The organism is Ruegeria sp. BF8 (assembly GCF_056538625.1).
Genome location: NZ_JBQFTL010000002.1, coordinates 168,658 through 223,191 on the forward strand (window position 1 = coordinate 168,658; position 54,534 = coordinate 223,191).

Below are 54,534 nucleotides of genomic sequence, written 5' to 3' on the forward strand. Positions count from 1 at the left end.
CGGCAACCTGCACTCGGCGGAAAAGGCGTTTCAACGCATGGCGCGCGAGCTGGACGCGGGTGAGGTCGTCGTGACCTCGGATGCCGATGTCGTCGCGCGCGCCGACCGGCTGGTGCTGCCCGGCGACGGCGCCTTTCCCGCCTGCGCGGCCGAGCTGCGCGGGCACAAGGGCATCCATGATGCGATGGTCGAAGCGGTCGAGCAGAAGGGCCGCCCGTTTCTGGGCATCTGCGTCGGCATGCAGCTGATGGCGACCACGGGCCGCGAATATACCGACACGCCGGGCCTGAATTGGGTGACCGGGGACGTGGTGCGGATCGAGCCCGAAGACCGGGCGCTGAAGGTTCCGCATATGGGGTGGAACGATCTGGTGATCGAGAGCGAGCACCCGGTGTTCAACGGCGTCGCCTCAGGCGACCACGTCTATTTCGTCCACTCCTACCATTTCCGCGTCGCCAATCCGGCGCAACGCCTGGCCCATGTGGACTATAGAGGGCCGGTCACGGCCGTGATCGGCCGAGACACGATGATCGGGATGCAGTTTCACCCTGAAAAAAGCCAGGATGTGGGCCTGCGGATGATCGGGAACTTCCTGACCTGGGCCCCCTGACCGGTTACTGTGCGCGGGTCCAGGTCTGACCGCGACAGATCAGGCCGCCCGCGACGCAACCCTTGACCGTCAGCTTGTTCTGACCGTCCAGCGACATCTTGGAATTGTAGGTCTTGTCCCGGTCCGGCGCCCAGATCTTGCCGCCGCTATAGCTGCCGCCGCCATCCGCGACCATGTCCCAGATGATGTTCTTGCCCAGGTTCTCGTAATCCAGCTGCTGGTTTCCGTCCTTGTCGAAGGCGCTGTCGATGGTGCCGCAAACGGCGCTGCCGCAAGGCCCGATCGAGACGTGCAGATATCCGCCGGTATCCCCCGGCTGGGTTTTCCAAAGCCCGTCGACCGGGTCATCCGCGCGCGCGCCGGTGGCCAAGGTGACAAGTGCAGCCGCAGCGGCCAGAGCAAGTTTGTTCATGGTATCCTCCCTGTTTTGCAGGCAGTCTGACCGCCGGCACCCGTTCGGGCAAGATTGACTTTGCGTCGCGTTGCATCCCCTGCCCCGCCTGTGCCATATCCCGCGCCAGTACCAGTCACGAAAAGGCCGCCCGACATGATCCTCTATCCCGCAATCGACCTGAAAGACGGCCAGGCCGTGCGCCTTCTGCGCGGCGAGATGGACAAGGCCACGGTCTTCAACGAAGACCCCGCCGCCCAGGCCCGCGCCTTTGTCGAGGCCGGCTGCGAATGGCTGCATCTGGTGGACCTGAACGGCGCTTTCGCCGGGGAACCCGTGAACGCCGCCCCGGTCGAGGCGATCCTGAAGTCCTGCGACGTACCGGCCCAGTTGGGCGGCGGCATCCGCGACATGGCCACTATCGAGACCTGGCTGGACAAAGGCCTGGCCCGGGTGATTCTGGGCACGGTTGCCGTGGAAAACCCCGATCTGGTCCGTCAGGCAGCCAAGGCCTTTCCCGGCCAGGTCGCCGTCGGCATCGACGCGCGCAACGGACGTGTCGCCACCAAGGGCTGGGCCGAGGAAACCGACGTGATGGTGACCGACCTGGCGCGCAGCTTCGAAGACGCGGGCGTGGCGGCGATCATCTACACCGACATCAACCGCGACGGCGCGATGCAAGGCCCCAATGTCGAAGCCACGGCCGATCTGGCCCGTGCAGTCTCGATCCCGGTGATCGCCAGCGGCGGGGTCAGCTCGCTGGACGACCTGATAGCCCTGCGCGACTGCGGCGCAAACCTGAACGGCGCGATTTCAGGCCGCGCACTCTACGACGGCGCGCTGGATCTGCGCGACGCCCTCGCGGCGTTGAAGGGTTAGTCTATTGCAAGGGGTCCGCAAACAGGTTCTGCCCGAGCAGTCTGAATTGTGGTCGTTGTACACTCCGGGTGATTTCGTTGATGGGTACTCGGTCCAAAGCGACCTTGCACCGTTTGACGCAATGAAAATCGGTCTGACCATGCCGGGGTGGGTGAAGATCCTGATGGGGATCCGGAACGCAATCGTTGCCCCATTCGGCTTGAAGGGCGGCAAGCACTTGAACACCGACAATGGCTCGCCCGACGCAGGCACCAGCGCGATTTTTCCCGTGACCTACAGGGATGAGACAGAGGTCATCGTGGGATTCGATGACCGCCATCTGGATTTCCGCATCGCCGTGCATCGCGACAAAGACCGCATAGTCATGGCAACCTGGGTGCGGACTCACAATCGTTTGGGACGGATCTATCTGACGGTCATCATGCCCTTTCACATTCTGATCGTGCGCAATTGCATGAAACGGATCGCGCGCACCTCTCAGATATGAGGCCGATCAGTTGGCTGCGGCATCCGTCAGCTTGCTCAACGCACCGCGCATCTTGTCGATCACGGGGGATTTTTCCACCGCATCAAGCTCGTCCATGGTTTCCTTGGGATCCTCGTAGGCCAACCAGACCTGGCCGTCGGCATCCTCATAGGCTTGCACCTTGAGCGGAAGGAACAATCCCGCACGCGGGTCGATCTGCATGGCGGGCGTTCCCAGGGCCGGGTTTCCAAAGATCAAAACCTGATTGGGCGGTATCGTCATGTCGACCTTGTGCGCACCGGCCGCATGGTCAACGCGGCCAAATACGGTCGCGCCTGCATTTTCGACGGCGGCCTGCAGCGCGTCGATGGCCTCGGTCACGGACTTGTCGGTCGGGACCTTGATGATGTCGTCAGCCATCGCCCAAGTCGCACCGGACAGAATGAAAGCGGTTGTAAGAAACAAGTTGCGCATGGTTTTCACCTCCTGCTGAAATCCGCTTCAGTTTCACGAGGTTCCGGGCGCAGCACAATCACAACTCTGGCATCGGCGGGGCTTTGCCGGTAGAGGTGCGGCAACAAAGGACAAACCATGCTGAAAACCCGCATCATTCCCTGTCTGGATGTCGCCGATGGCCGCGTGGTCAAGGGCGTGAATTTCGTGGGCCTGCGCGACGCGGGCGATCCGGTGGAATCGGCCAAGGCCTATGACGCCGCCGGCGCTGACGAGATATGCTTTCTCGACATCCACGCCACCCACGAAAACCGCGGCACCATGTTCGACGTGGTTCAGCGCACGGCCGAGCAGTGCTTCGTACCGCTGACGGTGGGTGGCGGCGTGCGCACCAAGGAAGACGTGCGCGCGCTGTTGCTGGCGGGGGCCGACAAGGTCAGCTTCAACTCGGCCGCCGTGGCCAACCCCGACGTGATCGCCGAAGCTGCCGACCAGTTCGGCAGCCAGTGCATCGTCTGCGCCATCGACGCCAAAACCGTCAGCCCCGGCAAATGGGAGATCTTCACCCACGGCGGACGCAAACCCACCGGCATCGACGCGGTAGAGTTCGCCAAGACCGTCGTCGCCAAGGGGGCGGGTGAGATTCTGCTGACTTCGATGGACCGCGACGGCACCAAGGCGGGGTTCAACATTCCGCTGACGCGCGCCATCTCGGATGCGGTCGACGTGCCGGTGATCGCCTCGGGCGGCGTGGGCAATCTGGATCATTTGGTCGAAGGCGTGACCGAAGGCGGAGCCAGCGCGGTGCTTGCGGCCTCGATCTTTCACTTCGGCGAATACACGATCCGCGAGGCCAAAGAGCACATGGCATCCGCGGGTATCCCCATGAGGCTGACATGAGCATACTGAACGAGCTGGCCGCCACGATCGCATCCCGCAAGGGCGCGGACCCCGAATCAAGCTGGACCGCCAAGCTGCTGTCCAAAGGCCCCGAGAAATGCGCCGAGAAGTTTGGCGAAGAGGCCGTGGAGGCGATCATCGAAGCCGTGAAGGGTGACCGCGACCGGCTGACATCCGAGGCCGCCGATGTGCTGTATCACCTGCTGGTCATGCTGGCCGCGCGCGACGTGGCGCTGGAAGACGTTCTGGCCGAGCTTGCCAGGCGGCAGGGCACCAGCGGCATCGCCGAAAAGGCCGCACGCGACCGGGGCTGAGACCCGGCTTTCACCAATAGCGTCCGCGCCCTATACTGATTGACCGAAGCGCCTGCCGGGCGCAGGGGCGACAAGGGACACAGGCATGTTCAAACCCATGATCTGGGCACTGACGACGCTGGCCATTCTGGGGCTTGGCGCATGCTCATCCGCGCCGCCCGCTCGCAGCGACGACGTCGCGCGGCTTGCAGCGCAGATCCAGGCGCTGGGGCCCGAGGTCGACCCGGAAGAGGCCCAGCGCGCGGCCCGCGTCACCTATGCCTATACCGCGCAGCTGGCGCAGGAATACCAGATCACAGACCCCCCTCTGATCCATAACGCCAAGGTCAACAAAGGACTGCGCCCGCGCGGGCTGTGCTGGCACTGGGCCGAAGACATCGAACGGCGCTTGAAGCAGGAGAACTTTCGCACGCTGACCCTGCACCGCGCGATCGCCAACGCCGACAACCCGTTCCGAATCGATCACAGCACGGCAATAATCAGCCGACGCGGTGATTCGATGTACGACGGTGTCGTTCTGGACCCATGGCGTTATGGAGGGGTCCTGTTTTGGAGTCCTTTGCGCGAGGACACGCGCTATGACTGGGTCCCGCGCGACATCGTGCTGGAGAAACGGCGGCAAGAGCAGCTTGCGGAAATCAACGCCGTGGCGGTCAACTGAGCGGTCAGAGTTTTGATGAGATGATGCCGGTGGCGAACCCGCCCATGCGCAGCTCGCCGAACAGGCGCTGATATTCGATCTTGGGGCAGCGATTCATGACGACATCGACACCGCGTGCCTGCGCCACCGCGGCGGCCTCGGCGTTTTCGACGCCGATCTGCATCCAGATCGTGCGCAGGTCGGGAAATGCAGCCAGCGCTTCATCCACGATCGGAGGAACGGCTTCGGACCTGCGGAAAATATCCACCATGTCAACGGGTTCACTGATTTCGGACAACGAGGCCCGAACGGTTTCCCCAAAAAGATCGGCTCCGGCATGGCCGGGATTGACCGGAATCACCCTGTACCCCTTGAGCGACAAGTAGCGCGCAACATAGTAGCTGGGCCGCACCGGGTTCATCGACACGCCAACGACCGCAACCACCTTGGTGCGTTTCAGGACGGATCTGAGGAAGTCATCGGAATACTCAGTCATGGCTGCAGCCTAGCCCTGACTTGGAAAAGAAAAAAGCGCCCAAGGATACCTTGGGCGCCAGTTGTTGGAACGAGGGACAGTGAAATGACCCGCGGCAGTTCCGTTCCGCGGTCACTGTGACATTTAGGCATGAGTTGAGGAAAAAAAAGGGGCTGCGCGCATTTTTGTGGTGACAAGAGCGGATAAGCGGGAATCTGCCTGTCAACCGTACAGGATCGCCGGCCAGTTTTTCTCGGCTTTCTGGATGAAGCCGGCCGTGTCCGTCAGCCACATCCTTTCGATCTCGAGGGAATGCGTCAGATACAGCCTGCCGCCTACGATTTTCCACGCCATCGGGTCCGTGCTTGTCAGCTCGCCATAGGCCATGGCATAGGCGCAATATCCGCCGAACCTCGGCGCGTAGGCACGCGGATTAAGTTCGAACGCCTCTCGGTTCTCCTGCGAGGCAAACCGCCAGGTAGCGCCCTTCCACATCACCGCAATGTCGGGTCGCCCTTGAACCGGGCCGCCATCTCGAAAATAGCTGACCGCGTCATAACCGGTAATGGCCGCACCTTTTGCGGAATAGAATACCGGGGCGGTCTGCGCCCGCAATGTCAGCGGACAAGCGATTGAAAAGGTAAGACCGGCAAGTACGGATCGTCGGGATAGCATCAGATTTCACGGGTTGTGTTTTACAGACGCTATAAGATGCAACTTTTGACGCGCCGCGAAACCCATTTGACGCAGTTGTGAAGGGTCGTGTCGGAAAGGGCTCAGTCGAACACGTCCTCGATCACATCCCAAGCTTCGTCCAGAACGCGCGAGAAAAGGCCTTTTTTCCTTTTCTTGTAGCTCTTCTTTTTGGGCTTTTGCATTGGAATGCTGTGTCGCGGCTGTGGATCCGAAGCCTTTTTTACAGGGATCATCTTCAGGTTATGCAGTGGGGCACCGCAACTGGAACAGCTGAGTTCGTGCCGCTGGCGCCCCTTGAGGACCAGCGCCGCGCGGGTTCCGCAGTAGCAGCACGTAGCAATCTTGGATGGGGTGGGAATGGGTCTATCCTCTCAATGCGGCTGAGAAGCATATAGGGCAATCGCCGCGGCATTTGAGACGTTCAGCGATCCGAAACCGCCCGCTGCGTCAATTTTGACAAGCATATCCACCGTTTCCTTGGTCTTTTGCCGCAACCCCGGCCCCTCGGCGCCCAGAACCAGCGCAACCGGCCGATCGCGCTTGCCCTCCAAAGCGGCCTCGATGGTCTGTTCGGCCTCACCATCCAAGCCCAGAACCAGGAACCCCATATTCTGCAACTCGACGATCGCATCAGCCAGGTTACGCACCCGCAGATAGGGCTGGCGTTCCAACGCACCGCTGGCGGTCTTGGCCAGCGCACCGGTTTCCGGCGCAGAGTGGTGGCGCGTGCCGATGACCGCGCTGGCGCCAAGAACCTCGGCCGAGCGCAGAATCGCGCCCACATTGTGCGGATCGGTCACGCGGTCCAACAGCAGCACCCGAGGGTTTTCGCGCCCGATGCAATTCTCGGCCAGACCGCCCCATTCCAGCGGCTTGACTTCAAGCGCCGCGCCTTGGTGCACCGAGCCCGAGTCGATTGGCGCGTTGAATTTTCGCGGATCGACGAGCTCAGCCTGCATGCCCGATTCCGCGATCGCATCCGCCAGCTTGTCCTGCGCGTTGCGGGTCACGATCAGGCGCAGTTTCTGCCGTTTGGGGTTCATCAACGCATCACGCACGGCGTGCAATCCGAACAACCAAACGGTTTCGGAAGCCGCCGCTTTGCGCGCCTGCTCTTTCTCGATCACCCACTTCGGTTTCTTCATTTTACTGGCCTCCGGGCCGGGAACAATGTTTCCTGCGCCAAAGCGGAATTTTCCTGTTGACGCTCCTTTTGAGCGCTAGTAATCACGCCTCCACGTCAGGTGCAACGCCTGACAGTGGGCGACAGGCCGCAAGGTGTGGCAGGGGACTGTAACTCCCTCGCGGAGACGCACGCCTGGTTCGATTCCAGGGTCGCCCACCATTTTCTTCCGCAAATCAGAACACAGATGGATTTTGCACACCGGATTTGTCCAGGTGGTCCCTTGCGTTTGCCCTCGATTCTGCGAGGAAATTCAGGCAAAGGTTGAGTGCCCGGAGATCATGCGATGCCCCGAGCATCAACGGCCGGACATCGGACGGCGTGGGACTGGCGGTTGCATCGAGACACCCGATGCTTGTATCGAAACGGGATTTTCTGACTCATCCTTTCCAATGAGCAGCTTATCATCTTCCAGTTCCAAAAATTTACAAATTCATAAATCAAAGAGTTCAAGAATTTACAAAATAATATTTCATTTCTAGGGACTTGTTGGGGAATTTTCATTCTGCCCCTCATACTTGCCCTGCGCAGGTTGCGTTTTACCCGACGGAAGAGGAGCCCGAGGGCGTAGCCTGCTAATTGGGAGGAATTCATGTCAAACAAATCTGTCACGCGTCGCGGCGTGCTGAAGTCTGGTGCCGTCACAAGCGCCGGTCTGGCATTGCCGACGATCTTCACGGCCTCGTCGGCCGCGGCTTATACCAACGAACCCACTGGCGGATCAGTCACGCTGGGCTTCAACGTGCCGCAGACCGGCCCCTATGCCGAAGAAGGCAATGACGAACTGCTGGCGCAGCAGCTGGCGGTCGAGCATCTGAATGGTGAAGGCGACGGCGGCTGCCTGAACACCTTCACGTCGAAGGCGCTGAAGGGGAACGGCATCCTTGGCAAGAAGGTCGAGTTCGTCACCGGCGACACGCAGACCAAGTCCGACGCTGCCCGTGCATCGGCCAAGTCGATGATCGAAAAAGACGGCGCGATCATGATCAACGGCGGCTCGTCCTCGGGCGTGGCCGTTGCGGTTCAGGGCCTCTGCCAGGAGGCGGGCGTGATCTTCATGGCCGGCCTGACCCACGCCAACGACACCACCGGCAAGGACAAGAAGGCGAACGGCTTCCGTCACTTCTTCAACGCCTACATGTCGGGTGCCGCTCTGGCGCCGGTGCTGGCCAAGGAAATGGGCACGGAACGCCGCGCCTATCACCTGACCGCCGACTACAACTGGGGCTGGACCCAGGAAGAGTCGATCGTGGCGTCGACCGAGGCGATGGGCTGGGAGACGGTCAACACCGTCAAGACCCCGCTGGCCTCGACCGACTTCTCGTCCTACATCGCGCCGGTTCTGAACTCGGGCGCGGACGTGCTGGTTCTGAACCACTACGGCGGCAACATGGTCAACTCGCTGACAAACGCGATCCAGTTCGGCCTGCTCGACAAGGTCGTAAACGGCAAGGACTTCAAGATCGTCGTTCCGCTGTACTCGGAACTGATGGCCGCCGGCGCCGGCGAGAACATCAAAGGCGTTCTGGGTTCGATGAACTGGAACTGGCAGTTGCAGGATGAGGGCACCAAGGCCTTCGTGAAGTCCTTCGGCGAGAAGTACGGCAAGCCGCCGTCGAACTCGGCTCAGACTTGCTATGCCCAGGTACTGCTGTACGCGGATGCCTGCGAGCGCGCAGGCACCTTCAACCCGTGCGGCGTGGTCGAAGCTCTCGAGGACTTCGAGTTCGACGGTCTGGGCAACGGCCCGACCTGGTATCGCGGTGCCGACCACCAGTGCTTCAAGGATGTGCTGGTCGTGCGCGGCAACGAAAACCCGACCAACGCCTATGACACGCTGGAGATCGTCGAGATCACTCCGCGGGCGCAGGTCGAGTACGATCCGGATCACCCGATGTTCGCCGGCGGCGAACTGGGCAAGTGCAACCCGGGCGCGTAACCCCGACACTCGGTTTTTCGCAAGAAAACCCCTGAGTCCTCAAAACGGCTCTCTCCGGTCAGACGACCGGGGAGAGCTGCCGGGACCAGTCAAAGGTAAGGACAATGGACGCAATCCTACTGCAAATTCTGAACGGGCTGGACAAGGGCTCGGCCTATGCGCTGATCGCGCTGGGACTGACGCTGATCTTCGGCACGCTCGGCGTGGTGAACTTTGCCCACGGGGCCCTGTTCATGATCGGCGCCTTCTGTGCCGTCACGCTTCAGAAGATCTTCAACCTCAGCTACGAGGTGGTCGACGAGACCCAGACCGACTTTCTGGGCAACCCGCTGAAGGTGAAGACCCCCTATGTCGAAAGCTGGTTCGGCCCCGAACTGGGCGCGACCATCATCGACTGGTCCGTGCCACTGGCCATCCTGTTTGCCATCCCGATCATGTTGATGGTCGGCTACGTGATGGAACGCGGCCTGATCAAGCATTTCTACAAGCGTCCCCATGCAGATCAGATCCTTGTGACCTTCGGCCTGGCCATCGTTCTGCAAGAGATCATCAAGTATTTCTTCGGCGCCAACCCGATCCAGACCCCGCCGCCTGCGGCACTGAGCGGGTCCGTCGATCTGGGCGTGGCGCTGGGGTTCGATCCCAACGCGATCATCTATCCGATCTGGCGTCTGGTCTATTTCCTGTTCGCGGTCGTGATCATCGGAGGCGTGTTCTCGTTCCTGCAGTTCACCACCTTCGGCATGGTCGTGCGCGCCGGAATGGCCGACCGAGAAACCGTGGGCCTTCTGGGCATCAACATCGACCGACGGTTCACCATCATGTTCGGCATCGCAGCCGCCGTGGCTGGCCTCGCTGGTGTGATGTACGGGCCGCTGAACCCGCCCAACTATCACATGGGCATGGATTTCCTTGTGCTCAGCTTCGTGGTCGTCGTAGTCGGCGGCATGGGCTCGCTGCCCGGCGCGGTTCTGGCCGGGTTCCTTCTGGGCATCCTTGAAAGCTTTGCCTCGACCACCTGGGCGACCACCACGATCCCGGGCATCAACCAGATCATCATCTACCTTGTCGCCATCATCGTTCTTCTGACCCGTCCGCGGGGTCTGATGGGCCGCAAAGGCGTGATGGAGGAATAACCCATGCTGGGACTGAACAAAAAAGACACAAGCCTGCTGATCGTCGTCGCAATCCTGACGCTGCTGGCCCCCTTCATCCTGAACCCCTTCCCCACTGACAGCGCCATGGCGCAGTTCAATGCGGGCTATCCGGACCTGATGCAGCGGTTCGTGATCTTCGGCATCTTTGCCATCGGGTTCAACATTCTGTTCGGCCTGACCGGATACCTGTCCTTCGGCCACGCGGCCTTTCTTGGGGTGGGTTCCTACTCGGCCGTCTGGATGTTCAAGCTGCTCAGCTACAACGTCATCCCGGCCATCGCGCTGAGCGTCGTGGTCGCAGGGCTGTTCTCGGTGCTGATCGGCTATGTCAGCCTGCGCCGGTCGGGGATCTACTTCTCGATCCTGACGCTGGCCTTCGCGCAGATGAGCTTTGCGCTGGCCTATTCGGTGCTGTCGAACCCCAAGTTCAACCTGACCAACGGGGAAACCGGCCTGCAGGTCTATGCCGACGACCCGCAGATCCTGCAGGGGGCCAATGCGCCCGATTTGCCGCATCTGTTCGGACTGCCGATGCGCGCGACCTACACGATGGATGTGGGCGCGTGGAGCTTTGACTTCAACGCGGGCTACTATCTGTGCGCGGTGATCATGATGGTGGTGTTCTACCTGGCGATCCGCATCTTCCGTTCGCCCTTCGGCATGATGCTGCGGGCGGTGAAGTCGAACCAGCAGCGGATGAACTATACCGGGTTGAACTCCAAACCCTATACGCTGGCAGCCTTCGTGATCTCGGGCATGTATGCCGGCCTGGCCGGTGGACTGATGGCCGCGATGGACCCGCTGGCCGGTGCTGAACGGATGCAATGGACCGCCTCGGGCGAGGTCGTTCTGATGACTATCCTGGGCGGCACCGGGACTCTGATCGGGCCGGTTCTGGGTGCAGGCTTCATCAAATATTTCGAGAACATCTTCTCGAAGATCAACGACAACGTGCTGCACAGCTGGTTCGCCTTCCTGCCCGACGGGCTTGAGGACGCGGTGGTATTCATCATCCACCCGTTCATCGGCAAGGGCTGGCACCTGACCCTGGGCATCCTGTTCATGCTGGTGGTTATCTACCTGCCCGGCGGACTGGTCGAGGGCGGTCAGCGGTTGCTGAACTGGATCCGCCGCAAAAGCGTTGGCGGGGATGACACCCGCGAGGGCAAAACCGAGCCGGCAGAATAAGGAAACGCGTCAATGGCAATTCTGAAAGTAAAAGATGTCAGCAAGCGCTTCGGCGGCCTCAAGGCCCTGACGGACGTGAACCTGAGCGTCGAGGAAAACTCGGTCCATGCGATCATCGGCCCCAACGGGGCGGGCAAGTCCACCCTGCTGAACTGCCTGGTGGGCAAGCTGATCCCGGATACCGGTTCGGTCTTGTTCGACAACCAGTCGGTGCTGGGGCGCGAGCCGTACCAGATCAACCAGATGGGCATCAGCCGGGTGTTCCAGACACCCGAGATCTTTGGCGAGCTGACCGTGATGGAAAACATGCTGATCCCGATCTTCGCGATGCGCGACGGGGCATTCCGCATGCACGCCTACGAGACCATCGCCAACGAAAAAGAGGTGGTGGAACAGGCCGAGGCCATGCTGGAAGAGATGAACATGGCCGACAAGCGGCACATGCATTCAGCCTCGCTGTCGCGCGGCGACAAGCGGCGGCTCGAGATCGGCATGTGCCTCAGCCAGAAGCCGCGCCTGCTGCTGCTGGACGAGCCTACGGCCGGCATGGCACGGGCCGACACCAACAACACCATCGACCTGCTGAAGCAGATCAAGGACGAGCGCGACATCACCATCGCGATCATCGAGCACGACATGCATGTGGTGTTCAGCCTGGCCGAGCGGATCACCGTTCTGGCGCAGGGCACGCCGCTGGTCGAAGACACCCCCGAAAACATCCGCGGAAACCCCAAGGTCCGAGAGGCCTATCTGGGCGAGGCGGCGTGAGGAAAAGCTATGAACGAGAAACCTGACTTTTCAAAAAACGCCAACATGGCCAGCACCGCGCCCGCGTTTCTGTCGGTGTGGGACATGCATTCGTATTATGGCGAAAGCTACATCGTCCAAGGCGTCAGCTTCAACGTCCACGAGGGCGAGATTCTGGCCCTGCTGGGGCGCAACGGGGCCGGGAAGACTTCGACCCTGCGCTCGATCGCGCGGGTCAGCGACCCCGAAGTGCGCCACGGCGAAATCTGGCTGGACCACAAGCCGCTGCACAACATGACCAGCCACGAGGCCGCCGCCGCCGGATTGGGTCTTGTGCCCGAGGATCGGCGGATCATCCCCGGCCTGACGGTCGAGGAGAACCTGCAGCTGGCCCAGATCGCCCCCCCGATCGGCTGGTCGCTGGAACGGATCTACGAGCTGTTCCCGCGTCTGGGCGAACGACGCAAGCAGGAGGGCGTGACCCTTTCGGGCGGCGAACAGCAGATGCTGTCCATCGCCCGGGCGCTGGCCCGGGACATCAAGGTGCTGCTGCTGGACGAACCCTACGAGGGGCTGGCCCCGGTGATCGTGGACGAGATCGAAAAGACGCTGATCCACATCAAGCAGCAGGGCATGACCACCATCATCGTCGAACAGAACGCTGTGCGCGCGCTGCAACTGGCCGACCGGGCGATCATTCTGGACACCGGCTGCATCGTGTTTGACGGCACCGCCGACGAGGTGCTGGAAAACACCCAGCTGCGCGAGGAATATCTGGCGATCTGACCCGCGTCAGTTGGGCAGGCAGGCCCATTCGGCCACGACGCGCCCCTGCCGCAGGGCCAGAACCGTGCCGAACTGGTTCAAAACCGCTTCACTCTGACTGGGGCGCAGCAAGGCGATATCGCCGGGCTGCGCCCTGGTTGTTTTGGGACCCACCCAGACCTCTTGATTGCTTGATCGCCCGAACACGCCGGAATAACCGAACCCGTCGGGCCAGACGGGTCTGGCCAGGTAGTGACCACCGGAAATGGCGAGGTTGGACCGGCGCAGGCCGGGCAGGTCGATCCCCGGCACCGGGTTGCGCGGCATGACCTTGAGGATCGGTGTGGCCAGGAACAGGGCGGGCAAAAATGCCTTCGTCGATGCGTGGTCAAAATCCGAAGGTTTCACCAGAACCGACCCAAAGGCGACCTCGGTCGCCAGGCTCCGCGTGGCCGGGTCCTGAAAGGTCAGGCTGCCACCAGTGTTCAGGCACAGCCCCTGCGCCCCCTGCCCGAGTGCAGCGACCGCCCGTTCATATGCTTTCGCACTGGCTCGCCGCGCGCGGCGTCGGAGCAGCGCAGGCAGTTTGGCCAGATGCACCTCGTACCCCATCACGCCCGACAGTGTGACATGGGCGCGATCCGCGATCCGTGCCGCGACGCCTGCGACCTGATCGGGGGTCAACCCGCCGCGATGCAGGCCCACGTCGATCTCGAGCGACAGGCGCAGGGTTTGGCCCGTGTCAGCGGCAAGCGACAGATATGCGTCCAGCCGCTGTGGCGTGTCGATCAGCCACTGCACCCTTTGGGCGGCGTCGGGATGCGTCTCAAGAATCCGCCGGGCGGCCGTCACCGGCAGCGGTTTGCCCAGCAGGTGATCGGTGTCCGGCTCGGCGGCCAGCAAGGCCGACAGCATGGGTTCGGAAAAGCTCATCAGGCCCGTTGTCGGAATTCGGACGCGGATATGGTCCAGCAGAGGCAGGCACGGCAGCGATTTGGCCACCAGCCGGGCCTGCAAGCCGTGGCCCAACCCTGCGCGGGCGGCGTCGCAATTCCCATCGACCCGGTCCAGATCGACGACGGCAACCGGCCGATCGACACCATGATCGCGCAGCGCTTGAGCGAGATGTTCAAGATACTCTGCAGTCATGGGCGAAACATCCGGGCCAGCGCGGGTGTCAGGAACTTGCCCTTTGGGTCCAGCCGTTCACGCAATGTGCAGAATGCATCGAAATCGGGATAGAGGCGCGACAGATCGGAATAAGTCAGGCTGTGCAACTTGCCCCAATGGGGGCGGCCGCCGGCCTGCAGGAACAGCGGCTCCATCGCCTCGAAATAGCGCAGATGGCCTTCCTTCGCATCGGTGTGGATGGCGACCGATACCCGCGGGCCACCCCGGAACGGTGACAGGCAGCCGTCGTCGCCTGCGGTCTGCCGCACCTCGATCGGGAAATAGATGTCGGCGTGGTCACGCTCCAACCGTCGGATCAGCTCTGACAGCACGTCACGGGCGTTTTCCGGCGGCAGGTGGTATTCCATTTCCTTGAACCGGATATGCCGGTCGCTGCACAACACACGCCAGCTTTCGCCAGTGTAGTCCTCGTCGGATTGGGCCAAGGTCAGCAGACGCAGCAGGGCGCGCCGCAAACCGGGGCTGAGCCGGCCCGCATTGCGCGCCAGCTTCAGAACCTTGACGGCGATCATGTCCAGATCGCGCGGCGCGCGGGTCTCGGTCGCGTCGGTTATGTCATGCCGGATTTCAAAGGTCTTGCCGGTGAAGGGGATGTAGAAGAACTCGAAATTCCTGTTTTCGTCCCAATGCTGGTGCATGCGCTCCAGTGTGTCCTGCAGGTCTGACAGACGCACGCGGCGGCGCAGGTTGTATTTCGGCACGACGTTGATCTGCGCCTCGGTCAGGATGCCCAGCTGACCCAGCGAGACCTGCACCATGTTCAGCGGAATGTCGTCGGTGGTCAGGGTTTGTCCGTCAGCGCCGATCAGCCGGGCTGCAGTGATCTCGGCAGACAGGCACGGCAGGGTGCGCCCGGTGCCATGGGTCGCCGTGGCCGCCGCGCCGGCCAGAGTCTGCACGTTGATATCACCCAAGTTGCGGAAGGCCGTGCCGTGCCGGGCCAATGCCGGTGACAGATCGCGCAGCCGGGCATTGGCGTTGACCCAAGCCCGCCCGTCGTCGACCCTTGTTACGGCGGGCAGGTCCAAGGCGGTCAGGTCAATGATATGTTGCGCGCCCGGAACCAGCGGGGTGAAGGAATGCCCTGCCCCGACCGGACGCAGGGTTTCTGCCGAGGCGATCAGCTGCTGCAGGTCTTCGGTCGTGGTTGGCCGCTTGGGCCGTATTTGGCTTGTCTGGTTGCCTGCCCAGTTCTGCCACATGGCTGATCCTCCTCCCATCCGGGGCAGAGGATTGCAGCCGGGGCGACAGGGAACAAGCCCGGTTTTCAGGACGTTACGTCGGGAAAGCAGTTATTCGGCCGCAGGCCGCAGGTTGCCGACGCTGTCGAACCAGGCCTCGATGGCGTCCAGATCGGGTTCAAGCGCCTGCGCCGCACCATCGGTGAAATCCACGAACTTGTCCCGGTTCAGGCCGTTGACCCCGACCAGCACTGGGATATCCAACGCCAGCGCCTCGCCGATGACGGGGCGGAACCCGCGGCCATCGGCCTCGTGCTTGCCGAACTTGTTGACGATCAGCAGTTGCGGACGGTCGGCCAAAGACGCCGTCACATATCCCACCGCCTGCTCCAACGCGGCCGGGTCCAACCGGCATCCGCGCGACTGGCTGCCCAGCGATTGCGAGATGCGGATGGTTTCGCCATCCGGCAGCACGCGCAGGTCCATGTCGCATTTGCTGCTGTCGGCGCATTCGGTGTTGGTCTGAACCACACCGGCCAGACGGGCGCCCTTGGCCAGCAGACGTTCGGCTACCGCGCTCAGCAGGCGGTCGGTTGCGCCGCGATCGGTGGTGGTGACGTAGGCCAAGTGCATCGGCAGACCTTTCTGGGTTTCATCTTGTTGTTTCAATTAGCACGCATGAGGCGCCCCTGCCAGCACCCGCATCAAGGCAGCGGAGACACTCCGATCACCGGCGCGTGCAGGTGCAACAGCGCGACATAGGCCAGCCCCGCCACCAACCAGACCCAAGGCCGCGGCCAGGGGCTTGGCAGCCGCAGCGACAGGCGTGCTGTGTTGCGCGACAGGCGCGTCCAATCGGGCCCCATCTCGCGCGCCTTGCGCCTGTCGATCAGGGCCATGCCCATCCAAGCGAAACCCGCGAACAGGCCGAACAGAACCACATGCGCCAGGCTACCATTGGCCAGCAGATGCGCCAGCGCCCACAGCATCATCGCCAGCAGGATCGGGTGGCGGGTGGTGCGCAGGATGCCGGGCTGCTCGGGGTTGAACGGGCGGCGTCCCAGCCCGCCGAAGGAAAACGGGTTGGTCGCCGCCAGCCCGGCCACCGCCAGCCAGCAGACGACGGGCATCACCAGCAGCGGCACCCAGCGCAGGATCGCCAGCGGCGGGATGACCTCGACATAGGGCGCGTTGGCCGCGGCCACGATCAGCCAAGCCAGAACTGCCAGCGACAGCGCGGAATAAACTGCGAAATAAGGCCCGCGCCCCATCAACCCGATCAGCCGCCCGCGCACTGCCGGACGCGCCGGAATGGCGTGACTGAGCACAAAGATCAGAAGTGCAGCAACAAAAGCGCCCCAACCGGCCATGGTCATCTCCGCCTGTTTTGCGCCCGAGATACCGGGGGAAACGGCCCCGGTCCTTGTCCAAAATCAAGTGTGGTCGGGGGCAGCTGCGCCGCCCCCGATCCAAGGCTACAGGCCCAGCGCCTTGCGGCGTTCCTCGGCAAATCCCTGAACCATGCGGTCGGCGACCAGCGCCAGAATGGCCATCGCCGCCCCGGCCGAAATGCCCAGCCCAACATCTGCCTGCCCCAGCGCCAGATAGATCGACTGGCCCAGACCGGTCGTGCCGATCAGCGCCGCGATCACCAGCATCGCAAAGGCGTAAAGGATCGTCTGGTTCAGCCCCAGCAGGATCGTGGGTGCAGCATAGGGCGCACGCACGTCGCGCATGATCTGCCACTCGGTCGCGCCGCTGGCGATCGCGGCCTCCATCATCTCGTCCGGGGTGTTGACCAGACCGTGACGGGTGTAGCGGATCATTGGCACGATCGCATAGGCGCAGATCGCCAGAAAGGCCGAAAACTCGCCGATCTGGAACACCATCAGCACCGGGATCAGGAACACGAACAACGGGATCGTCTGCAGCATGTCGCAGATCGGGCGCACGATCTTCCAGACCGGCGACCAGACCGCGCTGGCGAGGCCGATCAGCCCGCCGACAACGGCGCAGAAGAACACCGCCGCACCGCTGAGATAGAGCGACAGCAGCGCTCTCTCCCACAGGCCCGAGATCAGGATCGTGCTCAGCAGCGCCACCGACAACGCCGCCAGACGCCAACCGCCCGCCACCCAGCCCAACGCCGCCGCGCCGGTCAGCACGAAGGGCCATGGCAGGTTCGCGATGCCGGTTTCCAGCATGCCGATCAGGATCAGCGTGACCAGACCGCCAGTCAGGTGCCCGCGCCACGCCATCAGCAAGGCGATCACCGCACCGGCGGCGAACAGTCCAAAGCTCATGGCCGGGGTCCACTGGAACCCCCAGGTAAAGGGCAGAACCGCCTGATCCAGACCGATCCGCAGCGGCAGCAGGACATAGAACATCGAGTTGTTCTTGAGCGAATCCAGCCACGGGCCGTTATTCTGGGTAAAGGCTGTCAGGCCGCTGTCCACCGCCTCCGCGACCGGATCCAGCAGCGTCAGTTCGGACGGGTTGGGCAGCCGCGCCCAGAACAGCAGCGTGAACAGGACCGCAAAGCCAAGAACCGCCCAGACGACGCGGTTGTCATGGCGATTGCGCTCGGTTGCGAGCGTGCCGCTCATGCGGTCGATCACCACCGCAAAGACAACGATCACCATGCCGGCCAGCAGAGATTCACCGAACTGCGCCTTGCGCATGGTCAGCAGGACCTCCCAGCCGATGTCGTTGAACCCGCCGATGACCGCAGCGATGATCACCATCGACAGGGCCGCCATCAGGCACTGGTTCACACCCACCATGATCTGCGTCGCCGCCGCCGGGATTTCCACCTGGAACAGCTGCTGGAACCGGGTGCCGCCCGACATGATGGCGGCTTCCTTGATCTCGGGCTCCACGCGCTCCAACCCCAGCATCACGTTTCGCGCCATCGGCGGCGCCGCATAGATGGCCGAGGCGATCAGCCCCACCACAGGGCCAAAACCGAACAGCAGGAGCAACGGTGTCAGATAGGCAAAGGTCGGCACCGTCTGCATGATGTCCAACACCGCCTGAACGGCCGATTTCACCCGCGGCACTTCGTTGGCCAGAATGCCAATTGCACTGCCGACGATCAGCGCGACCGGGACCGATACGGCCACCAGCGCCAAGGTGTTCATGCTCTCGGCCCAATAGCCCGAGGCCAGCACGAAGCTGAGGCCCAGAAAGCACAGCGCCGCCATGGGCAACCCGCCCAAATACCAGCCGAGTGCCGTCACCAGCCCGATCAGAATTGGCCAGGGCGTATTGCCCAGCACGAAATTGGCCCAGTTCATCGGGTAGGCCATAAGGTCGGAAAACAGCCGGGCCGCCGGTTTGATCGCGTTCAGAAACCAGTCGAGGAAGGCGCCCACCCATTGTGTGGCTGGCACTTCCCATGACGCAGGCCATTTGACGAGCCAGGGCGCGTGCGGCTCAAGCGCCAGACACAGCGCGCCCACGATCAGCGTGATCAGGGCCGCCTGCGCTCCGGCTGTCAGGTGAATCCGAGTGGGTCTGGGAACATCGGCGACGACGGTCATGCGTCATCCACCTGCAGGGCTGCGGCCAGATCCGAGGGGTGCACGGTGCCGACGATCGCGCCGGTTTCGTCATGCACCGGAACGGGCTCGTACAATGCCATACAGCGCGCCAGCGCCGCGTCCAATGTCATCTTTGTTGTCAGGCCAGGGTCATCGGGACCGCGCTCGGCCTCGCCCGCTTGCATGACCGAGGCGACTTTGGCGTGCTGGCCCTTGGCCACGTCCTTTGAGAACTCGCGCACATAGTCGTCGACGGGGCGCAGAACGATATCCGTCGGCGTGCCGATCTGCACAATCTTGCCGTCCCGCATGATTGCGATGCGGTCCGCCAGCTTTAGCGCTTCTTGAATATCATGCGTGATGAAGACGATGGATTTCTTCAGCGTCGCCTGAATGCGCAGGAATTCGTCCTGCAGCTGCCGCCGGATCAACGGGTCCAAGGCCGAGAACGGCTCGTCCAAGAACCAGATGTCGGGGTTCACTGCCAAAGACCGGGCGATGCCCACGCGCTGACGCTGACCGCCCGACAGTTGCCGGGGAAAGCTGTCCTCGCGGCCCTCGAGCCCCACCAGCGAAATGACTTCCTGCGCGCGGGCCAGGCGTTCCTTGCGGCCCACACCCTGCACGCGTAGCGGATAGGCGACGTTCTCGGCCACCGTCATGTGCGGGAACAGTCCGAAATGCTGGAACACCATGCCCAGTTTCTTGCGGCGCAGTTCGGTCAGCTGCTTCTTCGGGGCACCCATCACGTTGTCGCCGTCGATGCGGATCTCGCCACCCGTACCGGGCAACAGTTGCGAGATGCAACGGATCAGGGTCGACTTGCCGGACCCCGACAGACCCATGATGACGAACAATTCACCATCGCGGACTTCGAAATTTGCATCCTGAACAGCCGGGATGAACCCCTGTTCGCGCAAATCGGCGGCGGCCTTGTCGGCGTCGTTCCCTGACCGAGACAACGCGTCGGTCAGGGCTTTTTCTGCGCCTTGGCCAAAAACCTGCCAGAGAGACTGGCAGGCAATGGCTGGCGTATTCGCGTCAGTCAATGAGGTGGCTCACTTCGTTGCCGCGTCCACGACCGGACGCCACTTGTCTTCGTTATCCGCCATCCAGGCCGCGACAACCTCTTCGACCTTGCCGCCGTCGACATCGATCGCCCCCATCATCGGCTGCTGGTCTTCGACAGCCAGTTGATAGTTGTTCAGGATTTCATACGCGGCAGGCCACTTGTCCGCCAGACCGCTCCACCCGGCTTTGAAGATGCGCGAGGGCGAGAAATCGCAGTCATTGACGGCATTGGGGTTTGGCCCCCAGGCCGGATCGTTGAAGCAGGCGTCTTCACCCGGCGGCAACTCAACGAATTTAACATCATAGGCCGACATGGCCCAATGCGGCTGCCAGAAGGTGATCAGCAGGGGCGACTTGCGTTCTGTCGAAGCGCGGAGTTCGGCAATCAGCGCGCCCTCGGACCCGGCAGGAATAGCCTTGAACGGCAGTTCAAGCCCGACCATGCGGTCTGCCCCGGGCGTACCCCAGTCAGCCGGATAGTCGACCAGACGTCCCATCGGCAGGGTCTCAGCCGTCGCAAAATTCTGTGCGCAGTCCTTCAGCGCTTCCCACGCGGGCAGGCCCGGGCAAAGGTCGGCGACATGGGCCGGATATGCGATGCCTTCCTTCGCATCGAGGCCAAGGTCGCCGATTTCGACCACGGTGCCCTCTTCAATTTTCTTGGCGTATTCGTCCGACACGTTCGACGACCAGATCTCGAGCGTGGCATCGATGTCCCCGTCAGCCAGCGCCTGGAACTGGTTCAACATGCCCGCGGTGACGAATTCAACCTGATAACCGGCGGCCTTGAGCATCTCTGCAGCGACATGCGTGGTGACGTGCTGGCCCGTCCACTCGTTGATCGCCAGTTTGATCGGCTCGTCCACCGCGCCCATGTCAGCCGCGTGCGCGGCGCCAGCGACCATGATCGCCAGAAGGCTTACATTCAGTTTTTTCATGGATTTTCTCCCTGTTTCTTTGTTTTGCCCACCCCGGCGGAAACGTGCCCGCCGGCTGACTTGTCTAACGACAATACCATGTCGCAACATGCACAAATTTGGCCGGAAAAGGAAAGCGAACAGTTCGCGTCATTCCCAATAAACGGCCTCGGTACCGCATTTGATTCCTCTCGCGCCCTCGTGTCATGGGGCGGCTTGCCCGAGGTTTCGCGGACCGGACATTGATTGACGAGTCAATCACAAACCCAATTGGGGTCGTTTGTCGAGTATTTCTTGTAACGATGGGGCAAAATCCTGATTTTCCGACTGTTTTGCCCAAATGGCAGACCTTACTGGGCGGCCGCCCTTGCATTTACCGGAACAAATTGGCAACATTTGGCGCGAAGGGAGCTTTGCGATGCACCATTTCGATGAGATCTATGGGCTGGCGGCCGACCGGCACGGCGGACCGCACGCGCTTGAAGACAAACTGTCCAAGCCCAAATCCGCCAAGGAATTGGGCGCCCTGTCAGAGGATCGGTGGCTTTCGACAATCACCAAATGCATCTTCCAGGCTGGCTTCAATTGGAAGGTCATCGAGGCGAAATGGGACGGTTTCGAGGCGGCCTTTGACGGGTTCGACGTTGGGCGCTGCGCCTTCATGGATGATGAGAAATTCGACGCGCTGTTGCAGGACACGCGCATCGTGCGCAACGGCACCAAGATCGCCACCGTGCGCGACAACGCAGCGTTTCTTATGGAACTCCGCACGGAAGGCGGCGTTGGCAAAGTGTTGGGCGGCTGGCCATCTACCGACTATGTCGGACTTTTGGACATGCTCGCAAAACGTGGTTCTCGGTTGGGCGGGGCTTCAGCCCAGTATGCGATGCGCTTTGCCGGAAGAGACAGCTTTATCCTGTCACGCGACGTAACCGCCCGTTTGATCGCCGAAGGCGTCATCGACAAGCCAGCCACCTCCAAGAAAGCGATGGCTGCGGTACAGGACGCCTTCAACACCTGGATGCGTCAATCCGGCAGGTCGTTGACCGAAATCAGCCGGGTGCTTGCGATGAGCCTCTAGAATCGCTTGCGACCGAACCACAGCGGGCTAGGGTTTGGTCATGGTCCGGTTGATTTCGATCCTGCTTTTTCTTGCTCTGTTGTCCTGCGGTCGCCCTCTGACCGAGAACGAGCGCGCCTTTGCAAGCAAGGTTCAAGGCGAAACGCTGGATCTTGACCGGGTTCGGCTGGTCGAAGGCGCGCCGGTCGCCTCCATCACCTACGAACGAAAAGCCAGACCGAGGCTGGCTTGCCGCGAGCGTATCCTGCCGCCGGTCAAGGACGAGATCGTAACCGGAAAACCGGCGGCGATCGCGCTGTTCAACCGGGTATACTTCACCAAGGACTGGTATCTTGACGACTACATGGCGCGGTACCCCGACCAGATGAACCTTGTGGCCGCCATGATCTTTGCCCATGAACTAACCCATGTCTGGCAATGGCAGAACAGGAAAACCACCGGCTATCACCCCTTGCGGGCGGCTGCCGAACATGGTGGCCGCAAGGATCCTTACCTGTTCGATCTGGATAACTCGGCCGATTTTCTGGACTACGGGTTTGAACAGCAGGGCGCCATCGTCGAGGAATATGTCTGCTGCCGCGCATTGGATCCGGACGCCCCGCGGACCCAGCGTTTGCATGACATGCTGGCCAAGCATTTCGACCCGGAAAAACTGCCGGGTGCCCGGCGAGAAAGCGACGTGGTTATCCCTTGGAGCGGTGCCAAGGTGGAAGGCATCTGCAGATGAGGTTCACTTGCCTTGCAAGGTCTTTAGATACGCGACCAGATCGGCAATCGGCTTGCTTGTCAGGATCGGCTGGCCGGCATCTGTCTTGATGGCGGTGTCCTGCCCTTCGAAATACGGCCCGTAGACCGGCATCGGACTGCCATGGCTGACCAGAGGATCGCGGCCGTCTATCCGCTGCACCACACGCGCGGTCGGAAATTTTCCGCCCGCGTCACCGAGCGTCTTCAGATTGGTCGGTTGGATTAACAGCACGCCGGCCATTGGCCCGTGTCCAGTCGCATCCAGTCCATGACAGGTGGCGCAATGGTGCAGGTAAAGCTGCTCGCCGGCTTCGGCATCCTGGGCTGCAGCACCTGTGGCGGCAATCGCACCTGCCATGGCCAAGGCCGTAAACGTCAACAGTTTCATTGCGTTCCTCCGTTCTAACGCCAAAAGCAGGGTTGCCCGAACCGTCACGACCCGCAATGATCCAGATCAACGAAATCGGCTAAGGGGTCCGGGCCATGACACATTATGCAGCCATCATGCTCGCCGCCGGGATCGGAGTTCCGATTCTCGCCGCGCTGAATGCGGCGCTCGGAAAGCTGATCGGCTCGCCCACCACCGCTGCGGTCATCCTGTTTGCCGTGGCGTTTGGATCTTCGGCGCTGGTGATGCTGCTGTTCCCCGGAACACAAGCTTTGGCAAAGGTTGCGCAGACCCCGAAACATCTGCTGTTGGGTGGGGTTCTGATTGCCTTCTACGTGCTATCCATTACCCACGTCGCACCGCATTTCGGCGTCGGCAACGCGGTGTTCTTCGTGCTGTTGGGGCAGTTGATCAGCACCGCGGCCATCGACCATTTCGGCCTTTTCGGCGCGCAGGTCACACCGCTGACCCTGATGCGCGCCGGCGGGATCGCGGTGATGGCCGTAGGCGTCGCGATCACTCAGCTGGCCTGAGCACACCCCCATCCAGCCGCAGCATCCGGTCCATACGCGCCGCAAGGTCAAGGTTGTGCGTGGCAATCAACGCCGACAGGCCGGACTCGCGCACCAAATCCATCAGCGCGGCAAAGACCTGATCCGAGGTACCCGGGTCCAGATTCCCTGTCGGCTCGTCCGCCAGCAGGACACGCGGTTCATTGGCTAGGGCCCGGCAGAAGGCCACCCGCTGCTGCTCGCCCCCCGACAAAGCTGCCGGGCGGTGGTCGGCACGGTCGGCGACGCCGACACGTCCCAGCAGATCCATCGCGCGGGCCTTGGCCGCCCTGTCGGACACCCCGTTGGCCAATTGCGGAAGCACGACATTTTCCAGCGCGGTGAATTCCGGCAGCAGGTGATGAAACTGATAGACAAAACCCACATCCCGCCGACGCATCGCGGTGCGGGTGCGGTCGCCCTTGCCGGTCGCATCCTGCCCGCCGATTTCGACCGTCCCGAAATCCGGCGTATCCAGAAGACCGGCGATATGCAGAAGGGTCGACTTGCCCGCCCCCGAAGGCGCCACAAGCGCCACCGCCTCGCCCGCCCGCAGCTCCAGATCGGCGCCGCGCAGCACCTGCACCTCGGCGGGCGTGCCTTTCAAATAGGTCTTGGTCAGGCCGGTCAGACGCAAGGTGACATCATTCATAGCGCAGCGCCTCGACCGGGTTCAGCCGCGCCGCACGGCGGGCCGGGAAATAGGTGACGAAGAAGGACAGGCCCAGCGACAGCCCCACCGCCTTGAGCACGTCCGACAGGTGCAGCTCGGCCGGCAAGGCATAGATGCCGCGGATCGCCGGATCCCAGACGCCGCCGCCCATCACGTAGTTCACGAAAGAGAAGATCGGATCGATATAGAGCGCGAACAGGCAGCCCAGGATGACGCCCATCGCGGTGCCTATGATCCCGGTGAAGGCGCCACAGATGAAGAACACCCGCAGCACCGAACCCTCGCTCAGCCCGATAGTGCGCAGGATGCCGATGTCGCGGCCCTTGTTTTTCACCAGCATGATCAGCCCCGAGACGATGTTCATCGCGGCGATCAGCACGAGGATCGACAGGATGATGAACATCACGTTGTCCTCGACCTCGAGCGCGCGCAGAAAACCGCCTGAGGCATCCTGCCATGTCCAGATCTGCGAGCGTTCTCCCGCCGCCTCAAGGATAGGGATCAGGATGGGGTTCAGGTCCTCGGGGCGATCGACCATCACTTCGATCTCGTCGGCGACGCCCTCGCGGTTGAAAAAGCTCTGCGCCTCGGAAAACGGCATGTAAACGCGGGTGCGGTCGATGTCATAGCGCCCGGCCGAAAACACGTAGACGACTTCATAGGCACTCACGCGGGGCGAGGTACCGAAGGCGGTCTTGACCCCGTTGGGCGAGGTCAGCTTGACCCGATCCCCCACCGTTGCACCGATGGCGCGGGCCGCGCCCGAGCCGATGGCGATCCCCTCCTCGAACCGGGACAGGTCGCCGTAAGCCTGATCGCTTTCGGCAATACCGGGCAGGCTGTAGAGATCGTCAGGGCGGATACCGAACACCTCGACCCCGCTGCTGCGATCGCGGTTGGTGATCAGGACCTGCCCCTTGACCAGCGGCGCAGCGCGTTGAACGCCCGGCACCCGCGCGATGCGCTCGGCCATGGCGTCGAAATCAACTATGGTGCGATCAACCTGCCCTTGCGCGTCCAGTTCGCCGGCCGAGTAGACTGTTACATGAGCGTTGGCCCCAAGAATGGTGCCCACGAATTCGGACCGGAACCCTGACCGGACCGCCAGCGTGGCGATCAGCGCGAACACGGCCAGCGTGATCCCGATCAACGAGATCCACGTCATCACGCTTACACCGCCTTCGGCACGCCGGGCGCGCAGATAGCGCCAGGCGATCTTCCATTCGAAGGCGGCAAAGGGAGGGGGTGTTCTGGCCATTCCTGCTCCGGCAAATCTGTGGTGGGGACATTTTCGGGATTTGGCTGGATGGTCAAGCCGGTTCTGGATGTACGCGCCCGTTCAACCGGCCAGCGACGCAGTTGCACTCAGCACGGACTGGGTCGTCTCACGATCACTGATCCCCCGACGCGCCAAGGCATCGAACAAGCGATCTTGGGTTTCAGGCGTCAGCATGGAAACCGCCCGGTTGTGTAGACCAAGGCTCAACAGTTCCGGTTCGTCGATCCTGGCGATCAGGTCGTCCAGCTTCTGTTGCGAATAGGTCGGCCAAAGCCCCAGCGCAGTGCTGGTTGCGTCCTCGAACCACGGGCGCAAAGCCAGATCCGACCGGAGGCAAAATGCATTCAGCAGCATGAATTCCGAGGGTCTACGGCGCGATCCGAAGAGCGACTGCACCGAACCGTAGCGTTCGTTGATCTCGCCCAACATCTCCAGAACCAACGACCTACGCACCGGGAACGGCGTCGAAAACGTCGTGGTCTTCAAAGCCTCGATATCCGGAACGGTAACCTGCAAAGCGTCCAGGCTCTGCTGCAGCCAGTTGCGGTGAAAGTCGCTTTTGACCGAAATGAAAGGAAGCCGGGCCGCTCCGCCATCCGAAAAGAACTCTGCCTCAGCGACAGACCGCAGAAACAGGTTTTTGGTGTCCAGGATAACCATCTGCTCCGCCTCGGCGATCCGTGCGGCACCCAGCTTGAGCACCTGCTGCGCGCGGTATCCGTTGTTGCCGCGCCAGCCCCCCTTTCGCACGAAAGGGATACGGTGCCGTCCTTCAATCAGAAGCCGGTCGCCCAGTGAACGCCAGGCGCATTGACCCGCCCCAAGCAGAAGGTCATCGCCCCCGACGACTCGAACCTTGGATTGCAAAGGACCATAGGCCGCCAATATGGGCTCGATACGCGCCCGCAATGCGGTTTCGTCGACGTCATTCAGGACAACATGGATGGATGCAACCTTGGCCGGATCAGCAAATCGCGCAAAAGAACGCGCCTGCAACTCGAGCAGCGGGTAATCCTTGGAATACACTATCGTGGCAAAACTCAGCACGGTCGGGTTGCCTTTCATAATCACTTGGCGCCGCTGTATCAGCTTCTCGACCGGCCGCCAAATCCGCTTTGCCGTGTTGGCGCAGAATCAGCGATCGGGCGCAAATTCCAGCAGCGGATGATTTTCGAAAGACGATTATACCGCTGGTTGTGAAGCCCATCACAGACAGGCCCTTATTGTTTCAGGTATGAAGTCAATGTGAGGTTCAGACATTAAACTGAACTTGAAATGCAACATTTTCACAGCAACTTTGTTTCGCATTTTGCTTCTTTTAAGAAATTTTGGCACCCTGATTGTGGGGGAATACATTTTAAAGAGCGGGGGTCGCTCATGAATATTGAAAAGGAAATTGAACAGGTTGGTGCGCCAGCCACGACGATCACTTCTCAGGACATGGATTGCGAAACCGCAGCGTTGCTGCGGGCCGTCATCCGACCGCTGTTTGCCGGTGCGGCCAGTTGGGCCAGTCTAGCCGACACGCTGCGCGAAAAAGGCTATCGCCTGGCATTCCAAAGCGGGCGCATGTGCCTGATGGACCGGGCGACCGGCAAACGGCTTTGCGGGTTGCGGTTCCTGGACATCGAATTGAAGGATCTGGTCCGACGTATGGGCCGCCCCGTCGTAGTCGCCCGAGGTGACAGGGCGGATGGGGAACTACTTCGCGCGCGTCCGGCGACGGGCGGGTCCTAGTACCGCCGCCAGAACTGGACGGACCGGCGTAGAGACTTGGCAAGGCCGTGTTTGGCGGCCCGCCGGATCGGCAGTGGCGTTTCCGGGCGCCTCAGCACCTCGATGAGCAGGTTTGCCGGCATATGCCCGCGGCGATAGAACTCCGCGAAATCATCCAGATCCAATCCTTGTGCCGCACGATAATCGGCAAAGAACCGTTGCCAGACTCGGGCATAGTCCTGCCCCGTCGCTTGCTGGTCGCTGGTCTCGCCTCGGTCCCAGAACAATGAAATCGGCTCATCCATCCTTTCGCCGCGATAGCCCCCGGCAACCAGTCGCAGCATCAGGTCGTAGTCCGCGGCGATGCGAAACTGTGTGTCGTGTCCCCCCAATTCCTGAAAAACATCTCGTCTCAAAAAAACAGAATTATGGCAAAACGGCATACGCTGGAGGATGGCTTTGACCGACATCCGTTTTTCCATCTTTTCCCCGCCGTCAGCGGACCGGTGCAGGGTTGACCCAAAAAGATAGTCGGGGTGGGTCGCGGTCAATCGCTCGGCCGCCCGGTTCAGAACATCATCCGCTGCCAACGAGTCGTCGGAATTGAGGAACAGCACGTATTCGCCGCGTGCGGCTTTGACGCCGCGATTCATCGCGTCGTACAGGCCTTGGTCCGGTTCACTGATCAGCCGCGTGCGCGGAGCGTCGGCGATCAAATCCTGAATGAATTTGACCGTCCCGTCCGTCGATGCTCCGTCCTGAATGATGTGCTCGGAACGGTCGCAATTCTGCCGCGCCATGCATTCGATGACGCGAGGAAATGTGTCCTGACGCCCTTGGGACAGCAGGTTCCAAGTTGCCGTGATCACCGAGATCAGCGGCGCGTCACCGGTTTCAGACGGAGCGCTCATAGATCTCGGCAATGCGGGTTACGGCGGCCTCGGGGCTCAGCTCTTCGCTTTCGCCCGTGCGGCGGCTGGTCAGTTCGACCACCCCGTTCTTCAACCCGCGCGGGCCGACGGTGATACGCCAGGGCAGGCCGATCAGGTCCATCGTGGCAAACTTGCCCCCTGCCCGCTCGTTGCGGTCGTCATAGAGCGGCTCGAGCCCCAGCGCGGTCAGCGCCTTGTAGATCTTGTCGCAGGCCGCGTCGGCCTCGTCATCGCCTTGCTTCAGGTTGACGATGCCGCAGTGGAACGGGGTCACGCCCTCGGGCCAGATGATGCCCTTGTCGTCGTGGCTGGCCTCGATAATCGCACCGATCAGGCGGCTGACGCCGATGCCGTGGCTGCCCATGTGCACCGGAACCTGCTTGCCGTCGGGGCCTTGCACCGTGGCGCCCATCGGCTCGGAATACTTGGTGCCGAAATAGAAGATCTGCCCAACCTCGATGCCACGCGCGCTGCGGCGGCGTTCCTCGGGCACCTGCTGGAACAGGGCCTCGTCATGGGTTTCGTCCGTGCGGGCATAGAGCGAGGTGAACTCCTCCATGATCGCCTGGCACTGGGCCTTGTCGTCATAGTCGATGTCGCGCTCGCCCAGACGGATATCAGTAACCGCGCTGTCATAGAACACCTCGGATTCGCCGGTATCGGCCAACACCAGGAATTCATGCGTGTCGTCACCGCCGATCGGGCCGCTGTCCGCGCGCATCGGGATCGCCTGCAGCCCCATGCGTTCATAGGTGCGCAGATAGCTGACCAGGTGGCGGTTGTAGGCGTGCAGCGCGTCTTCTTTCGTCAGGTCGAAATTGTAGCCGTCCTTCATGTAAAATTCGCGGCCGCGCATCACGCCGAAACGCGGGCGGATCTCGTCGCGGAACTTCCACTGGATCTGGTACAGGGTCAGCGGCAGGTCCTTGTAGCTGCTGACGTGACCGCGGAAGATGTCGGTGACCAGTTCCTCGGCGGTGGGGGTATAGAGCATATCGCGGCCGTGGCGGTCCTGCATACGCAGCATTTCCTGACCGTAATCATCATAACGCCCGGATTCCCGCCACAGATCGGCGGATTGCAGGATCGGCATCTGGATCGGAATGTGCCCGGCGCGGATCTGTTCCTCGTGCACAATGTTTTCCAGCTTGCGCAGCACCTTGAAACCCAGCGGCAGCCACGAATAGATCCCGGCGGCAGCCTGCTTGATCATCCCGGCGCGCAGCATCAGCCGGTGGCTGACGATCTGGGCCTCGGACGGGTTTTCCTTGAGTACGGGCAGAAAGTAACGGCTGAGGCGCATGTTTTTACCTTGCAGGTGAGAATTCCACGGCCACGTGATTATGCGAAAGCCCCGCCGGGGGCAATCGGGCAATGGCGGATTTGCGACCTCAGGTCAGTCGGAATTTTGATTGACCCGCCAATCAGGTCTCGAAACAGTGGGAAAACTTCTGAAGACGAGGCCCCGATGCAGACCATCCGCGAACCCGCCCGAGACATCCCCGTGGTGCACAAGACTGACGTACTGGTGGTGGGCTCTGGCCCGGCAGGGCTGGCCGCGGCGCTTGCTGCCGCGCGGGCCGGGGCCGAGGTCGCTCTGCTGGACCGTTTCGGCTGCATGGGCGGCAATATCACCGCTGTCGGGGTCGAGGGCTTTGCCTGGTACCGGCACGACAAGACCATCGAGGCCGGCGGCATCGGATGGGAGTTCGAGCAACGCGCCAAGGAGATGGGCGCGGCGGTCCCGGAAAGCCAATCGCTGAGCTACGAGTTGGACAGTGAGGGTTTCAAGCTGGTGGCCGACCGGTTGGTGGAAGAGGCCGGTGTCCGCCCGATGCTGCATCGCCAGTTCGTGGCCCCGATCATGGACGGCGACCGGATCACCGGTGTGATCACCGAGTCGAAGGCAGGGCGCGAGGCAATCCTTGCCCGCATCGTGATCGACGCCACGGGTGATGCCGAAGTGGCCCACCGTGCCGGCGCACCGACCCGCAAGACCGAGCCGGAACAGATGATGGCGGCCTCGGTCATGTTCCACCTGGCCGGAGTTGACAAGCGCGCCTTCATGGAGGGCGTAAAGGCCGACCCGCAGACCTACAAGGACTGGGGCGGCGGCGGTGAATGGAACATCGAGACTAGCGGCAAAGAGGACGACATGTTCTCGCCCTTCGTCTACAAGCCGTTCCAGCAGGCCATCGACCAAGGCCTCATTCCGGCGCACCTGAACACCATCGCGGGCACCTGGGGTGCAATGCATGACACGGGCGAACTGACCTATATGAACCTGATCCACCTGTCCGGGATCGACGGGACTGACCCGGACAGCCTGACCAGGGGCGAGATCGAGGGCCGCCGCCAGACCATGCTGGCGATTGACGCTCTGCGCCGGTTCATGCCCGGATGCGAAAACGCACGGCTGCGCAACTTCGGCATGACCATCGGCATCCGTGACACCCGCAAGATCGACGCGGTCTACAACATGACCGAGGACGATGTGCGCCATCAGGGCCGGTTCGAGGACACGATCGGCATCTACCCCGAGTTCATCGACGGTTTCGGCATCCTAATCCTGCCCACCACCGGGCGCTACATGCAGGTACCCTACCGCTCGATGCTGCCCAAGGGGGTGCGCGGGCTGCTGGTGGCTGGCCGGTCTCACGGGGCCGACCGCATCGCCCACGCGGCGACACGCAACATGGCCTGCTGCGCGGTGATGGGCCAAGGGGCCGGCATCGCGGCCGCCATCGCACTGAAAAGCAATCAAGAGCTGTCCGAATTGAACCTGACCCCGGTTCATTCCGAATTGGACAGACAAGGCGTGAGGATCCACTGATGGAACGCATCCCGACGATCGACATTGCGCCTTTGATGCAGGAGGCCCATCCTGACCACGGAAACATCGTCCAGCAGGTTATGGATGCGTGCACCGGGATAGGTTTCCTTTCGATCACCGGCACCGGCATCCCGCCAGAGCTGGTCGAGCGGGTCCGGGTTTGCGTTCGCGCAATCTTCGACGTGGACGAAGCCAGCAAATGGCAGCAGGCGATCACCCGCGAGAACTATCGCGGATATATCCCGATGGGGTTCTTCACCCCCAATGACGGGTCGGGACATGCGGACAAGTATGAGGGCTACAAGCTGCACCACGAAGTGGCCGAAGATGCGCCCATCCGCCGGGATTGCGCGCTGTACGGACCCAACCTCTGGCCCGCAGAAATACCGGATGCGCATGGTATCATCCTGGAATACTGGGCGCGACTGGATCAGGTGGCCGACAGCTTGCTGGGCGCGTTGGAGGCCGGGCTGGAACTGCCTGCGGGCAGCCTGCGGAATGCGTTCCGCGACCCGTTGACCAACATGACTTTGCTGCACTACCCGCCGCAGGCCCCGGAAGAGGGCGGCTATGGCATCCACCCCCACAAGGACACTGACGCGTTGACCATCATCGCCCCTGACCCGGTGGGTGGGCTGGAGGTCCAGACGCGGGGCGGCGGCTGGATCACTCCCGACTGCCCAACTGGTGGGTTTGTCGTCAACATCGGGGACATGCTCGAGCTCTGGTCCGGAGGGCGCCTGAAATCGACCCCGCACCGCGTGGTCAACCGATCCGGAAAGGAGCGCTACTCTTTTCCCTATTTCGCGGTACCACGGCACGACGTGGTGGTTTCTCCGCTGCTGCCGCCGCTGCCGGGATTTGACCGCCCGTCCGTACATTGCGGTCACTGGTCCGCCGAGATCTGGCGCACCAACTGGTCCGACGAGACCGCCGCCGAAGACACGCCGGAACTGGGCACTCTGCACGACTGAGACACAAAAACACTGATCCATGAACCGCTTGCATCGCGGGCCTTCATCAGCCAAGAACAAGGGCAACGACGCAGTCAGGAGGCCGCGATGGCGTTGCCGGTTCGGGATCAATTCAGATATTGGGGCATCGCCGCTGCGATATTCATATTGCTGTTGTGGCTGCTGGGCGACGTTCTGCTGCCATTCGTGATCGGCGGCGCAGTGGCCTATTTCCTGGATCCCGTAGCCGATCGGCTGGAGAACATGGGGCTCTCCCGCGCGGCTGCGACGGCGATCATTACCGTCTTCAGTATTCTTGCCTTTGCCTTGATGATCCTGATGGTGGTTCCGGCCCTGATCACTCAGCTGATCGATCTGGTGGACGTACTGCCCAGCCTGTTCCAGGAAATGCGAGCCTTCGTCGAGCGGCAATTCCCGTCGCTGTTGGACCGGGAATCGAACACCCACCAGTTCCTTCTTTCAATGGGCGACACGCTGAAGGGTAAAACAGGCGACATCCTCGAAACGGTCATGGCTTCGGTCGGGTCAGCGGTGAACATCGTGGTCCTTCTGGTGATTGTGCCCGTCGTGGCCGTCTACCTTTTGCTGGACTGGGACCGGATGATCGCCCGGATCAACGATCTGCTGCCCCGGGACCATGCACCGACGATCCGCAAACTGGCGGCCGATATTGACGCTGTTCTTGCCTCGTTCGTGCGCGGCATGGGTACGGTTTGCCTTATCCTGGGCACCTACTACGCAGTTGCCTTGATGATCGTCGGCCTACAATTCGGCCTGGTGGTCGGTTTCATCGCCGGGTTGGTCACCTTCATTCCCTATCTGGGCGCATTGATCGGCGGTACGCTGGCCATTGGCTTGGCGCTGTTCCAATTCTGGGGTGACTGGGCCTCGATCGGTCTGGTGGCAGGGATATTCGCCATCGGCCAAGTCGTCGAAGGCAATTTCCTGACGCCCAAACTGGTTGGTGACTCGGTCGGGCTGCACCCGGTCTGGTTGCTTCTGGCCTTGTCCGTTTTTGGCGCGCTATTCGGGTTTGTCGGCATGCTGATCGCCGTTCCAGTCGCTGCGGCCTTGGGCGTGCTTGCACGTTTCGGAACTTCGCAATATCTGACAAGCCGCCTGTACACGGGGCGTGACGAGCTGGATCCGGAAAGCGAGTGAATGGCCAAACAGCTGAGCTTTGATCTTCCGGCGATGACGGCGCTGGGGCGCGAGGATTTTTTCGTATCTCCCGCGAATGCGCTGGCCGTCGCAATGATTTCGGCCAATTCTTGGCCGGGCAACAAGCTGGTCCTGAGCGGCCCGGCCGGATCGGGCAAAACCCATCTTGCGCATGTCTGGGCCGCCGAGACAGGCGGGCGTATCGTGCAGGCCTCTGATCTGAAACACGAAGATGTTCCCGCACTTGCACAAAGTCCCGTGGCGGTCGAGGACATCCCGATGATCGCCGAGGATATAAACCAGCAGAAAACCCTGTTTCACCTCCACAATCTGGTTCTGGCCGAGGGGCATGCCCTGCTGATGACCGGGCGCCTTGCCCCCAAATACTGGGAACTGCCGCTGGCAGACCTGCAAAGCCGGGTGGAAGGTGCCCATCATGTGGCGCTTGATCCGCCCGATGATGCCTTGCTGTGCGCGGTTCTGGCCAAGCTGTTCGTCGACCGACAGCTGAACCCGGGGCCGGACGTCATCGCCTACCTCGTCAAGCACATGGATCGCCGGTTTGAAACCGCAGCCGAGGTGGTGGCCCAACTTGATCAGGTCGCTTTGGCAGAAAAGCGCGAGATCACACGGACCTTGGCCGTGCGCGTTCTGAACAACGAAATCGACACGGCGGTTTCCGGTGATTGACCCGTGGGGTCCGATTTCGCATCCTGCGCGAGGCAACGTTGGGGAGATCATGGAACAGAGCGCTGCAAGGATCCCGGACTGGGGACCATTCGGAAGACCGCTGTTCGACCATCCGGGAATCCGAGATCTCTCGCGCGTTGGCGTGGTCGATGTCGGATCGAACTCGGTTCGGATGGTTATCTTTGACGGCGCGGCCCGGTCACCCGCTTATTTCTACAACGAAAAAGTCATGTGCGAACTTGGCGCCGGGCTGTCGGAAACCGGCAGGCTGAACCCGCGCGGTCGCGTACGTGCGCTGGCGGCGCTGCGGCGCTTTGAACACCTGTCCCGCGATCTTGGCCTGCCCGGACTGCACGTTGTAGCCACCGCCGCCGTGCGCGAGGCGGAAGACGGTCCGGAGTTCTGTCAGGAGGTTCTGGCCGAGACAGGGCTGCATATCTCGGTCATCGACGGCGAGGAAGAGGCCCGATTGTCGGCACAGGGCGTCCTACTGGGCTGGCCGGGCGCCTACGGCCTGATCTGCGACATCGGCGGTTCGTCCATGGAGCTGGCAGAGATCAGCGGCGGATCGGTCGGACGGTGCGTGTCCTCGTCTCTGGGGCCGCTCAAACTCCGGGATATCAAGGGCGGACGCCGCGCCCGCAAAGCCCACATCAAGGAAACACTCGAGGCGCTTCGTGACCAGATGGGGCCGCAGCGCGACCGACTGTTCCTGGTCGGCGGAAGCTGGCGAGCCTTTGCAAGGTTGGACATGCTGCGCCGCGGATATCCGCTGAACGTGCTGCACGAATACCGCATGACCACCAAGCAGGTGCGCGAAACGATCAAATACATCGAAAAGGGCGACCACGAACACCTGCGCTCTCAGGCTGGGGTCTCAAGCTCGCGGATGGCCCTGATTCCGTATGCCATGGACGTGCTGTCGCGGCTGATCCGCACCTTCAAACCCAAAGACATCGCAATATCCAGCTATGGTATCCGCGAGGGCCTGCTGTATGAGCAGATGCCGCAGATTCTGCGGGATTGCGACCCTTTGATCGAGGCCTGCCGGTTCTCGGAGCAAAAGGACGCTCGGCTGCCCGGTTTCGGGCCGCATCTTTATGATTTCGTGATGCCGCTGTTCCGGTCCGCCCCTCCTGCCCGAGTTCGGCTGATCAAGGCGGCCTGCCTGTTGCACGATGTCAGCTGGCGCGCCCACCCCGATTATCGGGCCGAGGTCTGTTTCGACAATGTGACTCGCGCCAACCTGGGCGGCCTGAAACACTCGGAACGTGTCTTCATCGGACTTGCCCTGCAGCATCGTTACCGGAACAAGCGAGAGGGCAACCGGTTCGCCCCTCTGTACGAACTGCTGGACGAGCGCGACCAGAAGCAGGCCGAGATTCTGGGAAAGGCCATGCGTTTCGGCGCAATGCTCTGGATGCAAAACGACGCGGCAACTGGCAAGCTGCGGTTCTACCCCAAGAAGCGCGAACTGGAGTTTTATCTGCCCAAGTCGCTCAGCCCCTTGTTCAACGAAGTGGCCGAGGCAAGATTCGAGTCACTGGCAAACGCGCTGAAATCGCGCCCGATCGTCAAAATGCAGGGCTGATCCGGACGATCAGATATCGGTTGCGCCTTCATCGTCCTCTTTGGGAGCAACCTCATCGGGCTGGTCGGGAACGTCCGGTTTCCTGCGGATGATAATGTCGCCATTGGGCAGCATTTCGGGCGCCTCATAGGCGCTCCAATCCTTGACCTTGCCGCCGATCTCGGCAAGGGCCGGGCCCATCTCCTCGATAAAGGACTGCATGGCCGGGCCGAATTGCTCGGCAAGCCCCAGAAGATCCTCAAGCGCGGGCTCCATTTCCTTTCGCAGGCCCTCGAAGAACAGCTCGGCCCCCTGCTCCATCAGGGACTTACCGCCTTCGTCCTGGGCCGCGGCCGGCGCGGCAAAAAGGGCCGTGGCACCTATCAGCATCAATCGTTTCATGACCTGAAATATAAGGGGCGGGAACAGTTGTTGAAAGGGTCAGATGTCGATGTCCAGCGTCACCGGAAAATGATCTGAGGCTGTGACCAAGGCATCGCGCAACTCTGGCACCGTCCAGCAGTGTTCGTCCCGGAACGGGTGCCAGATGCGCCAGACCGGATTGCGGACCCTCAGATCCTCGCTGATCATGATGTAGTCCAACAAAGCCTCAAGATATTGGCCTTCCTTCGGGCGGGCAAAGCGCGCGGTCGATGGGATCCAGCCCGGCCGAGGTCGAAGCGCCTGTGCGGGATGCGGATCGTACAGGCCGGTTTCCAGAAGGATTTCCACCGATGACCGCCCGAAAAGATGTTCGAATTCATCCAATCCCGGCCCGTCATTCAAATCGCCCAGCAAGATCACCGGTTCAGCAGCGGCTATGTGCGCGCGCACCCGACGCGACAGCCACACAGCCTGCGCCAACTGCTTGCGGCGGTTGGCGATAGAGATGCGCAAGGCTTCGTCGCGCGATTGGGCACCGTGCGGTGCCTTGGACTTCAGATGTGCACCGATCAACCGGAACTCGAACCCGGCCCGGGTTCGGACCGCCAGTTCCATGGGTGGTTTTGAAAACCGCACCAGATCCTCGGTCGCGTCAATGTCCAGATCGATCCGAAACTCGCGGTCAAAGCGTGGGAGATCGTCGGGATCGTGGCCGCCATCTTGCACTCCTTTCGGGTCGTGCCGGGCGGTCAGGGCCTCGGGATCATACAAGAGGGCCAGTTCTTGATGCGTATCGTTGGCGAAACCCATGATCGCATTGGATGTACGCAGATCGAACGTCTCGGCGAAATGCTGCAAGGCGCGCACCGTGTTTTGCGATTTGCCCGTATTCGGCGCCTCGACGATCAGCATGGCGTCGGCGTCGACGGCCGTCAGCACCGTCGCAATGGCCTCGATCTGCTGTGCCTTGGTGACATTGTGCCGGCCCGACCAGCTGTCATCGACAACCAGTTCATCATTGCGGTCGAACAAATTGGCGAACCATTCAATGTTGTAGGTCGCCAGACGCATCGTCTCAGACCCGCGCGCCGTTGATTTCATCCCAGGCGCGGTTGATGTCGATCATCTTTTTTTCGGCAAGGCGAATTGCTTCTTCGGGAACACCACGGGCCATCATCGCATCTGGATGTGTGTCACGCACGAGCCTGCGCCAGATTTTTCGGATCTCGGGTAGTGGAGTGTCAGGGGTCACGCCCAGAACGGTGTAGGGATCCTTGGGCGCATCTGGAACGAAGCGCGCACGCAGGGCTTTGAACTGTGCATCGGTCTGGCCAAAAATCCGCGCCACATCCTCCAGAAACTCGTTCTCGTTGGGGTGATAGAACCCGTCCGCCATGGCGATGTGAAACAGCCCCTCCATGAGGTCGCACAGGGTGGTGCTGTCTTCGGCGAACATGCGAGCGATCTTGCGTGCGTATTCCTGATACCCGGCCACATCCGTCCGGGCCATGTTGAACACGCGCGCCGCGCCGGCCTCTTCCTCCGGCGGAATACGAAACACCTCGCGAAAAGCGGTCACCTCGTCGCGGGTCACCTGCCCGTCCGCCTTGGCCATCTTTGCGCCCAAGGCGATCACAGCAATCGCGAAGGCCACCGAACGTTCGGGCGGCGTGCGTAGCTTCTCAAAAACGGCCGTCAGGCTTTCACCTTTGGCAAGCGCGCTCAGCGCCTCGGATATGCGGGACCAGATCGACATGAGCGCACACTAGCGCGCCGAGTACGGACTGTCAGGTGCGACCATTCATTCCGGGGCCAGAATTTTCTGCATCAGCACAAGATCCAGCCAACGCCCCCATTTATGACCAACTTCCGGCATTCGGCCGACCGTCTCAAAACCGACCGCCGCATGAAAGGAAATCGCGCCCGGGTTCTCGGCCGAGATTCCAGCGACCAGAACATGCACGCCTTGCGATCGCGCCACCTCCTCCAAGGCTCGGATCAGCGCGCGACCCGCGCCCCGCCCCCGGCCTTCAGGAGCCAGCAGGATGGTGTGTTCCCGGCTGTGCGCATATCCGGGACCCGAGCGAAAACGGCCATAAGTCGCATATCCCGCGACACGGCCGTCAAGCTCGGCAACTTGGAACGCCAGCCCTCGCTCGTCGATATCGCGCGCGATTTCTTCGTGGCTTCGCTCGGTCGTGGTAAACGTGATCAGCGTCTCGCGGATGATCGAATTGGTGATCTCTGCAATTTCAGCCGCATCCCGGGGCAGAGCCGGGCGAATGATCATTCCAGCACCCGCGGTCCGTGCGGAGTTTCAAATTCAGCCCGCAAAGCCGCAGGCCCGGAATCGAAAACAACCTTGTCGAGCGGGCCGAGCAATTGCGCCAAATCCAGCGCGTCCGGGTGATAAACCACCAGCCGCCGCAGGAGGCAGCCACTGGCCCGCAGCATGCCAGCCGGATGCAGGTCACCTTGCCACTGAATCAAAGCGGGAAACAGGTTGTCGAACGGTAAACGCCCCGATCCTGGCACCGCCATCTTCCACCGCAACGCACCACGATCAAGGTCATGGATATCGCCAATGTCGATTGAGAATCCATCGACATAGGCCTGCATATCCGAAACCTGACAGACCCAGTTGGTGAGCCTCGGCGGCCCCGAGAAACGATCAAGATCAAACCAACGTGGCCGCCCAGGATCGGCAGCGTCCGGGTCAATCGCGATCGCTTCAAGATACAGGCCCTCGTCCAGCCCAAGAAGCTTGTTGTAGGTGCCGAATTTTCCATGTTTGCCACCGGGCATCATCGGAATACCCAAGGCATGCTCAACATGCGCGACCGCCTCGTCCAAAGTCGACGCGGCCACCGCCAGATGATCAAGCTCCATAATTGCGCCTCCAGCGTCCAAAACCGACCTCATGCCATCGGATACCATGAAAAGCCTGACTTGGGCACTTCGTCTGACACCAAACATCCCAGCGGGTGAATGCCCGAGGCCGCAGGCATCGCGAAAAAGGGGGCAGAAAGCCCCCCAAAGTCACAGTTCAGGCGCGCGCCTCGCGTATCAGGCGCAGAATGTCTTGTGCCGCCTCAGGGATGTTGGTCCCCGGCCCGAAGATGGCCTTGACCCCGTGATCATACAGGAACTGATAATCCTGCTGAGGGATGACGCCACCGCAGATAACAATGATATCTGCGGCGCCGGCCTTTTTCAGCTCTTCCACCAGTTGCGGTGCCAGCGTCTTGTGGCCCGCCGCCTGGCTGGAAATGCCAACCACATGCACGTCATTGTCGATCGCGTCCTGCGCGGCCTCGGCCGGGGTCTGGAACAGCGGACCGACGTCCACGTCGAAACCGATATCGGCGAACGCGGTGGCGATCACCTTTGCCCCGCGGTCGTGACCGTCCTGGCCCATCTTGACCACCAGAAGACGCGGGCGGCGGCCCTCTTCCTCGGCAAATTCCTCGATCGATTTCTGGATGGCGGCAAAGCCCTCGTCACCTTCGTAGGCTGCGCCATAGACACCAGCCAGCGTTTTCACTTCGGCCCGATGACGGCCGAATTCCTTTTCCATTGCCATGCTGATCTCTCCTACGGTTGCGCGGGCACGCGCGGCCTCGACGGCGGCTTCCAGCAGGTTGCCCCCCTCTTTCGCGCGCCGGGTCAGTTCGTCCAACACAGCCTGACAGGCGGCCTCGTCCCGGGTCGCGCGGATGCGTTCCAGCCGGGCGATCTGCGCCTCGCGGACGGCCTGGTTGTCGACCTCGAGGATCTCGATCGGGTCTTCCTTTTCCTTGCGGTACTTGTTGACGCCGACGATTACTTCTTCGCCACGGTCGATCATGGCCTGACGGCGCGCGGCGCTTTCCTCGATCCGCAGCTTGGGCATTCCGCTGGCAACCGCCTTGGTCATGCCGCCCATCTCCTCGACCTCTTCCATCAGGGCCCAGGCTTTTTCGACCAGTTCATTGGTCAGGCTTTCCACATAGTAGGAGCCGGCCAACGGATCGACCACATCGGTAACGCCGGTTTCCTCCTGCAACACCAACTGTGTATTCCGCGCAATTCGGGCCGAGAAATCGGTGGGCAGAGCAATCGCTTCGTCCAGCGCGTTGGTATGCAGCGACTGCGTGCCCCCCAACACCGCGCTCATCGCCTCATATGCGGTGCGGATCACGTTGTTGTACGGGTCTTGCTCCTGCAGCGAAACGCCCGAGGTCTGGCAATGGGTGCGCAGCATCTTCGAGCGGTCCGACTTGGCCCCGAATTCGGTCATCACCCGGTGCCACAGAGTACGCGCGGCGCGCAGCTTGGCGATCTCCATGAAAAAGTTCATGCCGATGGCAAAGAAGAACGACAGACGGCCAGCGAACTTGTCCACGTCCATTCCCGCGTCGATGGCTGCGCGCACATATTCGCGCCCATCGGCCAGGGTATAGGCCAGCTCCTGCACCAGGTTCGCCCCGGCCTCCTGCATGTGGTAGCCCGAGATCGAGATCGAGTTGAACTTGGGCATCTCGTTCGAGGTGTACTCGATGATGTCCGAGATGATCCGCATCGAGGGCTCGGGCGGGTAGATATAGGTGTTGCGCACCATGAACTCTTTCAGAATGTCATTCTGAATGGTGCCCGACAGAACCGACTTGTCATGGCCCTGCTCTTCGCCGGTGACGATGAAATTGGCCAGGATCGGGATCACCGCGCCGTTCATCGTCATCGAAACCGAGACCTGATCCAGCGGAATGCCATCGAACAGGATCTTCATGTCCTCGACGCTGTCGATGGCAACACCGGCCTTGCCCACATCACCCACCACGCGCGGGTGGTCGCTGTCATAGCCGCGGTGCGTGGCCAAATCGAAAGCTACCGAAACGCCCTGCTGACCGGCCGCGAGGTTGCGGCGGTAAAAGGCATTCGATTCTTCGGCCGTGGAAAAACCTGCATATTGGCGGATGGTCCACGGGCGGCCCGCATACATGGTTGCCTTCACACCGCGTGTGAACGGCCCGAAGCCGGGCAGCGACCCGATATGCGGCAGGTTATCGATGTCGTCCTGCGTATACAGCGGCTTGACCTCGATCCCCTCCAGCGTCGTCTTGGTGAGGTCTTCGACAGGGCGCCCACGCAACTCTTTTTCGGCCAGGGCGCGCCAATCCTTCGTATCGGTCATAGCGTAATCCTCTTGTCTGTTCCCGTCGCGGGCCCGAATGGCGCGCCGAGGGGCTGGGTATGAATATGGAAGGGCTGACCCGGCCCACGGCAGGTCCGATCATTCAAATTTTTGATCGTCGCACGCATTTCGCCGGTCGCATTCGCGGCAACTGGGTCTATATTCAAAGGAACAGGAGACCACATGACCCGCACGCTTGCCCTTGTTTTGTCAGCTTTTTTGCCTGTGACTGCCGTCGCCGCCGACGGTGCGGCCCCGGATGAAACCGCGTATATCCGGCCAGCCGGAGACAGCGATCTGAACGAGTTTCTGTGGACACACCGCCCCATAGTGGTGTTCGCCGATACGCCAGCCGATCCCCGGTTCCAGCAGCAGATCGACATGTTGCTGGAGGGCGAAGACATGATGCGTGACCGGGATGTCATCGTGCTGACCGACACCGACCCTTCGGCGCGATCCCCGATCCGGAGGCAACTGCGCCCGCGCGGGTTCGCGATGGTCTTCGTCGACAAGGACGGTGTGGTGAAGCTGCGCAAGCCCACGCCGTGGAGCGTGCGCGAGATCAGCCGGTCCATCGACAAGACCCCCCTGCGCGAACGCGAAGTCCGCGAGCGGCGCGAGGGGCGCTGACGACCCAGACCCGCCCGGCGCAAGGGGTCTGCCACGCCCGCCTCATCCGCACCGACGGTGCAGATCTCGGCAACACGGGCAAAACCCACATTTTCCGGGCAAGCGCACATGGGCGTTATTCGAACTCCATGATCACGTCATCGACGGCGAGGCTGTCGCCCGGACCGGCGTTGATCTTGGACACCACGCCCCGGCGCTCGGCGCGCAGGATGTTCTCCATCTTCATCGCCTCGACCGTGCACAGCGCCTGACCTTCCTGCACCTCTTGGCCGACCTCGACATCGATCTTCACGATCAGGCCCGGCATCGGGCACAGCAGCATCTTCGAGGTGTCTGGCGGCAGTTTCTCGGGCATCAGCTTGGCCAGTTCGGCAGCGCGCGGCCGGCGCACATGCACCTTCAGGTCCGCCCCCCGGTTGCGGATGCGGAACCCGCCCGAGATCTTGCCCACCTTCAGCACGAGCGGGCTGCCGTTCACGTCCAGAACCGCAAGTTGGTCGCCGGGAGTCCAGTCCGAGCTGACGCGGAGGGCGGCACCGCCCTCGAACTTGACCGTGGCGCCGTCGCGGTCTGCATTCACCTGCACGGCATATTCCTGCCCCTGCAGCGTGACCACCCAGCGCTTGCCGACTTTGCGTTCGTGGTTGTCCATCCGGCCCGAAACGCGGGTGCGGCGGATCTCGGCCACCCGGTGCATCGCCGCGCACGAGGCCGCAATGCGGCGCAGGTCGCCTTCGGGCAGTTCTACACCGTTGAACCCATCGGGGTATTCCTCGGCGATGAATGCGGTGGTCATGTCACCACTGACGAATTTGGGGTGATCCATCACCGCCGACAGGAACGGCAGGTTGTGGCCGATGCCTTCGACCTCGAAACTGTCCAGCGCCACGCGCATCGCCTCGATCGCCTGCTCGCGGGTCGGCGCCCAGGTGCACAGCTTGGCGATCATCGGGTCATAGTACATGCTGATCTCGCCGCCCTCATAGACGCCGGTATCGTTGCGCACGGCTGTCTCGCCACTGGGCGCATCGCCCTGCCATTTGCCGTTTTCCAGTAGCGGCCCCGCGGCCACCTCCTGCGGTGGACGATAGCGGGTCAGCCGCCCGATCGAGGGCAGGAAGTTGCGATAAGGATCCTCGGCATACAGCCGGTTCTCGATCGCCCAGCCGGTCAGCTTGACGTCATCCTGGGTGATCGACAGCGGCTCGCCCGCGGCGACCCGGATCATCTGTTCGACCAGATCGACACCGGTGATCAGCTCGGTCACCGGGTGTTCCACCTGCAGGCGGGTGTTCATTTCTAGGAAGTAGAAATTCTTGTCGCCATCCACGATGAATTCCACCGTGCCCGCGCTGGCGTACCCAACGGCCTTGGCCAGCGCCACGGCCTGCTCGCCCATCGCGCGGCGGGTCGCCTCATCCAGGAAGGGCGACGGGGCCTCTTCGACCACTTTCTGGTTGCGGCGCTGGATCGAGCATTCACGCTCGCCCAGATAGATGCCGTTGCCATGCGTGTCGCACAGAACCTGAATCTCGATGTGGCGCGGTTGCGTCACGAATTTCTCGATGAAGATCCGGTCATCGCCGAAGGAATTCGCCGCCTCGTTCTTGGAGCTCTGGAAGCCTTCGCGTGCCTCCTCGTCGTTCCAGGCGATGCGCATGCCCTTGCCGCCACCGCCGGCGCTGGCCTTGATCATCACCGGATAGCCGATCTGCTGGCTGATCTTCACCGCCTCGTCCGCATCCTCGATCAGGCCCATGTATCCGGGAACGGTGCTGACATCGGCCTCCTGCGCGATCTTCTTCGAGGTGATCTTGTCACCCATGGCCTCGATCGCCCCTTTCGGGGGTCCCACGAACACGACGCCTTCGGCCTCGAGCGCTTCGGCGAATTTCGCGTTTTCGGACAGGAAGCCATAGCCCGGATGCACCGCCTGCGCGCCGGTCTGGCGGATGGCGTCCATCACCTTGTCGATCACGATGTAGGACTGGTTCGCCGGCGGGGGGCCGATGTGAACCGCCTCGTCGGCCATTTCCACATGCAACGCGTGCTTGTCGGCATCCGAGTAGATGGCGACAGTGCCGATTCCCATTTTCCGAGCGGTCTTGATGACCCGGCAGGCAATCTCGCCTCGGTTGGCGATCAGGATCTTGTTGAACATGGAACGTCCTCTGTCTTTGTGTTCTGGACAAACGAAAACGCCGTTGCCGGGCTGATGCCCCGCAACGGCGTTCCGTCAAATGATGACCGGGACGGCGCGCGCCCCGGAAAACCGGTATCAGTTACAGTTGTTTTGCGTCTTGCAATACAGCACGTTGCCGGCTGCACCGACCGCAGCCCCAAGGATCGGGTCCGCGCTGAGAACCGCAGCCCCGACAGCCCCGACACCGCCGCCAAGCAGCGCCTGTTCCCCGGTTGAATCACCGCAGGCTGCCAACCCGCCACAGGTTGCGAGCGCAAGGAAAACTCGTGATATTCGCATGTATACTGCCCCTTTTGGTTTCTTGTCGAATTGAACAGCAAATGCCTGAAACGGGCTTTGTTATTCAATATCAAACGGGGTGAAACAGGGCTTTGCGCAGTTTTTTGCCGCCTTGGGTCCGCAGTACGGCCAAAGAAAAGCGCGGGCAGGTCTGTGTTGGAAACACGGTCCTGCCCGCGGAAGGAAGGGGTACGGAATAGTAGGTGCATGTGCGGCGCAGGCAAAGTCGAGCCGCACGGCCCGTTCACATTGCACAGCAAAAATGCGGCCGCCAACGGTTCAATTGCACGGCCGGAAATTCCGGCTGGAAATTGCCCATTCCCGGAAACGGCGCGCAGGTTCGTGCCGAAAGAGCCCGGTTTGCAACGGGTTCCGGCACAGACTTCAGCCATCACTGGGCGCCGACTGGACCGCATATCCGGTCGCCGCCGGATCGCGCTCCAAGCAGATGAACCCCTGATATTTGGCTGAAGGCTCATGCCGAACTATGCCTCCCCACCGAAGATATCGGGGAAGGATTGCCGCGCAGTCTCAAAGTCGATCTTCAGCAACGCATCATAGCTGGCCGGATCGAACGGATCCTCGGCAGGCACGACCTCGCGCCCAAACAGCCAGCTGAGGCGGCCAGCGTCCAGATTTCCGCGTTCAAACGGCTGATCTCCGAAATGCTCCCACAAAGCTTCGAGGAATGCCGTATCGGCACGCTTGTCCGCGGCTTTTCGGTCCCGAAAGCGTTCACGGCGGGTCAATGGCGTCACGCCCTTGGGGTTTGCCCGGCGGATCGTGAACTGGAAATCGGTTCCCGGCAGCCGTCCGGGGAATCCACGGTGCTTCAACATGCCAGCACCTCGTTCAAAAAACCGGTCCGCGACGGGCACCCGCGCAGGGATGAATGTGTCATGCGTATCTCCAAAGCCGCATCAGTTTCTCGGAATGCTCCGACGACATGAGATCGGGAAATCATGTTCAGAGTCCCTCCCAGATACATGCGGATTGCTCCAACCGGTAGGCTTCAAAATACTGCGTCGCGTCCGGAGACGAGTTGCCGAATTCCACCGGGCGGTCGGACAGCGAGATCACGACCCGCGCCGGGCTGAGTTGATGGTGCGCGACATAAGGAATGGCCAGTGTCTGACACAGATGCTCCATGTCGGTCGCGGCCACGTCATAGCCGATACCGCCCACCTCATCGCCAATCTTGGGCGCGACAAATCGAAACCGCAGCCAGAGTTCGCCCGGGTTGGTATCGACCAGAACGTCCTCAAGTGTCACCGGCTGGCCGGATGGAACCGGCAACAGGTTCCCGTCCTGCGCGATACCGGGCGATCCAAAACACATGAAAGCCAGAACAAGAGCGCGACCCCGGACCTGCCACAGGCAGGCTCCTCCTTCCGGGGTCGCAGGCGCCAGGATCATCTCCTGCGCTATTCCGTATCTGGTGGCTGGGATCATGAAACGGTTTTGTGTCAGCGGTCAATCGGGAACATTCGTGGATCGAACCGGGGCAAAGCGCCCCGGCGGATTACAGCGGAATGTTGTCGTGTTTCTTCCAAGGGTTCTTCAACTGCTTGTTACGCAGGCTGGCAAAGGCCCGCGACACACGGCGGCGCGTCGAATGCGGCATGATCACCTCGTCGATGAAGCCGCGTTCGGCGGCGACAAACGGGTTGGCGAACCGATCCTCATAGTCCTGGGTGTGCTTCGCGATCTTGTCCGGATCTCCCAGATCGGCGCGGTGGATAATTTCGGTTGCACCCTTCGCGCCCATCACCGCGATTTCGGCGGTGGGCCAGGCATAGTTGAAATCACCGCGCAGGTGCTTTGACGCCATGACGTCATAGGCGCCGCCGTAAGCCTTGCGGGTGATCACGGTCACCTTGGGCACAGTCGCTTCGCCATAGGCAAACAACAGTTTGGCGCCATGTTTGATGACACCGCCATATTCCTGACTGGTGCCGGGCAAAAAGCCGGGAACGTCCACCAGGGTCAGGATCGGAATCTCAAAACAGTCGCAGAACCGTACAAACCGTGCGGCCTTGCGGCTGCTGTCAATGTCCAGACACCCCGCCAGGACCATCGGCTGGTTTGCCACCACGCCGACGGTCTGCCCCTCAAGCCGAATGAAACCAGTGATGATGTTTTTCGCGAAATCCTCCTGGATTTCATAGAAATCACCCTCATCGGCTACCTTGGTGATCAGTTCCTTCATGTCGTAGGGGGTGTTGGGGTTTTCCGGGACCAGCGTGTCCAGAGAAGTCTCGATCCGCCCCGGCTCGTCAAAAAACGGGCGCACAGGCGGCTTTTCCCGGTTGTTGAGCGGCAGGAAGTCGACCAGCCGCCGCACTTCGGCCAGCGCTTCGACATCGTTTTCGAAAGCGCCATCAGCCACACTGGACTTCTTGGTATGGGTCGATGCTCCGCCCAGTTCCTCGGCGGTGACGACCTCGTTGGTGACCGTCTTCACCACGTCGGGGCCAGTCACGAACATGTACGAGGTGTCTTTGACCATGAAGATGAAGTCGGTCATCGCCGGGCTGTAGACCGCGCCACCGGCACAGGGACCCATGATCACCGAGATCTGCGGCACCACACCCGAGGCCATGATGTTGCGCTGGAACACCTCGGCATAGCCCGCCAGCGAGGCGACACCTTCCTGGATTCGCGCCCCTCCCGAGTCGTTGATGCCGATTACAGGCGCGCCGTTCTGCATGGCCATATCCATGATCTTGCAGATCTTCTGCGCATGCGTTTCCGACAGAGACCCGCCAAACACCGTAAAGTCCTGGCTGAACACATAGACCATGCGGCCATTGATCGTACCCCAGCCGGTCACAACGCCATCCCCGGCAGGTTTTTGTTTTTCCATGCCGAAATCGGTGCAGCGATGGGTCACGAACATGTCGAACTCTTCAAAGCTGCCCTCATCGACCAGCAGCTCGATCCGCTCGCGCGCCGTCAGCTTGCCCCGCGCATGCTGCGCATCGATCCGTTTTTGCCCGCCACCCAGGCGCGCGTCCTCACGGCGGTTTTCAAGCTCGGCAAGGATGTCCTTCATCACGATTTTCCCCTGTCAAATTTGTGGCGACAATATAGATTGCTCCGCATCACCCAAAGGCCTTTTCGGCAAATTTGCAAAATTTTGGCAATTACATTTCTGGGAATTGCAAATCAGTTAATGTTTGTGCATCGGCATGGCCTTTCCCGAATACCGGAACTATGAGTGAACCATGCAGTTCAGTTCCACGTCTACGCACCGCTCTCCGCCCAAGCTGCTAACGCTTGTCCTGCTGTCGGGATTGTCGGCGCTCAGCATGAACCTGTTCCTTCCCAGCCTGCCTTTCATGGCGGTGTATTTTGAGGCCGACTACAAGGTCATGCAGCTGTCGATTGCGTTGTATCTGCTGATCAACGCCGTTCTGCAGATCCTGATCGGTCCGATCGCCGACAAGGCCGGGCGGCGGCCGGTGCTGCTGTGGGGGCTGGTGCTGTTTCTGCTGGCAACGCTGGGGTGCATCTACGCCCCAAACGTCGAGACATTTCTTGCCTTCCGCATGGGGCAGGCCGTTATCGTCGTGGGGATCGTCCTCAGCCGTGCAGCGGTGCGCGACATGTATGACCAGGATCAGGCCGCATCCATGATCGGTTACGTCACTATGGGCATGGCCGTCGTGCCGATGATCGGACCCGCCATCGGGGGTATTCTGGAGGAAAGTTTTGGCTGGAAGGCCAATTTCTGGCTGCCTTTCGGACTGGCCGCCTTCGCGCTGGCGCTGACCTATCATGACTTCGGAGAAACCTCGGCCAAGAGCGGCAAAACCCTGATCCAACAGTTTCGGGAGTATCCCGAACTGCTGACCTCTCCGCGGTTCTGGGGGTATTCGCTGTCATCCGCGTTGTCGTCTGGCGCGTTCTTCGCCTATCTGGGCGGCGCGCCTTTCATCGGCACCGAGATCTTTGGCCTGACCGCCGCCGAAGTCGGAATCTATTTCGGCGCCCCTGCCGTCGGTTACTTCTTCGGGAACTTCATCAGCGGCCGGTACTCGGTACGCTATGGCGTGAACCGGATGGTGCGCTGGGGCTGCTGGCTGAACGCAATCGGCGTCGCGTTGTCGGCGGTTCTGTTTCTGGCGGGCTGGGGCTCGGCGCTCAGCTTTTTCGGGTTCATGACATTCGTCGGCCTGGGCAACGGCATGTCGATCCCGAATGCAACCGCCGGATCGCTGTCCGTGCGGCCACATCTGGCTGCGACCGCATCCGGGCTAAGCGGCGCGATCATGCTGGGCGGCGGCGCAGCTCTCAGCGCCCTGGCCGGTGCGATGCTGACCAATGAAACCGGCGCCATGCCGCTGTTGTGGTTGATGTTGGCCACATCGGTTCTGGCCATCGTCGCGATCAGCAGCGTGATCTGGCGGGAACGTCAAATCGGCATCTAGCCATCTTGCACCCGGAACTTTGCAAAGTTAGCCTGCGCAGGCGGAATAACTGCAAAGAAAACCCGATGGCCACTCAGAAACTCTACGCAGGTGCAAAGCTGCGCGAAATGCGGACGCGTCTGACGCTGACGCAAAAGGAATTTGCCGCCAAGCTGGGTGTTTCCCTGCCCTATCTGAACCAGATGGAGAACAACAACCGGCCGATCTCGACCACGGTTGTTCTGGCGCTGGCGCAGGAATTCGGCATGGATGTAACCGAGCTGAGCACCGGCGACAGCGAGCGTCTGGTCTCGGACATGCGCGAGGCGTTGGCCGATCCTGTCTTTGCGGATGCCATCCCCCCTCTGGCGGACCTGCGGCTAACGGCGTCCAATGCCCCCGCATTGGCGCGGTCCTTCATCGAGCTGCACAAAGCTTACCGGCAGACCCACGAGAGGCTCGCCTCGCTGGACGAGGCCCTCGGACGCGAGGATGCCCGCATTCAGGCCAGCCCGTGGGAAGAGGTGCGCGATTTCTTTCACTACTGCGACAACTACATCGACGCGGTCGATCGGGCCGCTGAACGGTTCGCCGCCCGCGCCGAAGGACCGGGAGGCATTCGGCAGGCAGCACTGGACAGCCTGAAGGAACGCGGGGTTCAGGTGATGTTCGAAGACATTCCGGCCCTGCGCAGCTATGACAACGCTACAAAGACTTTGCGCCTGTCCTCGCGCGTTGCGCCGCAGACCCAAGTCTTTCAACTGCTGCTGCAGGTCGCACTGATCAGCCAGGACAAACTGCTAGAGGCCACGCTGGATTTTGCCAAGTTTCAAAGCGACGAAGCCCGCTCGATCGCCAAGATCGGCCTCGCAAACTATTTCGCCGGCGCGTCGCTGATGCCCTACACTGCCTTTCTGTCAGCGGCGCAGGAGGACCGGCACGATCTTGAATTGCTGAGCAACCGGTTCGGCGCTTCGATCGAACAAGTCGCCCACCGCTTGTCCACGCTGCAGCGACCGGGCGCCAAGGGCATCCCGTTCTTCTTTGTGCGGGTCGATCAGGCGGGCACGATCACCAAACGCCATTCGGCCACCCGGCTACAATTTGCGCGGTTCGGCGGGGCCTGCCCGCTTTGGAACGTCCACCGGGCCTTTGAAACGCCCGGTCATTTCCTGCTCCAATTGGCGGAAACACCCGACGGGGTTCGGTATATCTCGATCGCGCGGGACGTGTCGAAATCGGGCGGGTCCTTCGGCGCGCCAGTGCGCCGTTATGCCATCGCCCTTGGGTGTGAGGTCCGGCACGCCGAAGCACTGGTCTATGCCGACAATCTAGATATCAACAACACCAGCGCCTACGAACCGATTGGGATTTCCTGCCGCATCTGCGAACGCCAGACCTGCCACCAACGGTCCGTCCCACCGCTGGAGCGCCGACTGAAGATCGACGCCCATACGCGCGGCACGCTGCCCTACGAAGTTACCTGAGCCGAACAACGGAAAAGGGCAGGATCAGTTCCCGCCCTTTTTTGGCTCACGCTTTGCTCAGGATCGACCAGATCTGGTCCTTGAGCGCGGCCCGCTTTTTGCGCAGTTCGCCCTCGGCCAGGTCTTCCATCGGCTCAACATTGGTTTCCGCCCGATGCACCATACGGTTGAGTTCGTGATATTCGTCCGCAAGCCGGGCGAAATGGGCATCGGTCTGCTTGAGCTGGCTCATCAGTTCAACCTTGTCCGGGAATTCCTCGGCCAGTTCATGCGGGGTATGGGACATTCCTGCTCGCTCCTTGAGTTTGGTTTCGCACTACAGCTAGACCCTAATACCAAAGCTGACTTTGACTCGGATCAATTGGAAGGGGAATGTTTCCCTCGCGGTCGCATCCCCCTTACCGACAATGCATTCAACGCTGCGCCTCGGCCCATTTGGGGTGGATCCACGGCCGGTCATTGGACCGGGGCAGCGGGTCTTTGCCCAGCAAATGATCCGACATCTTTTCGCCCACCATAATCGACGGCGCGTTCAGGTTGCCGTTGGTGATCTGCGGGAACACCGAGCTGTCCGCCACACGCAACCCATCCACCCCGATGACACGGCCCTGCGGGTCGACGACCGCGTTTGGGTCGTCCGCCCGCCCCATGCGGCAGGTGCCGCAGGGGTGATAGGCGCTCTCGGCATGTTCGGCGATGAAAGCGTTCAGTTCTTCGTCGGTCTGCACGTCCGCACCGGGCTGGATCTCTTTGCCCGCATAGGGTTTGAACGCGTCCTGGCCGAAAATCTCGCGGGTCAGGCGGATGCAGGTGCGGAAATCCTCCCAGTCCTGCTCGGTGCTCATGTAGTTGAAGTGGATCACCGGCGCGTCCTCGGGCTTGGCCGAGCGCAGCGTCACCGCCCCGCGCGAGGGTGAACGCATCGGCCCGACATGCGCCTGGAAGCCATGCCCCTCGGCTGCGGCCTTGCCGTCATAACGCACGGCGATGGGCAGGAAGTGGTACTGGATATCCGGGTACTCGACCCCTGGCTTCGACCGGATGAACGCCGCGCTTTCAAATTGGTTCGACGCGCCAAGACCGGTCTTGGTGAACAGCCACTGCGCCCCGATCAGGCCCTTGCCGAAAAGGTTCCAGTATTTGTACAGCGTGATCGGCTGCAGCGAGGCCTGCTGGATATACAGTTCCAGGTGATCCTGCAGGTTCGCGCCCACGCCGGGCCGGTCGGCGACCACGTCGATGCCGTGCTCGGCCAGATGCGCGGCCGGTCCGATCCCCGACAACATCAGAAGCTTGGGCGAGTTGATCGACGAGGCCGCCAGCACCACCTCGCGCCGGGCGCGCACGATCTGCGTGCGGCCACCGCGGATCAGTTCAACCCCGGTTGCGCGGCCGCCCTCGATCACGACGCGCGTGGCGAGGCCCCGGACGATGTCACAGTTTGGCCGTTTCAGCGCGGGCTTCAGATAGGCATTGGCCGCCGACCAGCGCCGCCCTTTCCAGACGGTCTGCTCCATCGGGCCGAAGCCTTCCTGTTTCTCGCCGTTGTAGTCGTCGGTCAACTCGTAGCCCGCCTGCCGCCCGGCCTCGACGAAGGCCTTGAACAGAGGGTTCTTGCGCGGCCCTCGCGACACATGCAGCGGGCCGTCGGTTCCGCGCCATTTCGGGTCACCGCCATGGCCACCGTCGTGCCAGCTTTCCATCCGTTTGAAATAAGGCAGAACATCCGCAAAGGACCAGCCATCCGCGCCCATATCGGCCCAGGTGTCAAAGTCGCGCGCATGGCCGCGCACATAGACCATCCCATTGATCGAGGACGACCCCCCGATCACCTTGCCACGCGGGCAGGCCAGCCGCCGGTTGTTCAGGTGGGGTTCGGGCTCGGACTGATAACCCCAGTCATAGATCGGCATGTTCATCGGATAACTCAGCGCCGCCGGCATCTGGATGAACGGCCCGGCATCGGTGCCGCCATGCTCGATCACCAAAACCGAGGCCCCTGCCTCGCTCAGACGATAGGCCATCGCGCATCCGGCGGATCCGGCGCCGACGATGACGAAATCTGCTTCCATGGTCGTGTCTCCATTGGTCCCGACCGGTGGCGCGGGATGTCCCGTGCGTTGCCACCGGTGGGCGTATCTTCAAAATGCGAAAGAGGTCATTCGCCGCGCGGGAAGCGCTGGCTTTCCTCGAGGTTGTCCAGATTCATGTGGTTGCGCATGTAGCGCTCGGACGCTTGCTGCAGCGGCTGATAATCCCACGGGTAATAGCCGCCCTGCCGCAGCGCCTCGTACACGACCCAGCGGCGCGCCTGGCTGGCGCGCACCTCGGCGTCGAACCGGTCCAGATCCCAGCGCGCCTCGGACTTGGTGCGCAGGGTTTGCAGCGTACCGGCGTGCTCGGGCTTGCCGGCCAGGTTTTCAAGCTCGTGCGGGTCGGCTTCGAGGTCGAACAGCTGATCGGGGTCCAGCGCGCAGCGGTTGTATTTCCACTTGCCATAGCGCATCGACACCAGCGGGGCATAAGACGCCTCGGCCGCGTATTCCATCAGAACCGGCGCCGCGCGCTCGGTGCCGTTGGCCAGCGGCACCAGGCTTTCGCCATCCGTCCACGGAGCGATCTCCGCCATGTCCACCCCCGCCAGTTCACCCAGCGTCGGGGTCACGTCGATCGTGGAAACGGGGGTGTCGATGCGGCCCGTCGGCAGGTCCGGCGCCGAGATCATCAGCGGCACCCGGGCCGAGCCTTCGTAGAAGTTCATCTTGAACCAAAGGCCCCGCTCGCCCAGCATGTCGCCGTGGTCCGAGACGAAGAGGATGATCGCCTCCTGCCGGGTGGACTCCAGCACTTCGAGAATCTCGCCGATCTTGTCGTCCAGATAGGTGATGTTGGCGAAATAGGCCCGGCGCGAGCGGCGGATGTCTTGTTCGGTGATGTCGAAACTGCGCCAGTCATTGGCGTCGAAGATGCGCTGGGAATGTGGATCTTGGTTTTCATAGCCAAGATCGCCGACCTCGGGCAGCAGGTGCTCGCATTCCTCGTACAGGTCCCAGTATTTGCGCCGCGCAACATAGGGGTCATGCGGGTGGGTGAAGCTGACGGTCACGCACCACGGGCGGTCATCCTTGCCGCGGGCCAGATCATACAGCTTGGCCTTGGCGTGATAGGCGACCTCGTCGTCATACTCCATCTGGTTGGTGATCTCGGCCACGCCGGCCCCGGTGACCGAACCCATGTTATGATACCACCAGTCGATGCGCTCGCCCGGTTTGCGGTAATCCGGGGTCCAGCCGAAATCGGCCGGATAGATGTCGGTGGTCAGGCGGTCCTCGAACCCGTGCAGCTGGTCGGGGCCGACGAAATGCATCTTGCCCGACAGGCAGGTGTAATAGCCCGCGCGGCGCAGGTGATGGGCATAGGTCGGGATGTCGCTGCGGAACTCGGCCGCGTTGTCATAGACCCCCGTGCGCGAAGGCAACTGGCCCGACATGAAGCTGGCCCGCCCAGGCGCACACAGCGGCGAGGCCGTATAGGCATTGGCAAACCGCGTTGACCGCGCCGCCAGTTTCTTGAGGTTGGGCGCGTGCAGCCACTCGGCGGGACCGTCGGGAAAGAGAGTACCGTTGAGCTGATCCACCATCAGGATCAGAATGTTGGGTCGTGTCATTTTTCGGCCTCGAGCAAGGTCGTCAGGACGCGCATGGCGTGGGAAACCGCCAGTTGCGGTTCCTCGGGCGCGGACAAAGCGGCGCGGATGTACAGACCGTCGATCAGAGCGATCATGTTCTCGGCCGCTTCGACCGGGTCCTTCATCAGCGGGCGCAACGCGTGGATCAGGTTGGACCGAATCCGCGCCTGATAGATCTGCCACAGGCGCAGCGCGTCATCGTTGGTCTGGGCCAGAACGTAAAAGGTCATCCACGCGGCGATCACGTCGGGCGTAAAGCAGGACGGCGCGAAACAGGCGCGGATGATGGCCTGGGCGCGCTGGTCCGGCGCCGCGGCTTTCAACTCAGCCCGGGCTTCGGCGCCGAAATCGCCAAGGATGCGCCGCATCGCCGCCAGAAAGATCTGGTCTTTCCCCCCGAAGTAATGGTGCGCGAGGGCGCTGGACATGCCGGCGCGCTTGGCGATCTGACTAACGGTTACATCCAGAGACTTCTTGGACCCCAACTCGGCAATCGTCGCCCTGACGATCGCATCGCGCCGGATCGGCTCCATTCCGAGTTTTGGCATAACCGCCCCCAAACCTAGTCTCAACAGAACAAACGCTAAGGGCTTTTTATTGACTCGTCAATCAATAACGTTGCCCTTGGGGGCTCCGGGGCTTTTACAGCTTGGGGGCAAGGCTTGGAGGGGTCAAGCCACTGCGGTTCAGAACGGCCTCGCGCCAGGTTATGAAACTGACCGCTGCGAGGATCAGCGTCCCCCCGGCCACGACCCAGATATCGATGCCCTCTTGAAACACGAGCGCACCCAGAAGCGTGGCCCAGATCAGCTGCAGGAAGGTGACCGGCTGGGTCACCGCGACGGGTGCAGCCTGCAAAGCCAAGGTCATGAAATAGTGCCCCGCCGTTGCAAAACTGGCGATCATGAACAGCACGCCGATGTCGCGCAGGCTGGGCGGAGTCCAGACGGCGATCGCAAAAGGGATAAGAAACAACGT

The 54,534-nt window shown here is 61.8% G+C and carries 57 protein-coding genes and 1 tRNA gene (2 of these 58 cut by a window edge); 24 read left to right on the top strand and 34 right to left on the bottom strand.

Annotated features, from left to right (window positions below):
• Positions 1–610: the 3' portion of an imidazole glycerol phosphate synthase subunit HisH gene (gene hisH, locus ACR0LD_RS08335; protein ID WP_170371555.1), read on the top strand. It extends 29 nt beyond the left edge of the window; the window shows 610 of its 639 coding nt (coding positions 30–639); its start codon lies beyond the left edge, outside the window; it ends in the stop codon at positions 608–610.
• 4 nt (positions 611–614) lie between these two features.
• Here the strand turns inward: hisH and ACR0LD_RS08340 are convergent, their stop codons facing one another.
• Positions 615–1,022, bottom strand: coding sequence for a DUF2147 domain-containing protein (locus ACR0LD_RS08340; RefSeq protein ID WP_480636443.1), 408 nt, complete (start codon positions 1,020–1,022; stop codon positions 615–617).
• A 135-nt stretch (positions 1,023–1,157) separates the two neighbouring features.
• Here ACR0LD_RS08340 and hisA point away from each other — a divergent pair, with 135 nt between their 5' ends.
• Both hisA and ACR0LD_RS08350 read left to right on the top strand, forming a co-directional pair.
• Entirely contained in the window at positions 1,158–1,880 is a 723-nt protein-coding gene (hisA, locus tag ACR0LD_RS08345; protein WP_170365717.1) for a 1-(5-phosphoribosyl)-5-[(5-phosphoribosylamino)methylideneamino]imidazole-4-carboxamide isomerase, read from the top strand.
• 4 nt (positions 1,881–1,884) lie between these two features.
• Positions 1,885–2,367, top strand: a complete 483-nt coding sequence (locus ACR0LD_RS08350) for a DUF2867 domain-containing protein (RefSeq protein ID WP_480636445.1) — start codon at positions 1,885–1,887, stop codon at positions 2,365–2,367.
• 6 nt (positions 2,368–2,373) lie between these two features.
• Here the strand turns inward: ACR0LD_RS08350 and ACR0LD_RS08355 are convergent, their stop codons facing one another.
• Entirely contained in the window at positions 2,374–2,766 is a 393-nt protein-coding gene (locus tag ACR0LD_RS08355; RefSeq protein WP_480636854.1) for a DUF302 domain-containing protein, read from the bottom strand.
• Positions 2,767–2,937: 171 nt separating this feature from the next.
• Between ACR0LD_RS08355 and hisF the strand changes: the two genes are divergently transcribed.
• The 3 genes from hisF to ACR0LD_RS08370 all read left to right on the top strand — a co-directional run bounded on the left by hisF (position 2,938) and on the right by ACR0LD_RS08370 (position 4,674).
• Positions 2,938–3,699: an imidazole glycerol phosphate synthase subunit HisF gene (gene hisF / locus ACR0LD_RS08360; protein WP_170340259.1), complete on the top strand. Its 762-nt coding sequence runs from the start codon at positions 2,938–2,940 to the stop codon at positions 3,697–3,699.
• Positions 3,696–4,013, top strand: a complete 318-nt coding sequence (locus ACR0LD_RS08365; protein ID WP_170357264.1) for a phosphoribosyl-ATP diphosphatase — start codon at positions 3,696–3,698, stop codon at positions 4,011–4,013. Before hisF ends, ACR0LD_RS08365 begins: the two co-directional genes overlap by 4 nt.
• 85 nt (positions 4,014–4,098) lie before the next feature.
• A complete protein-coding gene (locus ACR0LD_RS08370; RefSeq protein ID WP_244952321.1) occupies positions 4,099–4,674 on the top strand; it encodes a hypothetical protein in 576 nt (191 codons plus the stop codon).
• A gap of 4 nt (positions 4,675–4,678) precedes the next feature.
• Here the strand turns inward: ACR0LD_RS08370 and ACR0LD_RS08375 are convergent, their stop codons facing one another.
• The 3 genes from ACR0LD_RS08375 to rlmB all read right to left on the bottom strand — a co-directional run bounded on the left by ACR0LD_RS08375 (position 4,679) and on the right by rlmB (position 6,969).
• A complete protein-coding gene (locus tag ACR0LD_RS08375) occupies positions 4,679–5,149 on the bottom strand; it encodes a CoA-binding protein (RefSeq protein WP_170390994.1) in 471 nt (156 codons plus the stop codon).
• A 201-nt stretch (positions 5,150–5,350) separates the two neighbouring features.
• Positions 5,351–5,803, bottom strand: coding sequence for a YHS domain-containing (seleno)protein (locus ACR0LD_RS08380; protein WP_480636448.1), 453 nt, complete (start codon positions 5,801–5,803; stop codon positions 5,351–5,353).
• A 392-nt stretch (positions 5,804–6,195) separates the two neighbouring features.
• Positions 6,196–6,969, bottom strand: a complete 774-nt coding sequence (gene rlmB / locus ACR0LD_RS08385; RefSeq protein ID WP_170365706.1) for a 23S rRNA (guanosine(2251)-2'-O)-methyltransferase RlmB — start codon at positions 6,967–6,969, stop codon at positions 6,196–6,198.
• Positions 6,970–7,085: 116 nt separating this feature from the next.
• On the opposite strand from rlmB, the gene ACR0LD_RS08390 reads away from it, so the two are divergent.
• The 6 genes from ACR0LD_RS08390 to ACR0LD_RS08415 all read left to right on the top strand — a co-directional run bounded on the left by ACR0LD_RS08390 (position 7,086) and on the right by ACR0LD_RS08415 (position 12,824).
• A tRNA-Tyr gene (locus ACR0LD_RS08390) sits at positions 7,086–7,169 on the top strand.
• A 430-nt stretch (positions 7,170–7,599) separates the two neighbouring features.
• Positions 7,600–8,946, top strand: a complete 1,347-nt coding sequence (locus ACR0LD_RS08395) for a substrate-binding protein (protein ID WP_093964815.1) — start codon at positions 7,600–7,602, stop codon at positions 8,944–8,946.
• 104 nt (positions 8,947–9,050) lie between these two features.
• The gene (locus tag ACR0LD_RS08400) at positions 9,051–10,082 is read left to right on the top strand and encodes a branched-chain amino acid ABC transporter permease (protein ID WP_170340251.1); all 1,032 of its coding nucleotides are present in this window, start codon (positions 9,051–9,053) and stop codon (positions 10,080–10,082) included.
• Positions 10,083–10,085: 3 nt separating this feature from the next.
• A complete protein-coding gene (locus ACR0LD_RS08405) occupies positions 10,086–11,291 on the top strand; it encodes a branched-chain amino acid ABC transporter permease (RefSeq protein WP_093964813.1) in 1,206 nt (401 codons plus the stop codon).
• A gap of 12 nt (positions 11,292–11,303) precedes the next feature.
• Positions 11,304–12,059, top strand: coding sequence for an ABC transporter ATP-binding protein (locus ACR0LD_RS08410; RefSeq protein WP_093964812.1), 756 nt, complete (start codon positions 11,304–11,306; stop codon positions 12,057–12,059).
• A 9-nt stretch (positions 12,060–12,068) separates the two neighbouring features.
• On the top strand, positions 12,069–12,824 hold the full coding sequence (locus tag ACR0LD_RS08415) for an ABC transporter ATP-binding protein (protein ID WP_170434613.1): 756 nt from the start codon (positions 12,069–12,071) through the stop codon (positions 12,822–12,824).
• 6 nt (positions 12,825–12,830) lie between these two features.
• Here the strand turns inward: ACR0LD_RS08415 and ACR0LD_RS08420 are convergent, their stop codons facing one another.
• The 7 genes from ACR0LD_RS08420 to ACR0LD_RS08450 form a co-directional block, all read right to left on the bottom strand.
• Positions 12,831–13,952 carry an alanine racemase gene (locus tag ACR0LD_RS08420; protein ID WP_480636451.1) on the bottom strand — a complete coding sequence of 374 codons (1,122 nt, stop codon included), beginning with the start codon at positions 13,950–13,952 and terminating at the stop codon, positions 12,831–12,833.
• On the bottom strand, positions 13,949–15,196 hold the full coding sequence (locus ACR0LD_RS08425; RefSeq protein ID WP_170441876.1) for a D-arabinono-1,4-lactone oxidase: 1,248 nt from the start codon (positions 15,194–15,196) through the stop codon (positions 13,949–13,951). Before ACR0LD_RS08425 ends, ACR0LD_RS08420 begins: the two co-directional genes overlap by 4 nt.
• A gap of 90 nt (positions 15,197–15,286) precedes the next feature.
• Positions 15,287–15,808: a DUF2478 domain-containing protein gene (locus ACR0LD_RS08430; protein ID WP_170434607.1), complete on the bottom strand. Its 522-nt coding sequence runs from the start codon at positions 15,806–15,808 to the stop codon at positions 15,287–15,289.
• A gap of 71 nt (positions 15,809–15,879) precedes the next feature.
• Positions 15,880–16,545 (bottom strand): NnrU family protein, encoded by a 666-nt coding sequence (locus tag ACR0LD_RS08435; RefSeq protein ID WP_480636453.1) that lies wholly within the window; start codon positions 16,543–16,545, stop codon positions 15,880–15,882.
• Between the two features lie 105 nt (positions 16,546–16,650).
• On the bottom strand, positions 16,651–18,717 hold the full coding sequence (locus tag ACR0LD_RS08440) for an ABC transporter permease (protein WP_480636455.1): 2,067 nt from the start codon (positions 18,715–18,717) through the stop codon (positions 16,651–16,653).
• Positions 18,714–19,766 carry a quaternary amine ABC transporter ATP-binding protein gene (locus tag ACR0LD_RS08445; RefSeq protein WP_093964806.1) on the bottom strand — a complete coding sequence of 351 codons (1,053 nt, stop codon included), beginning with the start codon at positions 19,764–19,766 and terminating at the stop codon, positions 18,714–18,716. Before ACR0LD_RS08445 ends, ACR0LD_RS08440 begins: the two co-directional genes overlap by 4 nt.
• Positions 19,767–19,775: 9 nt before the next feature.
• Positions 19,776–20,726 carry an ABC transporter substrate-binding protein gene (locus ACR0LD_RS08450; protein ID WP_170340840.1) on the bottom strand — a complete coding sequence of 317 codons (951 nt, stop codon included), beginning with the start codon at positions 20,724–20,726 and terminating at the stop codon, positions 19,776–19,778.
• A gap of 397 nt (positions 20,727–21,123) precedes the next feature.
• On the opposite strand from ACR0LD_RS08450, the gene ACR0LD_RS08455 reads away from it, so the two are divergent.
• Both ACR0LD_RS08455 and ACR0LD_RS08460 read left to right on the top strand, forming a co-directional pair.
• Positions 21,124–21,786: a DNA-3-methyladenine glycosylase I gene (locus ACR0LD_RS08455; RefSeq protein WP_170365692.1), complete on the top strand. Its 663-nt coding sequence runs from the start codon at positions 21,124–21,126 to the stop codon at positions 21,784–21,786.
• A 40-nt stretch (positions 21,787–21,826) separates the two neighbouring features.
• Entirely contained in the window at positions 21,827–22,513 is a 687-nt protein-coding gene (locus ACR0LD_RS08460; protein ID WP_170340237.1) for a hypothetical protein, read from the top strand.
• Positions 22,514–22,516: 3 nt separating this feature from the next.
• Here ACR0LD_RS08460 and ACR0LD_RS08465 read toward each other — a convergent pair whose 3' ends face one another.
• Positions 22,517–22,921, bottom strand: coding sequence for a c-type cytochrome (locus tag ACR0LD_RS08465; protein ID WP_170340235.1), 405 nt, complete (start codon positions 22,919–22,921; stop codon positions 22,517–22,519).
• 95 nt (positions 22,922–23,016) lie between these two features.
• Here ACR0LD_RS08465 and ACR0LD_RS08470 point away from each other — a divergent pair, with 95 nt between their 5' ends.
• Positions 23,017–23,454, top strand: coding sequence for a DMT family transporter (locus ACR0LD_RS08470; RefSeq protein WP_170340233.1), 438 nt, complete (start codon positions 23,017–23,019; stop codon positions 23,452–23,454).
• On the opposite strand, the gene ACR0LD_RS08475 is transcribed toward ACR0LD_RS08470, so the two are convergent.
• The 3 genes from ACR0LD_RS08475 to ACR0LD_RS08485 all read right to left on the bottom strand — a co-directional run bounded on the left by ACR0LD_RS08475 (position 23,438) and on the right by ACR0LD_RS08485 (position 26,489).
• Positions 23,438–24,124 (bottom strand): ABC transporter ATP-binding protein, encoded by a 687-nt coding sequence (locus ACR0LD_RS08475; protein ID WP_480636457.1) that lies wholly within the window; start codon positions 24,122–24,124, stop codon positions 23,438–23,440. The two genes, ACR0LD_RS08470 and ACR0LD_RS08475, sit on opposite strands and share 17 nt — an antisense overlap.
• Entirely contained in the window at positions 24,117–25,403 is a 1,287-nt protein-coding gene (locus ACR0LD_RS08480; RefSeq protein ID WP_480636459.1) for a lipoprotein-releasing ABC transporter permease subunit, read from the bottom strand. The genes ACR0LD_RS08475 and ACR0LD_RS08480 overlap by 8 nt, the downstream gene beginning before the upstream one ends.
• An 81-nt stretch (positions 25,404–25,484) precedes the next feature.
• Complete coding sequence (locus ACR0LD_RS08485; protein WP_480636461.1) at positions 25,485–26,489, bottom strand: DUF6492 family protein; 1,005 nt, start codon at positions 26,487–26,489, stop codon at positions 25,485–25,487.
• A gap of 312 nt (positions 26,490–26,801) precedes the next feature.
• Between ACR0LD_RS08485 and ACR0LD_RS08490 the strand changes: the two genes are divergently transcribed.
• Positions 26,802–27,161: a hypothetical protein gene (locus ACR0LD_RS08490; RefSeq protein WP_170340824.1), complete on the top strand. Its 360-nt coding sequence runs from the start codon at positions 26,802–26,804 to the stop codon at positions 27,159–27,161.
• Here the strand turns inward: ACR0LD_RS08490 and ACR0LD_RS08495 are convergent.
• The gene (locus tag ACR0LD_RS08495) at positions 27,158–28,051 is read right to left on the bottom strand and encodes a glycosyltransferase family 2 protein (protein WP_480636462.1); all 894 of its coding nucleotides are present in this window, start codon (positions 28,049–28,051) and stop codon (positions 27,158–27,160) included. The genes ACR0LD_RS08490 and ACR0LD_RS08495 overlap by 4 nt on opposite strands.
• Entirely contained in the window at positions 28,035–29,375 is a 1,341-nt protein-coding gene (gene proS / locus ACR0LD_RS08500) for a proline--tRNA ligase (RefSeq protein WP_170340821.1), read from the bottom strand. Before proS ends, ACR0LD_RS08495 begins: the two co-directional genes overlap by 17 nt.
• Before the next feature lie 165 nt (positions 29,376–29,540).
• On the opposite strand from proS, the gene ACR0LD_RS08505 reads away from it, so the two are divergent.
• From ACR0LD_RS08505 to ACR0LD_RS08525, 5 genes are all read left to right on the top strand, one after another.
• Positions 29,541–30,905 carry an FAD-dependent oxidoreductase gene (locus ACR0LD_RS08505; protein WP_480636464.1) on the top strand — a complete coding sequence of 455 codons (1,365 nt, stop codon included), beginning with the start codon at positions 29,541–29,543 and terminating at the stop codon, positions 30,903–30,905.
• Positions 30,905–31,879 carry an isopenicillin N synthase family dioxygenase gene (locus ACR0LD_RS08510; protein WP_170525192.1) on the top strand — a complete coding sequence of 325 codons (975 nt, stop codon included), beginning with the start codon at positions 30,905–30,907 and terminating at the stop codon, positions 31,877–31,879. Before ACR0LD_RS08505 ends, ACR0LD_RS08510 begins: the two co-directional genes overlap by 1 nt.
• An 87-nt stretch (positions 31,880–31,966) precedes the next feature.
• The gene (locus tag ACR0LD_RS08515; RefSeq protein ID WP_170357245.1) at positions 31,967–33,040 is read left to right on the top strand and encodes an AI-2E family transporter; all 1,074 of its coding nucleotides are present in this window, start codon (positions 31,967–31,969) and stop codon (positions 33,038–33,040) included.
• A complete protein-coding gene (locus tag ACR0LD_RS08520; RefSeq protein WP_480636467.1) occupies positions 33,041–33,730 on the top strand; it encodes an HdaA/DnaA family protein in 690 nt (229 codons plus the stop codon).
• Positions 33,731–33,779: 49 nt separating this feature from the next.
• Positions 33,780–35,321 (top strand): Ppx/GppA family phosphatase, encoded by a 1,542-nt coding sequence (locus tag ACR0LD_RS08525; RefSeq protein ID WP_170420360.1) that lies wholly within the window; start codon positions 33,780–33,782, stop codon positions 35,319–35,321.
• 9 nt (positions 35,322–35,330) lie between these two features.
• Here ACR0LD_RS08525 and ACR0LD_RS08530 read toward each other — a convergent pair whose 3' ends face one another.
• The 6 genes from ACR0LD_RS08530 to scpA form a co-directional block, all read right to left on the bottom strand.
• The gene (locus ACR0LD_RS08530) at positions 35,331–35,690 is read right to left on the bottom strand and encodes a hypothetical protein (RefSeq protein WP_437436398.1); all 360 of its coding nucleotides are present in this window, start codon (positions 35,688–35,690) and stop codon (positions 35,331–35,333) included.
• A gap of 51 nt (positions 35,691–35,741) precedes the next feature.
• A complete protein-coding gene (locus ACR0LD_RS08535; protein ID WP_170364626.1) occupies positions 35,742–36,755 on the bottom strand; it encodes an endonuclease/exonuclease/phosphatase family protein in 1,014 nt (337 codons plus the stop codon).
• A gap of 4 nt (positions 36,756–36,759) precedes the next feature.
• The gene (locus ACR0LD_RS08540; RefSeq protein WP_170340209.1) at positions 36,760–37,440 is read right to left on the bottom strand and encodes a molecular chaperone DjiA; all 681 of its coding nucleotides are present in this window, start codon (positions 37,438–37,440) and stop codon (positions 36,760–36,762) included.
• Positions 37,441–37,485: 45 nt separating this feature from the next.
• A complete protein-coding gene (locus ACR0LD_RS08545; protein WP_170357241.1) occupies positions 37,486–37,974 on the bottom strand; it encodes a GNAT family N-acetyltransferase in 489 nt (162 codons plus the stop codon).
• The gene (locus ACR0LD_RS08550) at positions 37,971–38,573 is read right to left on the bottom strand and encodes a VOC family protein (RefSeq protein WP_170420358.1); all 603 of its coding nucleotides are present in this window, start codon (positions 38,571–38,573) and stop codon (positions 37,971–37,973) included. Before ACR0LD_RS08550 ends, ACR0LD_RS08545 begins: the two co-directional genes overlap by 4 nt.
• A gap of 157 nt (positions 38,574–38,730) precedes the next feature.
• Positions 38,731–40,896 (bottom strand): methylmalonyl-CoA mutase, encoded by a 2,166-nt coding sequence (scpA, locus tag ACR0LD_RS08555; RefSeq protein ID WP_480636857.1) that lies wholly within the window; start codon positions 40,894–40,896, stop codon positions 38,731–38,733.
• Between the two features lie 144 nt (positions 40,897–41,040).
• On the opposite strand from scpA, the gene ACR0LD_RS08560 reads away from it, so the two are divergent.
• The gene (locus ACR0LD_RS08560; RefSeq protein WP_170390971.1) at positions 41,041–41,487 is read left to right on the top strand and encodes a DUF4174 domain-containing protein; all 447 of its coding nucleotides are present in this window, start codon (positions 41,041–41,043) and stop codon (positions 41,485–41,487) included.
• 115 nt (positions 41,488–41,602) lie between these two features.
• Here the strand turns inward: ACR0LD_RS08560 and ACR0LD_RS08565 are convergent, their stop codons facing one another.
• The 5 genes from ACR0LD_RS08565 to ACR0LD_RS08585 all read right to left on the bottom strand — a co-directional run bounded on the left by ACR0LD_RS08565 (position 41,603) and on the right by ACR0LD_RS08585 (position 47,024).
• Positions 41,603–43,648, bottom strand: coding sequence for an acetyl-CoA carboxylase biotin carboxylase subunit (locus ACR0LD_RS08565; RefSeq protein WP_170357237.1), 2,046 nt, complete (start codon positions 43,646–43,648; stop codon positions 41,603–41,605).
• A gap of 117 nt (positions 43,649–43,765) precedes the next feature.
• The gene (locus ACR0LD_RS08570; RefSeq protein WP_093964781.1) at positions 43,766–43,969 is read right to left on the bottom strand and encodes a hypothetical protein; all 204 of its coding nucleotides are present in this window, start codon (positions 43,967–43,969) and stop codon (positions 43,766–43,768) included.
• Positions 43,970–44,454: 485 nt separating this feature from the next.
• Complete coding sequence (locus ACR0LD_RS08575; RefSeq protein WP_170340198.1) at positions 44,455–44,808, bottom strand: hypothetical protein; 354 nt, start codon at positions 44,806–44,808, stop codon at positions 44,455–44,457.
• A 127-nt stretch (positions 44,809–44,935) separates the two neighbouring features.
• On the bottom strand, positions 44,936–45,421 hold the full coding sequence (locus ACR0LD_RS08580) for a DUF6497 family protein (RefSeq protein WP_170404581.1): 486 nt from the start codon (positions 45,419–45,421) through the stop codon (positions 44,936–44,938).
• A 70-nt stretch (positions 45,422–45,491) separates the two neighbouring features.
• Positions 45,492–47,024, bottom strand: coding sequence for an acyl-CoA carboxylase subunit beta (locus tag ACR0LD_RS08585; RefSeq protein WP_170340194.1), 1,533 nt, complete (start codon positions 47,022–47,024; stop codon positions 45,492–45,494).
• A 172-nt stretch (positions 47,025–47,196) separates the two neighbouring features.
• Here ACR0LD_RS08585 and ACR0LD_RS08590 point away from each other — a divergent pair, with 172 nt between their 5' ends.
• Positions 47,197–48,402, top strand: a complete 1,206-nt coding sequence (locus ACR0LD_RS08590) for a multidrug effflux MFS transporter (protein WP_480636472.1) — start codon at positions 47,197–47,199, stop codon at positions 48,400–48,402.
• A 65-nt stretch (positions 48,403–48,467) separates the two neighbouring features.
• Complete coding sequence (locus tag ACR0LD_RS08595) at positions 48,468–49,868, top strand: helix-turn-helix domain-containing protein (RefSeq protein WP_170460479.1); 1,401 nt, start codon at positions 48,468–48,470, stop codon at positions 49,866–49,868.
• A gap of 46 nt (positions 49,869–49,914) precedes the next feature.
• Here ACR0LD_RS08595 and ACR0LD_RS08600 read toward each other — a convergent pair whose 3' ends face one another.
• The 5 genes from ACR0LD_RS08600 to ACR0LD_RS08620 all read right to left on the bottom strand — a co-directional run.
• Positions 49,915–50,154 (bottom strand): HP1242/YdcH family protein, encoded by a 240-nt coding sequence (locus tag ACR0LD_RS08600; RefSeq protein ID WP_093964776.1) that lies wholly within the window; start codon positions 50,152–50,154, stop codon positions 49,915–49,917.
• Positions 50,155–50,281: 127 nt separating this feature from the next.
• The gene (gene betA / locus ACR0LD_RS08605; RefSeq protein ID WP_170365651.1) at positions 50,282–51,940 is read right to left on the bottom strand and encodes a choline dehydrogenase; all 1,659 of its coding nucleotides are present in this window, start codon (positions 51,938–51,940) and stop codon (positions 50,282–50,284) included.
• 86 nt (positions 51,941–52,026) lie between these two features.
• On the bottom strand, positions 52,027–53,535 hold the full coding sequence (gene betC, locus ACR0LD_RS08610; RefSeq protein WP_480636475.1) for a choline-sulfatase: 1,509 nt from the start codon (positions 53,533–53,535) through the stop codon (positions 52,027–52,029).
• Positions 53,532–54,104 (bottom strand): choline-binding transcriptional repressor BetI, encoded by a 573-nt coding sequence (gene betI, locus ACR0LD_RS08615; protein WP_170357231.1) that lies wholly within the window; start codon positions 54,102–54,104, stop codon positions 53,532–53,534. Before betI ends, betC begins: the two co-directional genes overlap by 4 nt.
• A 94-nt stretch (positions 54,105–54,198) precedes the next feature.
• Positions 54,199–54,534, bottom strand: partial view of a DMT family transporter gene (locus ACR0LD_RS08620; RefSeq protein ID WP_170357230.1) — the final stretch only. Its footprint extends 573 nt past the window's final position; only the last 336 of its 909 coding nucleotides appear in the window; its start codon lies beyond the right edge, outside the window; the stop codon is at positions 54,199–54,201.

What these genes read in the sequence shown, in the direction of transcription:
- ACR0LD_RS08340 (WP_480636443.1), bottom strand. Translation starts at nt 1,022, where the DNA reads ATGAACAAACTTGCTCTGGCCGCTGCGGCTGCACTTGTCACCTTGGCC.
- hisA (WP_170365717.1), top strand. Translation starts at nt 1,158, where the DNA reads ATGATCCTCTATCCCGCAATCGACCTGAAAGACGGCCAGGCCGTGCGC.
- ACR0LD_RS08355 (WP_480636854.1), bottom strand. Translation starts at nt 2,766, where the DNA reads ATGGCTGACGACATCATCAAGGTCCCGACCGACAAGTCCGTGACCGAG.
- hisF (WP_170340259.1), top strand. Translation starts at nt 2,938, where the DNA reads ATGCTGAAAACCCGCATCATTCCCTGTCTGGATGTCGCCGATGGCCGC.
- ACR0LD_RS08365 (WP_170357264.1), top strand. Translation starts at nt 3,696, where the DNA reads ATGAGCATACTGAACGAGCTGGCCGCCACGATCGCATCCCGCAAGGGC.
- ACR0LD_RS08370 (WP_244952321.1), top strand. Translation starts at nt 4,099, where the DNA reads ATGTTCAAACCCATGATCTGGGCACTGACGACGCTGGCCATTCTGGGG.
- ACR0LD_RS08375 (WP_170390994.1), bottom strand. Translation starts at nt 5,149, where the DNA reads ATGACTGAGTATTCCGATGACTTCCTCAGATCCGTCCTGAAACGCACC.
- ACR0LD_RS08380 (WP_480636448.1), bottom strand. Translation starts at nt 5,803, where the DNA reads ATGCTATCCCGACGATCCGTACTTGCCGGTCTTACCTTTTCAATCGCT.
- rlmB (WP_170365706.1), bottom strand. Translation starts at nt 6,969, where the DNA reads ATGAAGAAACCGAAGTGGGTGATCGAGAAAGAGCAGGCGCGCAAAGCG.
- ACR0LD_RS08395 (WP_093964815.1), top strand. Translation starts at nt 7,600, where the DNA reads ATGTCAAACAAATCTGTCACGCGTCGCGGCGTGCTGAAGTCTGGTGCC.
- ACR0LD_RS08400 (WP_170340251.1), top strand. Translation starts at nt 9,051, where the DNA reads ATGGACGCAATCCTACTGCAAATTCTGAACGGGCTGGACAAGGGCTCG.
- ACR0LD_RS08405 (WP_093964813.1), top strand. Translation starts at nt 10,086, where the DNA reads ATGCTGGGACTGAACAAAAAAGACACAAGCCTGCTGATCGTCGTCGCA.
- ACR0LD_RS08410 (WP_093964812.1), top strand. Translation starts at nt 11,304, where the DNA reads ATGGCAATTCTGAAAGTAAAAGATGTCAGCAAGCGCTTCGGCGGCCTC.
- ACR0LD_RS08415 (WP_170434613.1), top strand. Translation starts at nt 12,069, where the DNA reads ATGAACGAGAAACCTGACTTTTCAAAAAACGCCAACATGGCCAGCACC.
- ACR0LD_RS08420 (WP_480636451.1), bottom strand. Translation starts at nt 13,952, where the DNA reads ATGACTGCAGAGTATCTTGAACATCTCGCTCAAGCGCTGCGCGATCAT.
- ACR0LD_RS08425 (WP_170441876.1), bottom strand. Translation starts at nt 15,196, where the DNA reads ATGTGGCAGAACTGGGCAGGCAACCAGACAAGCCAAATACGGCCCAAG.
- ACR0LD_RS08430 (WP_170434607.1), bottom strand. Translation starts at nt 15,808, where the DNA reads ATGCACTTGGCCTACGTCACCACCACCGATCGCGGCGCAACCGACCGC.
- ACR0LD_RS08435 (WP_480636453.1), bottom strand. Translation starts at nt 16,545, where the DNA reads ATGGCCGGTTGGGGCGCTTTTGTTGCTGCACTTCTGATCTTTGTGCTC.
- ACR0LD_RS08440 (WP_480636455.1), bottom strand. Translation starts at nt 18,717, where the DNA reads ATGACCGTCGTCGCCGATGTTCCCAGACCCACTCGGATTCACCTGACA.
- ACR0LD_RS08450 (WP_170340840.1), bottom strand. Translation starts at nt 20,726, where the DNA reads ATGAAAAAACTGAATGTAAGCCTTCTGGCGATCATGGTCGCTGGCGCC.
- ACR0LD_RS08455 (WP_170365692.1), top strand. Translation starts at nt 21,124, where the DNA reads ATGCACCATTTCGATGAGATCTATGGGCTGGCGGCCGACCGGCACGGC.
- ACR0LD_RS08460 (WP_170340237.1), top strand. Translation starts at nt 21,827, where the DNA reads ATGGTCCGGTTGATTTCGATCCTGCTTTTTCTTGCTCTGTTGTCCTGC.
- ACR0LD_RS08465 (WP_170340235.1), bottom strand. Translation starts at nt 22,921, where the DNA reads ATGAAACTGTTGACGTTTACGGCCTTGGCCATGGCAGGTGCGATTGCC.
- ACR0LD_RS08470 (WP_170340233.1), top strand. Translation starts at nt 23,017, where the DNA reads ATGACACATTATGCAGCCATCATGCTCGCCGCCGGGATCGGAGTTCCG.
- ACR0LD_RS08475 (WP_480636457.1), bottom strand. Translation starts at nt 24,124, where the DNA reads ATGAATGATGTCACCTTGCGTCTGACCGGCCTGACCAAGACCTATTTG.
- ACR0LD_RS08480 (WP_480636459.1), bottom strand. Translation starts at nt 25,403, where the DNA reads ATGGCCAGAACACCCCCTCCCTTTGCCGCCTTCGAATGGAAGATCGCC.
- ACR0LD_RS08485 (WP_480636461.1), bottom strand. Translation starts at nt 26,489, where the DNA reads ATGAAAGGCAACCCGACCGTGCTGAGTTTTGCCACGATAGTGTATTCC.
- ACR0LD_RS08490 (WP_170340824.1), top strand. Translation starts at nt 26,802, where the DNA reads ATGAATATTGAAAAGGAAATTGAACAGGTTGGTGCGCCAGCCACGACG.
- ACR0LD_RS08495 (WP_480636462.1), bottom strand. Translation starts at nt 28,051, where the DNA reads ATGAGCGCTCCGTCTGAAACCGGTGACGCGCCGCTGATCTCGGTGATC.
- proS (WP_170340821.1), bottom strand. Translation starts at nt 29,375, where the DNA reads ATGCGCCTCAGCCGTTACTTTCTGCCCGTACTCAAGGAAAACCCGTCC.
- ACR0LD_RS08505 (WP_480636464.1), top strand. Translation starts at nt 29,541, where the DNA reads ATGCAGACCATCCGCGAACCCGCCCGAGACATCCCCGTGGTGCACAAG.
- ACR0LD_RS08510 (WP_170525192.1), top strand. Translation starts at nt 30,905, where the DNA reads ATGGAACGCATCCCGACGATCGACATTGCGCCTTTGATGCAGGAGGCC.
- ACR0LD_RS08515 (WP_170357245.1), top strand. Translation starts at nt 31,967, where the DNA reads ATGGCGTTGCCGGTTCGGGATCAATTCAGATATTGGGGCATCGCCGCT.
- ACR0LD_RS08520 (WP_480636467.1), top strand. Translation starts at nt 33,041, where the DNA reads ATGGCCAAACAGCTGAGCTTTGATCTTCCGGCGATGACGGCGCTGGGG.
- ACR0LD_RS08525 (WP_170420360.1), top strand. Translation starts at nt 33,780, where the DNA reads ATGGAACAGAGCGCTGCAAGGATCCCGGACTGGGGACCATTCGGAAGA.
- ACR0LD_RS08530 (WP_437436398.1), bottom strand. Translation starts at nt 35,690, where the DNA reads ATGCTGATAGGTGCCACGGCCCTTTTTGCCGCGCCGGCCGCGGCCCAG.
- ACR0LD_RS08535 (WP_170364626.1), bottom strand. Translation starts at nt 36,755, where the DNA reads ATGCGTCTGGCGACCTACAACATTGAATGGTTCGCCAATTTGTTCGAC.
- ACR0LD_RS08540 (WP_170340209.1), bottom strand. Translation starts at nt 37,440, where the DNA reads ATGTCGATCTGGTCCCGCATATCCGAGGCGCTGAGCGCGCTTGCCAAA.
- ACR0LD_RS08545 (WP_170357241.1), bottom strand. Translation starts at nt 37,974, where the DNA reads ATGATCATTCGCCCGGCTCTGCCCCGGGATGCGGCTGAAATTGCAGAG.
- ACR0LD_RS08550 (WP_170420358.1), bottom strand. Translation starts at nt 38,573, where the DNA reads ATGGAGCTTGATCATCTGGCGGTGGCCGCGTCGACTTTGGACGAGGCG.
- ACR0LD_RS08560 (WP_170390971.1), top strand. Translation starts at nt 41,041, where the DNA reads ATGACCCGCACGCTTGCCCTTGTTTTGTCAGCTTTTTTGCCTGTGACT.
- ACR0LD_RS08565 (WP_170357237.1), bottom strand. Translation starts at nt 43,648, where the DNA reads ATGTTCAACAAGATCCTGATCGCCAACCGAGGCGAGATTGCCTGCCGG.
- ACR0LD_RS08570 (WP_093964781.1), bottom strand. Translation starts at nt 43,969, where the DNA reads ATGCGAATATCACGAGTTTTCCTTGCGCTCGCAACCTGTGGCGGGTTG.
- ACR0LD_RS08575 (WP_170340198.1), bottom strand. Translation starts at nt 44,808, where the DNA reads ATGTTGAAGCACCGTGGATTCCCCGGACGGCTGCCGGGAACCGATTTC.
- ACR0LD_RS08580 (WP_170404581.1), bottom strand. Translation starts at nt 45,421, where the DNA reads ATGATCCCAGCCACCAGATACGGAATAGCGCAGGAGATGATCCTGGCG.
- ACR0LD_RS08585 (WP_170340194.1), bottom strand. Translation starts at nt 47,024, where the DNA reads ATGAAGGACATCCTTGCCGAGCTTGAAAACCGCCGTGAGGACGCGCGC.
- ACR0LD_RS08590 (WP_480636472.1), top strand. Translation starts at nt 47,197, where the DNA reads ATGCAGTTCAGTTCCACGTCTACGCACCGCTCTCCGCCCAAGCTGCTA.
- ACR0LD_RS08595 (WP_170460479.1), top strand. Translation starts at nt 48,468, where the DNA reads ATGGCCACTCAGAAACTCTACGCAGGTGCAAAGCTGCGCGAAATGCGG.
- ACR0LD_RS08600 (WP_093964776.1), bottom strand. Translation starts at nt 50,154, where the DNA reads ATGTCCCATACCCCGCATGAACTGGCCGAGGAATTCCCGGACAAGGTT.
- betA (WP_170365651.1), bottom strand. Translation starts at nt 51,940, where the DNA reads ATGGAAGCAGATTTCGTCATCGTCGGCGCCGGATCCGCCGGATGCGCG.
- betC (WP_480636475.1), bottom strand. Translation starts at nt 53,535, where the DNA reads ATGACACGACCCAACATTCTGATCCTGATGGTGGATCAGCTCAACGGT.
- betI (WP_170357231.1), bottom strand. Translation starts at nt 54,104, where the DNA reads ATGCCAAAACTCGGAATGGAGCCGATCCGGCGCGATGCGATCGTCAGG.